Annotated in this window: 51 protein-coding genes (2 of these 51 running past the window's edge); 23 read left to right on the forward strand and 28 right to left on the reverse strand. The window is 62.5% G+C overall.

Annotated elements, in window-relative coordinates; genetic code table 11:
- The 6 genes from A3AG_RS0109990 to A3AG_RS0110010 form a co-directional block, all read left to right on the forward strand.
- Positions 1–563, forward strand: partial view of an SLATT domain-containing protein gene (locus A3AG_RS0109990; RefSeq protein WP_018005256.1) — the 3' portion only. The gene continues 43 nt to the left of window position 1, outside the view; only the last 563 of its 606 coding nucleotides appear in the window; the start codon falls outside the window, past its left edge; the stop codon is at positions 561–563.
- Positions 564–573: 10 nt separating this feature from the next.
- Positions 574–1,878 (forward strand): SMODS domain-containing nucleotidyltransferase, encoded by a 1,305-nt coding sequence (locus A3AG_RS34210; RefSeq protein ID WP_081610708.1) that lies wholly within the window; start codon positions 574–576, stop codon positions 1,876–1,878.
- Between the two features lie 302 nt (positions 1,879–2,180).
- Positions 2,181–3,734, forward strand: a complete 1,554-nt coding sequence (locus A3AG_RS0109995; protein WP_018005257.1) for a class I SAM-dependent DNA methyltransferase — start codon at positions 2,181–2,183, stop codon at positions 3,732–3,734.
- Between the two features lie 292 nt (positions 3,735–4,026).
- Positions 4,027–5,037: a restriction endonuclease subunit S gene (locus tag A3AG_RS31550; RefSeq protein WP_240619819.1), complete on the forward strand. Its 1,011-nt coding sequence runs from the start codon at positions 4,027–4,029 to the stop codon at positions 5,035–5,037.
- An 8-nt stretch (positions 5,038–5,045) separates the two neighbouring features.
- On the forward strand, positions 5,046–8,132 hold the full coding sequence (locus tag A3AG_RS0110005; protein ID WP_018005259.1) for a type I restriction endonuclease subunit R: 3,087 nt from the start codon (positions 5,046–5,048) through the stop codon (positions 8,130–8,132).
- 96 nt (positions 8,133–8,228) lie between these two features.
- Positions 8,229–9,194 carry an ATP-binding protein gene (locus A3AG_RS0110010; RefSeq protein ID WP_204321153.1) on the forward strand — a complete coding sequence of 322 codons (966 nt, stop codon included), beginning with the start codon at positions 8,229–8,231 and terminating at the stop codon, positions 9,192–9,194.
- A gap of 31 nt (positions 9,195–9,225) precedes the next feature.
- Here the strand turns inward: A3AG_RS0110010 and A3AG_RS0110015 are convergent, their stop codons facing one another.
- The gene (locus A3AG_RS0110015; RefSeq protein WP_018005261.1) at positions 9,226–9,882 is read right to left on the reverse strand and encodes a hypothetical protein; all 657 of its coding nucleotides are present in this window, start codon (positions 9,880–9,882) and stop codon (positions 9,226–9,228) included.
- Positions 9,883–10,130: 248 nt separating this feature from the next.
- Between A3AG_RS0110015 and A3AG_RS0110020 the strand changes: the two genes are divergently transcribed.
- The 3 genes from A3AG_RS0110020 to A3AG_RS34335 all read left to right on the forward strand — a co-directional run bounded on the left by A3AG_RS0110020 (position 10,131) and on the right by A3AG_RS34335 (position 13,256).
- Complete coding sequence (locus A3AG_RS0110020) at positions 10,131–11,450, forward strand: DUF4365 domain-containing protein (protein ID WP_018005262.1); 1,320 nt, start codon at positions 10,131–10,133, stop codon at positions 11,448–11,450.
- Entirely contained in the window at positions 11,447–12,898 is a 1,452-nt protein-coding gene (locus A3AG_RS0110025) for an argonaute/piwi family protein (RefSeq protein ID WP_018005263.1), read from the forward strand. Before A3AG_RS0110020 ends, A3AG_RS0110025 begins: the two co-directional genes overlap by 4 nt.
- Positions 12,899–13,067: 169 nt before the next feature.
- Positions 13,068–13,256, forward strand: coding sequence for a hypothetical protein (locus tag A3AG_RS34335; protein ID WP_018005264.1), 189 nt, complete (start codon positions 13,068–13,070; stop codon positions 13,254–13,256).
- Here the strand turns inward: A3AG_RS34335 and A3AG_RS33290 are convergent.
- Positions 13,253–14,455: a hypothetical protein gene (locus A3AG_RS33290; RefSeq protein ID WP_204321152.1), complete on the reverse strand. Its 1,203-nt coding sequence runs from the start codon at positions 14,453–14,455 to the stop codon at positions 13,253–13,255. The genes A3AG_RS34335 and A3AG_RS33290 overlap by 4 nt on opposite strands.
- 562 nt (positions 14,456–15,017) lie before the next feature.
- Positions 15,018–15,278, reverse strand: coding sequence for a hypothetical protein (locus A3AG_RS34540; RefSeq protein WP_240619822.1), 261 nt, complete (start codon positions 15,276–15,278; stop codon positions 15,018–15,020).
- A 1,678-nt stretch (positions 15,279–16,956) separates the two neighbouring features.
- Between A3AG_RS34540 and A3AG_RS0110040 the strand changes: the two genes are divergently transcribed.
- Positions 16,957–18,321 (forward strand): Fic family protein, encoded by a 1,365-nt coding sequence (locus tag A3AG_RS0110040; protein ID WP_081610714.1) that lies wholly within the window; start codon positions 16,957–16,959, stop codon positions 18,319–18,321.
- Positions 18,322–18,683: 362 nt separating this feature from the next.
- Here A3AG_RS0110040 and A3AG_RS0110045 read toward each other — a convergent pair whose 3' ends face one another.
- The 4 genes from A3AG_RS0110045 to A3AG_RS33320 form a co-directional block, all read right to left on the reverse strand.
- Positions 18,684–19,127 carry a hypothetical protein gene (locus A3AG_RS0110045; RefSeq protein ID WP_018005269.1) on the reverse strand — a complete coding sequence of 148 codons (444 nt, stop codon included), beginning with the start codon at positions 19,125–19,127 and terminating at the stop codon, positions 18,684–18,686.
- Between the two features lie 105 nt (positions 19,128–19,232).
- Entirely contained in the window at positions 19,233–19,610 is a 378-nt protein-coding gene (locus A3AG_RS33310) for a helix-turn-helix domain-containing protein (RefSeq protein ID WP_204321151.1), read from the reverse strand.
- A gap of 607 nt (positions 19,611–20,217) precedes the next feature.
- A complete protein-coding gene (locus tag A3AG_RS0110050) occupies positions 20,218–20,790 on the reverse strand; it encodes a transposase (protein WP_116344631.1) in 573 nt (190 codons plus the stop codon).
- Positions 20,791–20,831: 41 nt separating this feature from the next.
- The gene (locus A3AG_RS33320; RefSeq protein WP_081610712.1) at positions 20,832–21,161 is read right to left on the reverse strand and encodes a hypothetical protein; all 330 of its coding nucleotides are present in this window, start codon (positions 21,159–21,161) and stop codon (positions 20,832–20,834) included.
- 204 nt (positions 21,162–21,365) lie between these two features.
- Between A3AG_RS33320 and A3AG_RS31555 the strand changes: the two genes are divergently transcribed.
- A complete protein-coding gene (locus A3AG_RS31555; protein WP_051073501.1) occupies positions 21,366–21,722 on the forward strand; it encodes a helix-turn-helix domain-containing protein in 357 nt (118 codons plus the stop codon).
- 613 nt (positions 21,723–22,335) lie between these two features.
- On the opposite strand, the gene A3AG_RS33955 is transcribed toward A3AG_RS31555, so the two are convergent.
- The 7 genes from A3AG_RS33955 to A3AG_RS0110080 all read right to left on the reverse strand — a co-directional run bounded on the left by A3AG_RS33955 (position 22,336) and on the right by A3AG_RS0110080 (position 29,891).
- Entirely contained in the window at positions 22,336–22,758 is a 423-nt protein-coding gene (locus A3AG_RS33955) for a hypothetical protein (protein WP_147310028.1), read from the reverse strand.
- A complete protein-coding gene (locus tag A3AG_RS33960) occupies positions 22,742–24,802 on the reverse strand; it encodes a hypothetical protein (RefSeq protein ID WP_147310027.1) in 2,061 nt (686 codons plus the stop codon). Before A3AG_RS33960 ends, A3AG_RS33955 begins: the two co-directional genes overlap by 17 nt.
- Complete coding sequence (locus A3AG_RS33965; RefSeq protein WP_147310026.1) at positions 24,783–26,462, reverse strand: site-specific integrase; 1,680 nt, start codon at positions 26,460–26,462, stop codon at positions 24,783–24,785. Before A3AG_RS33965 ends, A3AG_RS33960 begins: the two co-directional genes overlap by 20 nt.
- The gene (locus tag A3AG_RS0110065) at positions 26,455–27,717 is read right to left on the reverse strand and encodes a site-specific integrase (RefSeq protein ID WP_018005272.1); all 1,263 of its coding nucleotides are present in this window, start codon (positions 27,715–27,717) and stop codon (positions 26,455–26,457) included. Before A3AG_RS0110065 ends, A3AG_RS33965 begins: the two co-directional genes overlap by 8 nt.
- Positions 27,704–28,099 (reverse strand): hypothetical protein, encoded by a 396-nt coding sequence (locus tag A3AG_RS0110070; RefSeq protein ID WP_035848326.1) that lies wholly within the window; start codon positions 28,097–28,099, stop codon positions 27,704–27,706. Before A3AG_RS0110070 ends, A3AG_RS0110065 begins: the two co-directional genes overlap by 14 nt.
- Before the next feature lie 131 nt (positions 28,100–28,230).
- Positions 28,231–29,325, reverse strand: coding sequence for a redox-regulated ATPase YchF (gene ychF, locus A3AG_RS0110075; RefSeq protein WP_018005274.1), 1,095 nt, complete (start codon positions 29,323–29,325; stop codon positions 28,231–28,233).
- 284 nt (positions 29,326–29,609) lie between these two features.
- A complete protein-coding gene (locus A3AG_RS0110080; RefSeq protein WP_018005275.1) occupies positions 29,610–29,891 on the reverse strand; it encodes a hypothetical protein in 282 nt (93 codons plus the stop codon).
- A 260-nt stretch (positions 29,892–30,151) separates the two neighbouring features.
- Here A3AG_RS0110080 and A3AG_RS0110085 point away from each other — a divergent pair, with 260 nt between their 5' ends.
- The 5 genes from A3AG_RS0110085 to A3AG_RS0110105 all read left to right on the forward strand — a co-directional run bounded on the left by A3AG_RS0110085 (position 30,152) and on the right by A3AG_RS0110105 (position 37,732).
- Positions 30,152–31,441 (forward strand): UbiH/UbiF family hydroxylase, encoded by a 1,290-nt coding sequence (locus A3AG_RS0110085; RefSeq protein WP_018005276.1) that lies wholly within the window; start codon positions 30,152–30,154, stop codon positions 31,439–31,441.
- Positions 31,442–31,495: 54 nt separating this feature from the next.
- Entirely contained in the window at positions 31,496–32,254 is a 759-nt protein-coding gene (locus A3AG_RS0110090; RefSeq protein WP_018005277.1) for a DsbC family protein, read from the forward strand.
- Between the two features lie 110 nt (positions 32,255–32,364).
- Complete coding sequence (gene acuI / locus A3AG_RS0110095; protein ID WP_018005278.1) at positions 32,365–33,369, forward strand: acrylyl-CoA reductase (NADPH); 1,005 nt, start codon at positions 32,365–32,367, stop codon at positions 33,367–33,369.
- A 74-nt stretch (positions 33,370–33,443) separates the two neighbouring features.
- Entirely contained in the window at positions 33,444–35,258 is a 1,815-nt protein-coding gene (locus A3AG_RS0110100; RefSeq protein WP_018005279.1) for a M61 family metallopeptidase, read from the forward strand.
- A 59-nt stretch (positions 35,259–35,317) separates the two neighbouring features.
- Positions 35,318–37,732, forward strand: a complete 2,415-nt coding sequence (locus tag A3AG_RS0110105; protein WP_018005280.1) for an FUSC family protein — start codon at positions 35,318–35,320, stop codon at positions 37,730–37,732.
- An 81-nt stretch (positions 37,733–37,813) separates the two neighbouring features.
- On the opposite strand, the gene A3AG_RS0110110 is transcribed toward A3AG_RS0110105, so the two are convergent.
- The gene (locus A3AG_RS0110110) at positions 37,814–39,142 is read right to left on the reverse strand and encodes an ABC transporter ATP-binding protein (protein WP_018005281.1); all 1,329 of its coding nucleotides are present in this window, start codon (positions 39,140–39,142) and stop codon (positions 37,814–37,816) included.
- A gap of 12 nt (positions 39,143–39,154) precedes the next feature.
- Complete coding sequence (locus A3AG_RS0110115) at positions 39,155–40,909, reverse strand: ABC transporter permease (protein WP_018005282.1); 1,755 nt, start codon at positions 40,907–40,909, stop codon at positions 39,155–39,157.
- Between the two features lie 218 nt (positions 40,910–41,127).
- Here A3AG_RS0110115 and A3AG_RS0110120 point away from each other — a divergent pair, with 218 nt between their 5' ends.
- Positions 41,128–41,406 carry an acylphosphatase gene (locus A3AG_RS0110120; RefSeq protein WP_018005283.1) on the forward strand — a complete coding sequence of 93 codons (279 nt, stop codon included), beginning with the start codon at positions 41,128–41,130 and terminating at the stop codon, positions 41,404–41,406.
- Positions 41,407–41,418: 12 nt separating this feature from the next.
- Here A3AG_RS0110120 and A3AG_RS0110125 read toward each other — a convergent pair whose 3' ends face one another.
- The 8 genes from A3AG_RS0110125 to rpe form a co-directional block, all read right to left on the reverse strand.
- Positions 41,419–42,195 (reverse strand): uracil-DNA glycosylase, encoded by a 777-nt coding sequence (locus A3AG_RS0110125; RefSeq protein WP_018005284.1) that lies wholly within the window; start codon positions 42,193–42,195, stop codon positions 41,419–41,421.
- Positions 42,196–42,224: 29 nt separating this feature from the next.
- Complete coding sequence (locus A3AG_RS0110130) at positions 42,225–42,854, reverse strand: CYTH domain-containing protein (RefSeq protein ID WP_018005285.1); 630 nt, start codon at positions 42,852–42,854, stop codon at positions 42,225–42,227.
- A 12-nt stretch (positions 42,855–42,866) separates the two neighbouring features.
- Positions 42,867–43,670, reverse strand: a complete 804-nt coding sequence (trpC, locus tag A3AG_RS0110135) for an indole-3-glycerol phosphate synthase TrpC (protein ID WP_018005286.1) — start codon at positions 43,668–43,670, stop codon at positions 42,867–42,869.
- A gap of 11 nt (positions 43,671–43,681) precedes the next feature.
- Positions 43,682–44,707, reverse strand: a complete 1,026-nt coding sequence (gene trpD / locus A3AG_RS0110140) for an anthranilate phosphoribosyltransferase (protein WP_035848310.1) — start codon at positions 44,705–44,707, stop codon at positions 43,682–43,684.
- A 74-nt stretch (positions 44,708–44,781) separates the two neighbouring features.
- Complete coding sequence (locus tag A3AG_RS0110145) at positions 44,782–45,351, reverse strand: aminodeoxychorismate/anthranilate synthase component II (protein ID WP_018005288.1); 570 nt, start codon at positions 45,349–45,351, stop codon at positions 44,782–44,784.
- Between the two features lie 20 nt (positions 45,352–45,371).
- The gene (trpE, locus tag A3AG_RS0110150; RefSeq protein ID WP_018005289.1) at positions 45,372–46,889 is read right to left on the reverse strand and encodes an anthranilate synthase component I; all 1,518 of its coding nucleotides are present in this window, start codon (positions 46,887–46,889) and stop codon (positions 45,372–45,374) included.
- Between the two features lie 428 nt (positions 46,890–47,317).
- Positions 47,318–48,061, reverse strand: a complete 744-nt coding sequence (gene gph / locus A3AG_RS0110155) for a phosphoglycolate phosphatase (protein ID WP_018005290.1) — start codon at positions 48,059–48,061, stop codon at positions 47,318–47,320.
- Positions 48,058–48,759 (reverse strand): ribulose-phosphate 3-epimerase, encoded by a 702-nt coding sequence (rpe, locus tag A3AG_RS0110160; protein ID WP_018005291.1) that lies wholly within the window; start codon positions 48,757–48,759, stop codon positions 48,058–48,060. Before rpe ends, gph begins: the two co-directional genes overlap by 4 nt.
- Positions 48,760–49,028: 269 nt before the next feature.
- Here rpe and apaG point away from each other — a divergent pair, with 269 nt between their 5' ends.
- Positions 49,029–49,403, forward strand: coding sequence for a Co2+/Mg2+ efflux protein ApaG (gene apaG, locus A3AG_RS0110165; RefSeq protein WP_012353991.1), 375 nt, complete (start codon positions 49,029–49,031; stop codon positions 49,401–49,403).
- A gap of 13 nt (positions 49,404–49,416) precedes the next feature.
- On the opposite strand, the gene A3AG_RS0110170 is transcribed toward apaG, so the two are convergent.
- Positions 49,417–49,632, reverse strand: coding sequence for a hypothetical protein (locus A3AG_RS0110170; RefSeq protein ID WP_018005292.1), 216 nt, complete (start codon positions 49,630–49,632; stop codon positions 49,417–49,419).
- 124 nt (positions 49,633–49,756) lie between these two features.
- Between A3AG_RS0110170 and mltA the strand changes: the two genes are divergently transcribed.
- The gene (gene mltA / locus A3AG_RS0110175; RefSeq protein ID WP_026164088.1) at positions 49,757–50,902 is read left to right on the forward strand and encodes a murein transglycosylase A; all 1,146 of its coding nucleotides are present in this window, start codon (positions 49,757–49,759) and stop codon (positions 50,900–50,902) included.
- 13 nt (positions 50,903–50,915) lie between these two features.
- Here mltA and paaK read toward each other — a convergent pair whose 3' ends face one another.
- The 3 genes from paaK to paaG are packed head-to-tail and all read right to left on the reverse strand — an operon-like array spanning position 50,916 to position 53,590.
- On the reverse strand, positions 50,916–52,220 hold the full coding sequence (gene paaK / locus A3AG_RS0110180; protein ID WP_018005294.1) for a phenylacetate--CoA ligase PaaK: 1,305 nt from the start codon (positions 52,218–52,220) through the stop codon (positions 50,916–50,918).
- A 51-nt stretch (positions 52,221–52,271) separates the two neighbouring features.
- Complete coding sequence (gene paaI / locus A3AG_RS0110185) at positions 52,272–52,724, reverse strand: hydroxyphenylacetyl-CoA thioesterase PaaI (RefSeq protein ID WP_018005295.1); 453 nt, start codon at positions 52,722–52,724, stop codon at positions 52,272–52,274.
- Between the two features lie 41 nt (positions 52,725–52,765).
- Positions 52,766–53,590 (reverse strand): 2-(1,2-epoxy-1,2-dihydrophenyl)acetyl-CoA isomerase PaaG, encoded by an 825-nt coding sequence (paaG, locus tag A3AG_RS0110190; RefSeq protein WP_018005296.1) that lies wholly within the window; start codon positions 53,588–53,590, stop codon positions 52,766–52,768.
- A 262-nt stretch (positions 53,591–53,852) separates the two neighbouring features.
- Here paaG and A3AG_RS0110195 point away from each other — a divergent pair, with 262 nt between their 5' ends.
- The 4 genes from A3AG_RS0110195 to A3AG_RS0110210 all read left to right on the forward strand — a co-directional run.
- Positions 53,853–54,644, forward strand: a complete 792-nt coding sequence (locus A3AG_RS0110195; protein ID WP_018005297.1) for an amino acid ABC transporter substrate-binding protein — start codon at positions 53,853–53,855, stop codon at positions 54,642–54,644.
- Positions 54,645–54,750: 106 nt separating this feature from the next.
- Positions 54,751–55,404, forward strand: coding sequence for an amino acid ABC transporter permease (locus A3AG_RS0110200; RefSeq protein ID WP_018005298.1), 654 nt, complete (start codon positions 54,751–54,753; stop codon positions 55,402–55,404).
- A 37-nt stretch (positions 55,405–55,441) separates the two neighbouring features.
- Complete coding sequence (locus tag A3AG_RS0110205) at positions 55,442–56,194, forward strand: amino acid ABC transporter ATP-binding protein (RefSeq protein WP_020384447.1); 753 nt, start codon at positions 55,442–55,444, stop codon at positions 56,192–56,194.
- Between the two features lie 90 nt (positions 56,195–56,284).
- Positions 56,285–56,835 carry the 5' portion of an enoyl-CoA hydratase gene (locus tag A3AG_RS0110210; RefSeq protein ID WP_018005300.1) on the forward strand. The gene runs 226 nt beyond the window's last position, so the window shows 551 of its 777 coding nt (coding positions 1–551); it begins with the start codon at positions 56,285–56,287; the stop codon falls past the right edge of the window.

Genomic DNA, 56,835 nt, shown 5'->3' on the forward strand with positions numbered 1-56,835 from the left:
ACAACGTTGGGTACGGAGCAAAAGTAAATTTCGCGACCTTGGATATTATCGAAAAACTGCCTGGGTTTTTGTCCTTTGTTGGCCTGGTGGTTGGCATCTACGCACTATTTGTTCCCGAGCTAACTTCGAACCAAGTTGGCGCTGCGATGGTCCTCCTGGGTATCGCCGGCCTATATCTCGGAATGTATCAACCGGACAGGGACCGTTATGAGGCCGCCGGCAAGGCGCTCACGGCACAGTTTTACGAGCTCAAAAATCTGTATAACACTGCTAAATCACGGCCGGATACCGCAGATTTTACGGATTTGGTACAAGGACACAGCAGTATCCAGTCGGCGCTTGTTAATGTGTCGGTTTCTAAGCAGGTGCTTTTCAGTGATTGGTATGCGCACTACAAGTTTTTTTGGCAGCAGCAGATTGAGTGGATAGATGAGCAGAAAAGCTTCGGATTGTTTCGTGACAAGGTGCCATTGACAGCGTGGTTTGCCGCCGGTTTCGTATGTCTGCTGTTCATCTATCACTTTGCTTCCAAGCTTTCAATTTTCTCCTGCCTCGTAAAATAACAGGAATGGAATGAGTTCTACACTTTTTGAGCAGTTCCGAAAGAACCTGGCGGTTGCCAATCAAGAGGATATTTCCACTTCCTACGCTGAGATTACAAAGCGGCTCAACAAGGACTATTGGGATTCGTCCTCCGAGACTGCTAACAGCCTTCAAGTCGGTTCATACGGTCGTCAAACGGCAATTCGAAACGTTAGCGACCTAGATATGATTTTTGAGCTGCCGCAGAAGGTTTTTGACAGGGTGTCGGAGGTCCAGAATAACGGCCCTTCCCAATTGTTGCAGGAAATCAGACAGTCTATCAAGGCGCGCTATCCGAACACTAAAGTAAACGGTGACGGCCAAGTGGTGGTGGTTTCCTTTGGGAAGTACGTAGTTGAAGTCCTGCCAGCGTTCCTGCAGATGGACGGGAGCTACCGATATGGAGACAGCAATAACGGTGGCTCTTGGAATAACTACTGTTTGCCCCGAAAGGAAATTTCTGCGGTAAATGAAGTTAATAAGCGGTGCAATCGCAACCTCAAGCGCGTAGCTAAAATGGTTCGCGCCTGGAAGAACGTGCACGGAGCTGCCATGAGTGGCATGCTAATTGACACGCTGGTGTACAATTTTTTTAGGGATAATACCGATTACGACCAGAAATCTTATGGCAGCTATCCTGAGCTTGTCCGAGATATTTTTTCTTTTCTGGCAAATCGACCTGAGCAGCAGTATTGGCTCGCGCCGGGCAGCAACTCCCGTGTAGCTACCAAAGGAAAGTTTCAGCGGAAAGCAAAGAAAGCTGCGGCAAAGGCACAGGAGGCGTTGGATGCCGATAATGAGAAAACTAAGCAGCGCCTTTGGAGGGAGATTTTTGGTCCGTTGTTCCCGTCTGTGCAGACGGGCACATTGTCGAAAGCTTTTGAATCGTATGCTGAGGCGAGTAACACGGAACAATATATTGAGGATGAAAATCCTGTTGATATTCAGTATGAGTTGGAAATTGGGTACGATGTAGCTTATGCGGGGAAGCATGAAGCCAGAATTAAGTTCATGGAGAAAACGTTCCCCTGGTTGAAGTTGGGAAGAAATCTCGAGTTTTTCGTGGTTGATTGTAATGTTCCCGAGCCATATGAGATGCTGTGGAAGGTTCGAAACGTAGGGCTATTGGCCGAGAAAAAGAATCAGATTCGAGGCGAGCTGATGCGGGATGCGGGGCGGCGGCGATTGACTGAACGAACCTCCTTTGGTGGGCATCATTTCGTGGAATGCTATGTGCTAAAGGATAATGTTTGTGTTGCGAGAGACCGCATCGAAGTACCAATTGAACTTTCGTGAGCTCTCGGATTATCGAGGGAGTTCGTATAGGTAAATTGTGTGTGCGTAACGCTGCGAGCCTGTAATGCCCGGCCTCAAAGTATTCGGTTCGGCCCACGGGGGAGCCGTCACGCTTCGAGAGCTAAGCTGAAATAGTGGTCCTACCACCGCTGCAGAGTCCGGACCCGGAGGAACGCTGTCCTTGCACCCGTCAGCCTCTCGGCTTGTCATTCAAGCTAAAATTGTCCATTACCTCTTGCGGACAAGACGCCGAGCGTTATGTCCAGACAAAGGAGCCAACGTGAATGGACAACCGATAGCTGATGCTTGACGACATCAAAAAAACCCTCTGGGCCACGGCCGACAAGCTGCGGGCTAACGTGGACGCCGCCGAGTACAAGCACATCGTGCTTGGCCTCATTTTCCTCAAGTACATCTCCGACACTTTCACTGCTCGGCGCGCCGAGCTGACCCGGCGCTTTGCCGACGAGCAGGACGAATACTTTCTGCACGACTGCGACGAGGAGATGTTGGCCGAGGAGCTGGAGGACCGCGACTATTACCGTGAGGTCAACGTCTTCTGGGTGCCAGAGACCGCGCGCTGGGAGAGTCTCCGCAGTGCTGCCAAGCAGACTGACATCGGCAAGCGCATCGACGAAGCGCTGGCGGAAATCGAAGCGCAGAACTCCAAGCTCAAGGGTATTCTGGACAAGCGCTACGCCCGGGCTCAGTTGCCTGATGGCAAGCTGGGCGAGCTGGTTGACCTGATTTCCACCATCGGCTTCGGCGAGGACGCCGGCCAGGCGCGGGACGTGCTTGGGCAGGTGTACGAGTATTTCCTCGGTCAGTTCGCCAGCGCCGAAGGCAAGAAGGGGGGGCAGTTCTACACTCCGGCCTCCATCGTCAAGACGCTGGTCGCGGTGCTGGCGCCGCACCACGGGAAGGTGTACGACCCGTGCTGTGGCTCGGGCGGCATGTTCGTGCAGTCGGAAAAATTCATCGAAGCCCACGGCGGCAAGCTTGGAGACGTGTCCATCTATGGGCAGGAATCCAATCCCACCACCTGGCGGCTGGCGGCGATGAACCTCGCTATCCGGGGCATCGACTACAACCTTGGGCGCGAGCCGGCGGATACGTTCGTGCGCAATCAGCACTCGGACCTGCGCGCTGACTTCGTGCTGGCCAACCCGCCGTTCAACGTCAGCGACTGGTGGCACGGTAGCCTGGAAGGCGACCCGCGGTGGGTGTACGGCACGCCGCCGCAGGGCAATGCCAACTACGCCTGGCTCCAGCACATGCTGTATCACCTGAAGCCAAACGGCCGCGCCGGCATCGTGCTCGCCAACGGCTCGATGAGCTCCAGCCAGAACTCCGAGGGCGACATCCGCCGCGCCATGGTCGACGCCGACGCGGTCGAAGTGATGGTGGCGCTCCCAGGCCAGTTGTTCTTCAACACGCAGATTCCGGCCTGCCTGTGGTTCCTCGCCAAGCAGAAGGCCACGCGCCAAGGTGAAGTGCTCTTCATCGACGCGCGCAAGCTCGGCAGCATGATTAGCCGAGTGCAGGCCGAACTGACCGACGAGACCATCGAGCGCATCGCCAATACCGTCGCCATGTGGCGCGGCGAGGAAGGCGGCGGCGAATACGCCGACATCCCCGGCTACTGCCGCAGCGTCAAGCTCGCCGAGATTGCTGAGCACGGCCACGTGCTGACGCCGGGGCGTTACGTCGGCGCCGAGGAAGTCGAGAACGACGACGAAGCTTTTGCCGACAAGATGCAGAGGCTCACTGAGAAGCTCGGCGAACAGATGGCCAAGGGCGCGGAACTGGACCAGTTGATTCGGCAGAAGCTGGGGGGGCTGGGGTATGAGTTCTGACTCCACTAAGACCGTTCGTGACTTTGTATCACTTGTTCGAGGGACAACATACAAAGGGGACCTAGTTGGCAAACCTGGACCCGCGCTACTTGGATTAGGGTCAATTCAACCGGGTGGAGGGTTTCGGGAGGAGGACTTTAAGACGTACGGCGGTGATTGTCCTTCCAAGTTGATGCTGGCCCCCGGCGACTTGTTTGCATCGCTCAAAGGGGCGACTAAGGACGGGAAGATGATTGGTTCAGTCGCTCGAGTTCCGGAATCAGTTCCGTCCGGTCGACTGACCCAAGACACCGTGAAGCTCCAATTCCTCCAGCCGAACAAAGAGATAGAAAACTATCTTTACTGGGTGCTTCGCTCCCCCCAGTACCGTGAGTATTGCGCCGGCCGCGCAATGGGAAGTGCGGTCGTAGCAATGAGCAGAGAGGACTTCCTTTCGTATGAAGTCCCTCCCTTCACGTCTTTTCGCTCGAACACGGTCGATTTGCTTGAAGAGATTGAGAAAAGGGAGCGCCTCCTGCGCGAAACCAATGCCACGCTGGAAGCCATCGCCCAGGCCCTGTTCAAGTCTTGGTTTGTTAATTTCGACCCCGTTCGCGCCAAACAGGAAGAACGCGCGCCTGAAGGCATGGATGAAACCACAGCCGCGCTGTTTCCGGACGGATTCGAGGAGTCACAGCTGGGCTTGGTGCCGAAGGGGTGGCGGGTGCTGTCGCTTGGTGAGGTAGTGGACACTGTTGGCGGCGCGACGCCCGATACTAAAGAACCTGACTTTTGGGACCCTGCGGAGTTTTGCTGGACGACGCCGAAAGACCTTTCTGGAATGCAAGCGCCTGTGCTGCTGAGCACAGAGCGAAAGCTATCGGCCAAAGGGTTGGCAAAAATCAGTTCGGGATTGTTGCCGACAGGCACATTGCTGATGTCGTCCCGCGCTCCGATTGGCTATTTGGCTATCGCACAAACACGGCTTGCCATCAATCAGGGGTACATCGCCATGCCACCAGGCAGTACTTTGCCACCGTTGTACATGCTCTTCTGGTGCAGGCAGAACATGGAGGGCATAAAGGCGAGGGCCAATGGTTCTACCTTTATGGAGATAAGCAAGAAGGCGTTTCGTCCAATCCCCATACTCGTGCCGCCCGGGTCTGTCATTCAAGCTTTTACCGACGTTGTCGCAGCTCTTTTTGACCAAATTGTTGAAAACGAAAAACAGGCCCAAACGTTAGCTGAACTGCGAGATGCTCTGCTCCCCCGCCTGATTTCTGGCCAACTGCGTCTGCCTGAAGTCGAAGCGCTCGTCGCCTGAGGACGACCATGACCGAAGACCAACTCGAGCAGGAATCGCTGGGCTGGCTGGCCGATGTCGGCTATCACTGCCTTTTCGGCCCCGACCTCGCCCCAGAGGGGACCAACCCGGAGCGGGCTGATTACAGGCAGGTGCTGTTGCTCGAGCGGCTGCGCGGCGCGATTTCTCGCCTCAACCCTGCAATACCGCTCCAGGCGCGCGAGGATGCCTTGCGTCAGGTGCAGGACCTGGGCATTCCGGCGCTCTTGTCGGCCAACCGGCGTTTCCACCAATTGCTGGTGGGCGGCGTGCCGGTGGCGTACCAGAAGGATGGCGAGACGCGCGGCGATTTCGTGCGGCTCGTCGACTGGGCGAACCCAGCTGCCAATGAATGGGTCACGGTCAATCAATTTGCCATCAAGGGGGCGCATCACACTCGTCGTCCCGACGTGATGCTTTTCGTCAATGGCCTGCCGCTGGTGCTGCTGGAGCTGAAGAACCCGGCTGACCAGAACGCAGACATCTGGAAGGCGTACGACCAGATTCAGACCTACAAGGCGCAGATTCCGGATGTCTTCCAGTACAACGAAATCCTTGTGATTTCCGACGGCTCGCAGGCGCGCATGGGCTCGCTTTCAGCCAACGCAGAGCGCTTCATGCAGTGGCGCACCATCGACGGCGTCACGCTCGACCCGCTGGGTCAGTTCAACGAGCTGGAGACGCTGGTGCGCGGCGTGCTGGCACCGGCCTACCTGCTGGACTATCTGCGCTTCTTCATACTGTTCGAGGACGACGGCACGCTGGTCAAGAAGATTGCGGGCTACCACCAGTTCCACGCGGTCCGAGCCGCCATCCAGCAGGTGGTGGCGGCATCGCGCCCCGGCGCGAACCACAAGGGTGGTGTGGTCTGGCACACGCAGGGCAGTGGAAAGAGCATCACCATGACCTGCTTCGCCGCACGCGTGATGCAGGAAGCGGCGATGGAGAACCCAACCATCGTTGTCATCACCGACCGCAACGACCTCGACGGCCAGTTGTTCGGGGTGTTTTCGCTGGCACAGGACCTGTTGCGCGAACAGCCGGTTCAGGCCGGGACCCGACAGGATTTGCGCGCCAAGCTCGCCAACCGGCCATCCGGCGGCATCGTGTTCGCCACCATCCAGAAGTTCATGCCCGGTGAAGATGAGGACACCTTCCCCGTGCTCTCGGACCGGCACAACATCGTGGTCATCGCCGATGAGGCGCATCGCACCCAGTACGGCTTTGAAGCGCAACTGAAAGGCAAGCCGGGTCAGGAGAAGTATCAGGTGGGCTACGCGCAGCACCTGCGCGATGCGCTGCCCAATGCCACCTTTGTGGCGTTTACTGGCACACCGGTTTCGAGCGAGGACCGTGATACGCGCGCGGTCTTCGGCGAGTACATCCACGTCTACGACATGCAGCAGGCCAAGGAGGATGGTGCCACGGTTGCCATCTACTTCGAGTCGCGCCTAGCCAAGCTGTCGCTCAAGGCCGAGGACCTGCCGCATATCGATGCGGAAGTAGACGAACTGGCCGAGGACGAAGAGGAAAGCCAGCAGGCCAAACTCAAGAGCCGCTGGGCTGCGCTGGAAAAGGTCGTCGGCGCCGAACCGCGCGTGGCCGCCGTGGCTGCAGACCTGGTGGCGCACTTCGAGGAGCGCAACAAGGCCCAGAACGGCAAGGCTATGGTGGTGGCGATGAGCCGCGAGATTTGCGTCCACCTTTACGACGAAATCATCAAGCTTCGCCCGGAGTGGCACGACCCGGACCCGGAGAAAGGCGCCCTCAAAATCGTCATGACTGGCTCGGCCAGTGACAAGGCGCTGCTGCGGCCCCATATCTACAGCGGCCAGGTCAAGAAGCGGTTGGAGAAGCGTTTCAAGGACCCGGCCGACCCGCTGCGCATGGTCATCGTGCGCGACATGTGGCTCACCGGCTTCGATGCACCCTGCGTGCACACCTTGTACGTCGATAAGCCCATGAAGGGCCACAACCTGATGCAGGCGATTGCGCGAGTGAACCGCGTTTTCAAGGACAAGCAGGGCGGGCTGGTTGTCGACTACATTGGCATCGCCAACGAGCTGAAGAACGCGCTGAGGGAGTACACGGCGAGCCACGGGCGTGGACGGCCCACCGTCGACGCGGCCGAAGCGTACGCCGTGCTGGAAGAGAAGCTCGACATCCTGCGTGGCATGCTCCACGGCTACAACTACAGCGGCTTCCTGACCGGTGGCCACAAGTGCCTCGCGGGGGCGGCCAACCATGTATTGGGCCTGGAAGATGGCAAGAAGCGCTTTGCCGATACGGCGCTCGCCATGAGCAAGGCCTTTACGCTGTGCTGTACGCTCGATGAAGCCAAGGCCGTGCGCGAGGAAGTGGCCTTCATGCAGGCCGTGAAGGTCATCCTCACCAAGCGCGAGCTGAGCGACAAGAAAAAGACCAACGAGGAACGCGAACTCGCCATCCGGCAAATCATCAGTTCGGCCGTGGTGTCGGAAAAGGTGGTGGACGTCTTCGAGGCGGTCGGGCTCGACAAGCCCAACATCGGTATCCTGGACGAATCCTTCCTCGCCGAGGTCCGCAACTTGCCCGAGCGCAACCTCGCCGTGGAACTGCTCGAACGGCTGCTGGAGGGGGAAATCAAGAGTCGCTTCTCGGGCAACGTGGTGCAGGAGAAGAAATTCTCCGAAATGCTCGCCAACGTCGTCACGCGCTACCAGAACCGCGCGATTGAAACCGCCCAGGTCATTGAAGAGCTTATCGACATGGCCAAGAAGTTCCACGCCGCTGCTACCCGGGGCGAGGAACTGGGATTGACCGAAGACGAAATTCGCTTCTATGACGCGCTCGCCAACAACGAGTCAGCCGTCCGCGAGCTGGCCGACGAGACGCTCAAGAAGATTGCGCACGAGCTCACCGAAAGCCTGCGCCAGAACATCACGGTGGACTGGTCGGAGCGGGAGAGCGTACGTGCCAAATTGCGGCTGATGGTCAAGCGCATCCTTCGCAAATACAAATACCCACCGGACCAGCAGGACGGCGCTGTGGAGTTGGTGTTGCAGCAGGCGCAGGCGTTGGGTGAGGCTTGGAGCTAGCCTGCCGCTGCGGTGGCGCTGTGAGTCGACAGCCCTACCAAGCATGGACTCGAGAGAATTGTTCGAGTACTGAGAATGACGACCGTGAGATTACCCGTGACCCTGGACCGGGGTCGATTGCCACAACTGTTTGCCGAACTTGACGCTGCTCGTGACCATCCTGAGGTATCGGTCGACTTCGCGCCAATGCGGTTCTCTTTGCCAACGGGAATGCTTGCGTTGGGCTCGAAGCTGCGAGAGTGGGTGCAATACAGGAAAGAGAGGAATTTTTCGTCTAGTGCGTTGGGAATTAACAACGCTCGACAGGCTCACTCGTATCTTATGCACATGGGGTTCTTTCACTTCATTGGCTTAGAGGCGGGGAATGAAGTCGGCGAAGCTCGAGGTTCTCGCAGCTATGTGCCGATTACTCGCATATCTCGACCGGAGGTCGACGTTGGCCAGCGAGGCGTGGAGGAGTGGTATGCCGCGATTGAAGCGGAAGCGCGCAAGGTTGCCGGCGTTCTCGCCGGATTTGATGATTCGCAACCGCTCAGAGCATACTCGTACTCCATCCGAGAGGTCATTCGAAACGTATTCGAGCACTCGCAGGCAGCTGAGTGCTACATCTGTGGGCAGCGCTGGAACAACGGGCAGGTGGAGATTGCGATTCTCGATGAGGGAATCGGGATTGCAAGGACGCTCTCAGAGGCCCATGGGATTGCGTCGCATGCACAAGCGCTACAGCTCGCAATTCGACCCGGTATCTCGAGAACAAGCAACTACAGCGCGCAGCAGAATGTCTATGACAACTCCGGGTTCGGCCTGTATGTCATGAGTGAGTTGGGCGCCAACTTTGGGTGGTTTGTTTTGGGCAGCGGCGACGCACTGCTATACGGATACCAGCGTCAACGAGAGGTGAGCGCTGCATCTTTCCGCGGCACTTTCTTTGGCATGAGGTTTCTCAATACACCCGCAGACACTAGGTCGGTACTCAACGACATCATCGCAGCGGGAGAGGAAGATGCTCGCCAAGCTGGCATTCGGATGCGAGCTTCGGGACGAAGCCGAATTGTTCTGTAGTGCGGGTCTACAACGGACTCTACGTTTCGGTCTATGCAGTAGGCGCTGGCGGAGGAGGAAATGCAAAACTCTTGGACCACTCGTCCTCCGAAACGCGTCGGCGTTCTAGGACTTGGGCGCGCAGCTGCAGACGCTGTTCGAACACTTCATGAACCCACCCGTAGTGATGACCCGCTAGGTCGGCGGGGCCGAGACCCGCCGAAGCGCGTAGGGCAACCGCCAACTTCCACGCTTTTTGGGCGTACTCAGCGGCCTCGCATGCCTTCTCTGCAGCGACATCCGCCGGGTCATCAGCATGCTCGGCATAGTCCGAGATGTAAGAAAGAACACCATTCGCTGCTTCTACGAAGTCTTTGAGTTGGGCAGCCTCGTCCTTTCTGAGAGCTTTCCAGTTGAAGGCGTCAGATATAGTAAAAGTTGGGAACTGGACCGCGTAGTACGGCTCCCATGACTGCTCATCCCACGAAACAGGCGGTGCGGCCCGCTCGGCTGCTATCGCGTCGCCGCCAGCTTTCACGAATCGCTCCAGCTGGACTGCGGCATCCAAGAGCGCATGGTGGCGTTCGTGCTGACGATTTTTGCGTTCCCTGTGGCTGGTTTGAAGCCAATTGATGCCCGCACTAACCGCCGCGCCAACAACGGCTGACGACGCGATAAGCTTGATGTAGTCAGTGGTGTCGAGAGGCATGGTCAATTTTCGTTCACGGCGGCACCTGCGCGGCCGGTTGAGTGAATCATACCCAGATTCCACCGCCAGGCGCCAAGAGGTACCGCGCAGACTCACTTCAACCCGGTCTCTGATGAATCTGACGCTATAGGCTCCCTTGTGTATTTGCCAGCATTACAATGGTTGGCGTCTCAAATCCATGTATCGAAAGTCCGTATTACGTCTCTGGCTAGCCGGATAACCTCAGAAGTAGGTCTATTGGATAAGAAATGAGCGAGAAAAAGCTGACCGACAGCCAACTGTTGGGCACCCAGGGAACGGGCCTGATTGAACTAACGGTCTCTCGGATGGGACTGGTCTGGAGACCGACGGCGCAACACGACGCCGGCATCGACGGCGAAATTGAGATTCGCGACGCTGCCAACGGTCGGATGACTGGTATGCTGCTCAAGGTACAGAGTAAAGCGGTCTCGGAGTTCAAGAACGAGACGGATGCCGGTTTCGACTATTGGCCGGATTCCAGAGATATGGGCTACTGGCTCGGACATAGTGTCCCCGTAGTCCTCATCGTGTCGAGACCAAGTACAAACGAGTGCTACTGGCAGGTCATCAAGCCTCCCACAGAAGGGGGCGAGAAGCGGCTTCGATTCGTTAAGGCCAGGGATGTTCTAGACGAAAGCAGCAAAGGCAGGCTCATTGAGGTCGCCCAGGCGGCTTCACCCCGGGGCGTTGCGCCCGCGCTGGTAAAGCGCGAGACGCTCGTCAGCAACCTGCTGCCGGTCACGAAGCTGCCAGAGCGACTTTACCTGGCGGAAACCCCTTATCGGACGGCCAAGGACCTTGGTGCGGCATTGCGTGAAGCCAATCTGCGGCTCGAGTTTGTTCTGAAGAACGAACGAATACTTGCGGTGCGCGACCTAACTGAGCCGCGCTATCAAAACTTGTGCGACCGAGGCACCGTGGAAGACTTCGGTGTCAAGGAGTGGGCCGCATCACCTGACGCTGACAGGCAGCGCGACTTTGTGAACCTCATAAACAGCTGTCTGCGAGAGAAACTGCGGTCAATGCCCGAGGCGCTTCGCTTTGACAAAGCTACGAAATGCTTCTTCTTCCCCCCGTCCGAAAGCAAGACGCCGTACGACTATGCTTATCGTGGGGACAAGAAGGCCACGGCACGAGAAGTATTCAAAGAGCTCCGCAATAAGCAGAAGAAGCATCTGATGGGCTTCCGGCATTCAGCAATGAAGGCGCAGTTCTACCGGTTTGGCGGCGATTGGTATCTCGAAGTTACGCCGACGTATTTCTTTACCAAGAACGGCATCGAGCAAAGCAAGTGGCATGAAGACTGGCTGAAGGGTATCAAAGAGCTCGAAAAGAACGGCGCAATTCGTGGGCAACTGATGATGTGGGCCGACCTTCTACGTAACCCTCCAGGCCTGTTTGACGAGGGCTATCCATTTCTCGACTTCGGCCCCCCTGCCTCGTTCGGTATTGACCGCGGTATCGATGACAACGCGTGGACGTCATCGGATAGCGACGATAAACAGCAAAGCGACACCCCCTCCGCACCATTGTTCGAGCTTGGATGATGAAACTTGACCTCTTAGAAGAGCCAGAGCTAGAGTTCGGCGGCCTTCACAGGCATGTCGATATGCGCCAAGGAATCGCTCTGTTTGGCCCGCTCGACAGCATTGAGGGGCAACCGCGCCGCATTCGCCTGGGAGTAGTCGGCACCCAACAAACGGTAGACGGCATCCTCCAGTGGCTCGAGCGTAGCAAGGCTGGCATTAAGGCTAAGGCCAGTCGACAGCCGCACCTATTCCCGGACTTCCCTGGCTTTGGGCCTGACTCGCCGTTCCGCGCAGAGTTCAATATCGACTCAAGCTCAGTACGAACTTTGTCAAGCCGAGAACTGAGTCGCATCACAGCACAATCCGAACTCATGGCCGTGGCCGATGGGCAGTCATTGCTCTCTGACGAAGTTCAGGCTATCAGCGAATCAGGGCGGCCGGATGTGGTCATTGTGGGCGTCCCGCCGGAACTGGTGGCGCTGGAGGATGAGGAAGCTAGCGAAGCGACAGCCGAGTTCAACCCTAAGCAAGATGCCCTCGAATATGGCAGCACGTTTGACCTCCGCAATATGCTGAAAGCCAAGGTCATGCGAATGAACCAACCCATTCAGCTCGTGCTACCGCAAACGTACGATGACGCGGCGAAGGGAAAGAAGAGCAAGAAAGGGGAGAAGCGCACGCTACAGGACGAGGCTACCAGGGCGTGGAATTTCCACACGGCTCTTTATTACAAGGCGAACTATCGGCCTTGGCGTATCGTACGCGACCCTTCCGAGCTTCATGCATGCTTTGTTGGCATCAGCTTCTATCGCTCACTGGACCAAGCGAGTCTGGTGACGAGCATGGCGCAAGTCTATGACGAACGCGGCGAGGGAGTAATCGTACGTGGTAAGGCAGTTGAACTCTCCAAGGACGACAGACAACCGCACCTCTCTCGCAATGACGCTCATCTGCTACTTACCACCGCATTGAAGGAGTACAGGCGCGAACATAAACACCTGCCAGCGCGAGTGGTTCTGCATAAAAGCTCGAAGTACAGCAAAGAAGAGCTCGATGGATTCAACGGCGCGGTCGACGACCAGGGACTAGAGACCGCCGATTTCTTGGTAGTGACGAAGTCGTTCACCCGATTGTTTCGCGAAGGAACCTATCCCCCGCTGAGAGGGACAATGCTGAGATTGGACGAAGCGAATCACCTTCTTTACACCAGAGGGAGCGTGCCGTACTACGCCACGTACCCAGGGATGTACGTTCCCCGGCCATTGAAGTTTCAGATTGCACAGGCGGACACCAGCCCGCGCAAGCTTGCGGAAGAGATTCTGGCCCTGACGAAGCTCAACTGGAATAACACCCAGTTTGACGGCGCGGAGCCCATCACGATGCGTGTTGCACATCAGGTCGGGAAGGTTCTCAAGTATGTGCTGGAGGGCGATGTAGTGCAGCCTCGCTACAGCTTCTATATGTAATCGGACCCTCCAGACACTGAGTGCCCTGAAGGTATCGCCGCATCGGCGCGAGTTTGTCGACAGCTACGTGTCTAATGAGAGCTGGTTGATGCTGCGAGCCCTGGCCTAGGAACTCTATCTCTCGGGGCGGCTGCGAGAATAACTTCCGGCCGGAAGCTACGCGCGCAAGGTGCTCGAACAGCTGCGCATGGACCTGTCCTGGTCGTCCTCTTGTCTGGAAGGCAACCGCCATGCCCTGAAGGCGACCGAAGAGCTGTTCACGCGCGGAACCGCAGGCAGCGACGCCGACACGGTGATGCTGCTCAACCACAAGACCGCCATCGAGTACTCGCGGACGCTGGCCGGCTGGAAGGCCTAGCCCCATCCGAAGCCTGGCCGTTTCGGTTCAGGTGCGTCGATAATTGGGTCAGAGACTTGAACAAGCGGGTCGAGCCAATCAGCTTTCGCCCGTGCCCAAGAAAGCCAATCGACTTGTTCTGCGGATGGGCCTCCCGTCGCAGCCGTCTGCCTTTCTACCGCATTCGCATAGTCGCGAAGCCTGGCGGCGCGTTCCCAGTTGGTCGCTTGCGACTCGAGTTGCTTGAAGCGCTCGACCTCATCAGTTAGCCGCCTCGTCAGAAATTCATAGTGGGCGACGGCGCGTTGGTGAGCTTCTTTCCGACGAGTCTCTTCCAATTGCTTCGCATGGGTCTGCCGTGCCAAGTCCAGGACGCCCGCGATGACACCGCTTAGGCGCTGCTCAAGCCGAGTTCTCGGGGTATCCTTCCACGATGACCTCGATGGCCAGCGACCGACTTCGATTGTCAGGACCCCCGTTGGGATGAAGTCATATCTGGCGATATTCGGGTACTCCACGGAACCATCCCACCGAGACCGCCCCCAATAGCGTTTTTGTGCGCGTTCCTCCGCCGGTGTAATCACATGGGGGAGTCTCTTCACTTGCTCGGCTAGTGAGAAAGCCATTGTCGTGCCGGTTTCAAGCCATCTGATGAGCGTCTCGCCCTGGTCCGGATTGACTTCAAACTCGAAGCCTTGCGTGGCCAGTGACTTAATCAGACCGTCGACGATGCCGAGGGTTCTATCGAGTGAAGCCTTTGTTACGGATATATTGAGGACGTCCTTTGGTGCAGACCGCAGCAAAGTGTTCTCTGGCCAGCCGTCTCGTCGGCGCAATCGCTCGGACGCAGAGCGAACGAGCGGGTGCAGAGAAGAAGATGATTGTTCTGGTAAGGGCTCTACGTGTAGTTCCTTACGCAGTCGCGCAGACGCTTTTCTCGTAGCCTCTCGGATTTCCGCTTGCTCTGGCGGAAGCTTGACCAGACCCGTTCTCGACAAGTGTTCTTGTTTGAGGTCGGGAAGCGGGACCCGGTTCATGATTCTTCCCGCTTTGACTTTTGCCCAGTAGCCTCGACTAGGCAGGGGAATTGCCAATGTCCGGCAAATCTTGGCAAGCCCGACATCTGACAATCCGTATCGTGGCGCCACGACAGTCACCGGGTCCGTCCAGACTTCGTTGTAAAGCGTTTCGCGGTCGACTGGTTGGGTTGCTTCTTTCACCCTTTCCTCCCATCATCGAACACCCACACCAATCAAAAGGCGGGTGACTACCCTTGTCATCGCGCGGGTGGGAGTGCGAATCTCGTCGCTCCGGATGTTACTCGTGCACCTCCAACACGAGCGACGAATACCTTGGCAGCGCCTCGCACGACAGGGTCCGACCAAACGTGCTACGCGGGACCTCTTGGAGGTACGTACACGATTACAGCGAGCGGCCGTAAAAACTATGGTGGCTGCTAGGCATACTGCCGTGCTCACGAAACCCTGAAATGGTCCGTGGTCTGGCCAGCATTCACCGCGCGCTGAAGCCATTCGGGTAGGTCGCCGTGGCCATCCCAGCTATGGCCGGCAGCGTCTCTGAAGCGGGCGGGACGGACCTTTTGGCTGGTAGCCGGAGTCGTTGCGGCAAAGCATCCGGCGGCAACCAGGTCATCTATTGCGATGCCGTGCTTGGCCATCTGAGACTTTACCCAAAGAATCGCAGCAGCGCGCTCCCTTAGTTGTTGCGCATCTGAAAGGCGTTCAACAAGGGGCGAGGTGGGGGCGTTGAATCTGAGCATCGTTAGGATTCGCTCACGTTAGCATTGAACAGAAGCGTCACTAGCTGCAGTATCAGGCGTATTCTAACTCCATCGATATGCGCTCGGAGGAGGCTATGGTCTACCCCGTTGGACTTGAGGTGGCGGGCATCGATGACGACATTGGGGTCCAGTTCCAGTATCTCATCGGCAGGTACAACCAGACTTTTGCGGTCAGCCGCGAAGCTTTGGAGGGCCATTTCGGTCTGGCACTCGCAGGATTTTCCGGCAAGGATAGGAGCCATGCGATTCTCGGGGCTTTCATGCATGGATGGGAACGAATCAGAGATGCAGCGGCAAGGAGTCGCAGGGTGCCAAGCAACTCTCGCATCGTTCTGACGTCCAGCGACTTCCCGGTGAACGAGGTCACCGGTCGAGGATAGTCTCGTTTCCACAACATCACCCTCTTGAGGGGCGCCGGCAGAAATGACATGGGGCAGAGTGATGACATCCGTTCAATCCCAGTCCAAATATGCCAAGGCGTCGACGTCGTCCTTTAGTTCAGCAGCTACAGTATCGGTATGTCTGGGAAATCGTCAGGTGGTGGCTCTTCGCATTCATTGCATTTCTGGGCGCCCAAGCCATCAACACGATTCTTTGCCTGCCGGTCAGTAGGCTAGCGACGGTGAAGTGCGAGCCTGCGTTTCCACTATTGAATGCCGTATGGCCGATTCTTGTTGTCGTTGGCGTGACAGCAGGCGTCTGGCGATACTACCGTGACTATCACTGCGGCGACATGTACCGCGATTTCTACCATTGATGGTTGTCATCGCGTGACCACTTGGACAAAGCTCTTCGCCAGAGCATTCCTTGCCGCCATCGTCATTGTCGTGGCTGCCATTGTGGCGCGCCACATCTACCTCCGTGTTGCGCCGGAAGGTGATACACGCATGGAGGCCGTGCGTGACATTGAGACGCCGCCGCCTATTTGCGTACCTGGCATCCACCCGGACTCGCTTCGCCGCAGTGCAGCAGACTCGGATACCTTGTCCCTTAGACGCACCTGTCTCGAGTCATAAGGGGGAGCACCCCATCAGAGCGGATTCTTGACGCTCACCGGCTCCGCCCGGTACACCGAAAGTAGTACGAGTGTCGGTGGTGCCGGGCTCGCATCCTCTTTACGAAGAAGCGAACCCTCCCTGCAGGTCCAGCGTCCATTTCGACCTCTTGATGAAGCTCCTGCGTTAATGCCGCGGGCGGCAGCAGGCTCACGGCGGCCGAAACGAACTGTCCAGGGATGCGCGCGAGGATGCCGTTTGCTCCAGGCACTGGCGGCTCGTTGAGGCTGTTTCCTCGGAGATGGCACTCCGAAGCCAGATGGTTGTTACCCATGATGCAATTCCTCAATCCCGGTGCCTCGGCAGGCCAAGCCCCCCCAGCAACCGACGACTCTCCCTCAGCGCGGCTCCGCTACGCGGCATGAAGGCGCGCGTGTCCTACACGCGGCAAGGCCCGACGCGTATCCCTTGTTTGTCGCGCTGGATGAGCGGCAGATGTCCAAACGCCCGCAGCCGTGCGAGGTCTTGCCGCGTTGAAGCGGACGCAATCAGGCCGGCCAGCGCGGCGGACTCGATGCCGAACGACCCGCACGACGGGCAGGTGTACCTGAACCCGCGTAGTTGGGACGACCGAATCCGCTCTGCGGCCGCGCCGCATAACGGGCAATTCGCTGGTTCTGGGAGCATGGCCTCAAACGAGATACCTGTATGGATATACAGTATAGCCGAGCTTTGACGAACGGAAACCTCACAGTGAGTGGGGCGCCACAGCGCGAGCTTCCAGACGGACCAACGAGTCGACGAAAGTTCTCTTCGGGCTCACCGCCAGAGAGCGCTTGGCCATGGCGAATCTGCTCAGAAATCTGCAGGTATTTGCTCGATTGAGTACAATTTGCTCATTATTGGGCAGATTCTGAGCGGATACATGCGCAAAGTGACCTCTCACGGTATCTTGGAAGCCCTCTGGCAATTAACTCAGGCCGGGCGGCCGGAGGTCTCCTCCACCGACATCATTTCCGCCACGCAAGGCAGCTCAGCCACTGTCCGGCGCCACCTCGACGCGCTATGCGCGAGCGGTAAGGTCGTTCGCAGTGGTCATGCTCGGGCAACACGCTATCGGTTGCAGGCAGGCAGCTCGGCCACGGAGCCGGCCACTCTCCGAATGCCAGCCCCAACCGAAGCGCTACCGCACGTAGTTTGGTCACCAGCGGCAATTGCGCTGGGTCACAAGCTCGACGTGCCCCTGGCCGCGCGGAGCCCGGTGACATATCGGCGCGAGTTTGTCGACAGCTACGTGCCTAACGAGAGCTGGCTGATGTCGCAAGCCCTGGCCCAAGAGCTCTATCTCTCGGGGCGCCTGCGAGAGCAATTGCCGGCCGGAACTTACGCGCGCAAGGTGTTGGAACCGCTGCGCATTGACCTGTCCTGGTCGTCCTCTTGCCTGGAAGGCAACCGCTACGACCTGAAGGCGACCGAAGAGCTGTTCGCGCGGGGAACCGCAGGAAGCGATGCCGACACGGTGATGCTGCTCAATCACAAGGCCGCCATCGAGTACCTCGTAGACGCCGTACCGCTGCAAGGCCTATCCACACCCCTCATCAGAAACCTGCACGCAGTGCTCATGCAGGACCTCCTAGCTGGTACGGACGCACTCGGTGTCATCCGAAAGAAGGTACTCAACATTAGCGACACGGCATACGTGCCCACCCAGGTGCCCGCCATCCTCCAAGAGATGTTGGACGCAATCGTCGACAAGGTCCGCCACATTAAGAATCCGGTTGAAGCCGCCTTCTTCCTTTGGGTGAACTTGGCCTACCTGCAGCCGTTCGACGATGGCAACAAGCGCATCAGTCGTCTGGCTGCGAACATTCCCCTGATGCTCTACAACTGCCCGCCGCTGTCGTTCCTGGACGTCGACCAGCAGAGCTACGCTCGCGCGATGCTCGGTGTGTATGAATTCCGGGATGTTGCGCTCGCGGTGGACCTGTTTGCGTGGACCTATCGGCGCTCGCTGAAGAAGTACGGCGCCACCATGGCATCCGTGGGAGTGCCGAACCCACTCCGGCTGCGCTACCGACAGGGTCTGACCGCCGCCATCGGCTTAGTTGTTAGAGACCGGAAGTCCGCTCAAGCAGCCGTAGACGCATTGGGGCTCACGGAAGACCAGGCGCCAGGATTTCGAGCCATGCTGCTCGACGAATTGAAGAAGCTCGAAGTGTTCAATTGCGCTCGGTACGGCCTGACACTGCTAGCCGTACAGGCCTGGATTGACGCCAATCGCCCCCACTAAACTCGGGCATTGCCGCGAAGGTACCAGTTTTTCCTTGCCGCGTAGCCACAAGTCCCCAACAGCGTTGCTGCCAAATCCCCCATTGCAGGCACAGCTGCCCCCCGTGTATCACCTGAACGGCTTTCGGGCCCACCTTTTCGTTCGGCATTCGTGAGTACCCCTGAAGTGGGGAGCTGGGTCCGTCCACACTTCGTTGTACAGCGTCTCGCGGTCGACTGATTGGGTTGCTTCTTTCTCTCTTTCCTCCCATCATCGAACACCCTGGGCCAACGGAAGTCTCAAGCGATATTTCGAAGCCCAGCTCACGCGCGACAAGCCGGCAGTGGCTGCCACGATACCGCAGAGAGTGCTCGCTTGCGCTGCTATCTCCGGCCGGTCAAAAAGTCCTGCCAGTCGGACGCGTAAGCACAGTCCATCGGCGTGGGGTCTTCCTCAATAACCGGGCAGGTCGAGTACTCGATGCGCTTGCGGAACAGCGTCGCTGCCGGCTCGGGTATTTCGCCCAGGCGCACGTAGCTGGTGTTACCTGAACGGTGGGTAGGAACACTGAGGGGCTCGGGGCGAGGTGGGAGCTCCTCGTTCCCGGTCAACCCGACTGCGAGAGCGCGCGCGACGAGGTCAAAGATGGATGATGCGTGGCGCGGGTAGGCATGCAGGGTTCGTTTCTCGCCGTGCTGGCGCTGGTCTTCGTGCAACTGCACCACGTAGTCGGGAGTGGCACTGCGCTCGAGCCTGCCTATGTAAGCGGTTGCTATCCCCCTGGCCGAGCCGTTCTGGCCGACAACTTCTACAGTGACTTTTAGCATGATGAGTTCCAACGAACAGTAGTAACGGGAGATTCGAGTTGCCCCAGTATCCGAGGCCACGGGCCTCCATCTCACAAGCGGCCATGGCGTTAGGTCTGCTCGCTGCTATCCATTGCGATGGAAGTCATCGTCCTCACCCACGTCCGGCATTGCTGCCAACGCTTCCTTGAATGTGGGCTTCTTCTTCCTGGGCTTGCTTGCCCGCTGTCGTGGCTTTGCCTGCCTTGTAAGCATCAACGGGTTAATGGTAGGAACAGGCGCAATCATGTCGAGCCATCCTTCGCGGCCCAAGGCTCTAAGCACCGTGCAGAGGGTGCGCAATGACGAGCCATTGCCTGCCTCGAGGTTCCGTAGAGCCCGCACGCTGATGCCAGCTCGTTTTGAGAGGGTAGCTTGGTCGATGTTGCGATGGATGCGGTAAGTCTTCAGATAGCCTCCTATCTCGGCTTCCATCTCCTCCAAAGTAAGGTACCGGCGCGTCATGGCCTGGTCCAGACTTCGGAGAGCCAAGAGTGAATCCGCTGCAGGGGAGGTCGAGCGCCAGAACTCATACTTGACCGCGCCGTGTTTTCCGTTGAGGTCTCCCTTCACCCATCATTAGGATAACGACCGATGGGTTCGTCTGTGCTAGCCGTCTCAAGACGACGTGGTAGCCATACAAGCGATGCAGTGCGAGCGCGACGGCGCAAGACCTCGAGTAGCCCCCCTCGCAGTGGATGACTACAGAGGTGACGTCGCTCGGCAGGGACTCCACGAACCGACGAATGACTTGTGCCTGTTCGACGGTGAAGGCTTCGCCAAGGGATGCACGAGCTCTTTGGGAAAGGTTCGGGCTGAGAAAGTCGACGTCGGCGAAGCTCGCTCGTACCACGTGCTCGAAGCCATCCACATTTGCAGGGTGGCGTCCAGGTGCGATTATGGAAATGATGGCAACCCAGGGGAGGCGTGGAAGCCTTTCTGCTTCGTCACGCGACAGCGCGAACACCTGTCGGATGCCATCATCTGGTCGCCTGTAGAGCGCGGCTATAACGCCTTTGAGTCGCAGGGTCACGGTTGTGTCCCGCGCGGGATGGACAGCAGCCGACTTGTGCTACGGCTCAAGGTCATTCTCCCAGTTCTCTAGGTGCCTTGTAACGGAAGCCGGATTTGAGAAGTCGAGCAAGAGGAATTGTCCTCCCCCCAATCGGGCTAGGAACTTGAAGAGTTCAATACGCAACCGGGTCATGATTTCCGGTGTCGCTGCTTCATTCAAGTCCCCGCCCGCAGCGCTCCAGAAGCCTTCGCGATATAAAAGGTACTGGAGGTCTGGGTCATCGTCGAGGCCTCGCGCTACGTACGCATAGACAACCTCGCCATCTTGGTCTTCGGGAATCTGTACCAGAGTGCAGTCCTTCTCGACCCATTTCAGCCCGAGGGCAACCGCCTCCTGCAAATCGTTTGAGAAGTACCAGGTCACACTGTCGTCGGGGTCTTCGATTGCATAGGTGGGATAGCCAAAGCGCGCCAGGCTAGCCAATAGCTCGTCCGGGGTATGGCACGTAGCCTTACCCAAGGCCTGAACCACAGGTGGAATGTCTTGGACTATGCTTCCGAGGTGCAGTGCTGGCGTCGGCGTGTGGCCGAAGGCATCAGGTCCGTACGTTGGGGATTTCGACTTTGTCACGGCATCTCCTCCGCCGGGCAATATGTCGCTTCGCACGTCCGCTACCACTGGAGCAGTACCTTCATTCGCTGCAGAAGCCAATCCAGTTCATCAGGCGATACCCAGCCTTTGCGCGCAACGGATACGCGTACGCGTCCAAGCGTCTCGTCTGGCGAATGATTGGGATGCTTCGCAACGTCAGCTTGGGCCACTAGAAGTAGTTGCTGAGCCAGGTCCTCGCATATGAACCAGCGCTCGAATCTCCCTTCTGGCGTCTGGCCGCCAACGTAGACGTTCCATGACAAGGTGGCGCCCACTTTTGGCTGCCCGCCAGGAACTACGGCTGGAAGCGTGGGCCGTGGGAAGTCGTCGGGTACGTCATTGAGGTCCATTCCTGGCTCCTGCCGCCTGTGCGGGCATGTCGGGAGTGTCCCCTCGTGTGCGAGAGGGGTAGTCCCTGTGGTTGGTCATAGCGCCTGCGGCCCGGAAAAACCATGAAATGGCGATTTGTCAAGCTATTCCGGCCGTTCGTGGCTGGTTTTTGATTCTACGAATTTCGTAGAGAAACGCAACGCGATTTCTACGATATTCGCAGAATGGGAAGAAAAGAGCCGGTTACGCTTTTTGGGCGCCGCTTGCGACAGGCAAGACGGCGTGCCGGCATTCCCCAGGACAAACTCGGTGTTGAAATTGGCCTGGACGAACACACCGCTAGCGCGCGCATCAGCCGCTACGAGAGCGGTGTCCACGAGCCCCCGTTCGAGGTCTCGGAAAAGCTCGCAAGGGCGCTCAAGGTCCCGACCGCTTACTTCTATTGCGATAACGACGAGCTCGCGGAATTCCTCCTTGTGTGGCGATACCTATTGAAGGCCGACAAGAGGGAGATTGGGTACGTCATCGAGAACAGGCTTTTATCGAAGGGGCTGCTTGGGAATCAGCGAGGAAAGGGATAGTCCTCACTACCCCATCATCAACGTCGACTGCTTAGGAATTCGCGTGGCGATAGGGTGTATACGGGCGGCCACAGGAAATCGGTCCGCAAGTACAGGCAGATTCTTGCCGGATAAGCCATAACGACGCACTTTTCGGGTAAGTCTTTGCCTGACGTTCGCTCTTACGACCGACCGGGAACCGAACTGGATGGGCCTTCGCTCGCGCGAGCGTTCGGTGTTAGCGAGCCGGCAATGTCTATCCCTTTGCAGCAACTACATGTCCTTGAGCTAACTGAGAGTTCCAGGAATCCGGCCGACGGTGACCTTTTCATAATCCGAGATTGGTTTTGTTGCCTTGTCGCGCCACCGTTCTTTATCCACATGCGGCGCAAGGCGTCCTGTCCACGCGACGGTCAAAGCGTCCTTTGATGTCCGCTGGAAGCGGAATTTCTCCGCACCTGTAAAAAAAAAGCCAGAACCTGCCGACGGCGAAACTACAGCTCCTTGGCATCATGGCAGAGTCGATGCACTATTGAAGTGCCCGGAGGTGGGTTCGCGAACCAATGGGGGGAGGTGGACAGGCTCTTCCTCTGAAGCTATTCGGACGTGCGGCGTCCCAACAACTGCGCCCAGATTATTCGCCCAGGCGCGTTGGCGGTGGAAGCCTCTCGTCGAGCTTCGCTCTCAATCTAGCATTTTCCTGTAGAAGTTCGAGTACTCGACGCTCCACACTAACGAGCTTAGATTGCGCCTCGTCTCGCTCCGTCGTCAATGTCTTGTTTCGTGAGACTAAATCCTCCTTGACATGTTTTCGTTGGGATTGGCGCTCACGTTGCAAGGTTTTCGCCTTGTCCCTGATTTCCACAAATGTTTGTATCTCGCGAATCAGTGTTGGGTAGCGAGATATTCTTAAAGCAGTTGGGTCTACGTCAGCCTCTTTCGCGACGTTATTCTGGCTCACAGGGGTGCCAGCCGGAAGTACTTCTGGCTTATTGGCTTTCAGGCGTTCGAAAGCGCGCCGAAAGCGGTCTTCTGCTGTCTCAGTTTCGGACGACATTGAGATAGTTCCTTAGTCCCTGCGCCTCAGATTTCAGTGCAATTTCGCGAGGGCTGCCTGGTTTCACCTCTTTGAGCCGACGTTCAACACCTTCCAATTGGCGTTCTATGGAATTTCGCTTTGTGCTATCGAATATTGCTTCGCGACAAGGTTCGTGACCGTCTCCGCCCGCACACCGTGCTACCGATTCAATGCCACCATAGTCACAGTGTGTCCTGTTCGTACAGCCTCCTAGCCGCGTTTCTCGAAAGGAGACTTCTCCCTTTCGACCTGCTTTGACGAGTTCATTGTAATCCCTCGTGCTAAGAAGGTTGACTACGATTTCTTGCTTCCGTTTCTCCCCCTGAGGGGATAGATAGTGCTCATCCACCAGTGCACTAATTTGCTTGGCTAGCACTTCATATTTAGCCTCCACTGTTAGCCTCTCCCGTTCGTCATTGAAACGGACCCGGCTGTAGTTTTTTCCGTAATACCTCGACTGTTCAAGTGTAAGATGCTTCATAATGACTTGGATGGATGTATCGCTCAACAGGCCACTAGCGAACATATTAACGGCACCTGTACGGCGAGTTTGGTGATACGCAAGTGGCCAAATATTTCCAATTTCAAACGCGCCGTTTTTGCTTAAGTTGGGAGTTAGCTTCAAAGCGATTTCTAGGTCATCTTTGGTTATCGTAAGCTGCGCAGGGTCGAAAAGACGTGGATACCGTGTCTCTAACAGAACCTTATATGACGCCAAATTGGAGCGGGTCGAGTAGGACCGCCAAGCATGCGGAGCAGTCGACCACGGTTCAAAAGCGCAATGGACGAGGTACGGATTCTCTATATCCTCCTTGCCGCAGTTAACCTTTGGATTCTCTTCGGCACACCGCATACGCAACTTGGCAACGCCAGTCATTGCTTTTACAGCCACTTGGACGCTTGGGCTTGTCGGCCATCGCGCATCACTGTCCGGGTCAGTCTTGGTTGTCTCACCGCAAACCGTAAGAATTTTCCCTAATACGGCGTCCTCCTCCCAAACTAGGCAGTCGGCCCTGAGCGCTGCACTCTCCCCAATTCGTTGCAGTGTGAAATTTGCGATGTAAATCATTCCGGCATGTTGAACTAATGACAAATACGAAGAAAGCGATTTAAGGAGAATTCCTGTCATCGAGCCGGAAATCCATTTATCAATCAATGAATCTATTCCAAATCGTTTGGCGGTAAGCTCAAACGGGCCATAGAATTTCATGCCGCTAAGTCGCCGACCTATTTTCTCGTCTTCGCAGAACGGCAGGAGAGCATCTCTGTCTCCTTCGTAGGTAAAGCACGCCTCGAGTGACCCAAAATTGTGCGCGTAAGCGTCGACGCAGAAGTTGAAGCAGTCAGTTATCTGCTGCTCATGCTTGATGAAATCGTCAAGACATTCTCTCAGTCGGTGAATCTGATATGTCCAAATCCTGGGTGGGATATAGGCTGTTTGCTCCGTGTCGACGTCATCTGTTTCGGAGAAGGCTTTGGAAATAGAACACAGTCCAAACTCGTCTACCAGTACGAATCCAAGCCTCTCCTTCGCCCGTAGCAGACGGTCCAATTCCGCCAAAATCAAACTCCTGTCGGATTCGGAGTATAGTTTGGGAACTTCTTCGATGACCTTGGGGAATCGATAAAGCTCACTGGCGAGAATATTCTCTCGGTCACAGAGGGCGACTATTCTACGTAAGCGGTAAAAGGTGTGTAGCAGTGACCGCCAGGCCTTTCTGCTGTCCGGGCCCCACATTACCCAAGTGGTCAATAGCCTCATTAGGTGTTGATTTTGAGGGCGAAGCGGCTGACCAGACCTGCCAGGGCCTCCGCCGGCGAAATGGAGCTTGAAGGAATATCCCACCCATGCTGAAAAATCCCAAAAGGGGTCGCTCCATCTTGACAAGGGATTTCCTTCCGAATCTTCGCTGACGACCCAGTCCGCTGGTGGTGGCCAACTCGGGGGCCTGTAGCAGGAGTTCTCCGGCAATATTGGTGCGGCGCCAATCTTCAATGCGAATTCAGGGGTCCATGGGGTCATGTTCGCCCTCCAATTCTCGAATCTCGACATTAAAATCAGGGTGAAAATCCCCCTCGGCTATACGCATCTGCGCTTCTTCCACCCATCGACGTCTCGTTTCACTAGACTCCTCGAACCACTTCAACTTCTCCTGAATTCGTTCGATAGACCGCTGTGCGGGCGGGGCATCTTCGTCACGACGTGGCAATCTGTCTTTGCTCAATTCGATAACCTTGATGTGATGGAAGCTGGAAAGCGCCCAGGTATAATCAAACGAGTCAACGTCACGGTGATTTGCACACCACAGGCAACCAGATGCCCGTTTGCAGTCGGGTTTTGGCGCTTCCGGAGGAATGTTAGCTACCGCTTGCGGTGTCCCCGTGCAATCGCCTGGCGCAACGGCTTCGGTTCTCAGATGTGGGTCGGCTTTCAACCAGAACCGAGTCGCCTCAACCGTTGTTCGTTGGTAACTTGCACGTTCGTACTTGTTCTTCAAAACCTCCTTGGTATGCTGCGATGTCTCCGCTGTGAGGATTGGGTCACCTGTAAGCCGAAGTAGCCAATTCACTCGCGTATTGCGTAATGACTGTGGTGGGATAAATGGGATGTCTACTTCTTTGCATATCTTTCGCATCCTGTCCGCAGAGAAGCGTCGGCCATCCCTTGCGCCGTCGAATCTGATAAAAGGAAACAACCTGTTGGATTTTCGAAATAATTTCCTACGCCATTCAAGATAGCGCTCGAGGTGTGATTTGTAATCCTTGAATATGTGGAAGAGCACGGGACCATGGCGGCGGTGCTTATAGTCCCGTACCTGATAGCTGTCGTTGTAGCTCATATAAGAGAAGTGTCGAAACTCAAGATTGGCCGCTTCTTCAAGATTCATACCGGTCTGACCTATGAACATCAGAAGCTCGGCTTCTATACGTAGATTAACCAGCGAGTTGCGTTTGCTTCCTTCCGGCCATAAAGTAGGTTCCTGGCGTGTTATTGTCTTTCCTGCTCTCAATTCGATTTGAACCGGAAAGGGAACCTCAAGGGTAGTCCGAAGAGTTAAGCCGTCACAAATATCTTGAAGCATGTGTCCAAACGCGAAAGTGTGACTGAGATTTTGCTTCTCTGCCTGAGTTCCGACTGCCGTTATTCGGCGGGGTGGAAATTTGAGACCGGTTGTCTCAATAATGCAGGTGACTCGGTCAAGTATATGGTCTAGAAATGTTCCAACCGTAGCCGCATAACCATATGCGGAGAGAACCGAAAGAGGCTTGCGGTCTGGGACGTTTGCAGACTTGTTTTTGCGGGGCAGACGTGTTCGTAGAACGAGCGAATCTACCCAAGCACGATAAGTTTCCTCGACCGTTGCGAGCGTCAAAGCCTTACTAGCACGTTCGGCAAATGCAAAAAAATATCGCAAGGTGAGCCGTTGCGCTTCCACTGTGGCTCGCGAGCCACCGCTCTTGAAGGATGCGTTGATTTCGCCATGTAGCCGGCTGACTAACTCCAGTCGCTCTAGTAGAGGCTCGCCAAATTTTCCATTCAATATCTTTTGCTGCGTCGCCGCATTCGACTTAACTGCAGAGGCGCCTTTGTAAAGCAGGATGTTGAGATTCCAAGGCGTCTCGTTCTTCCCAAATTCGACATCTGGGAACGTCAGGTCGGGCAATTGACCTTCGTTATGCATCTACTTTCTCCCAGTTTCGATTCGTGACGTTAGTGAAAGCTGCGCTGAAGGCCCCAGCCGCTTTCTCCTTAGCCGGAGTATTCTCAAGAAACTTGATATAACGCCATGTCATACTCTCGCTTTTGTGAAGCATCGCGTCTCTGACGAACTCTATCGCGCTGGTCGTAGCCCCGCAGTCTAGTAAGAGCTGCATAAGCCAAGTCCCGAAAGTAGCTCGAGATTGATGGAACTTGAATTTATGCATGAAGTGAAGTCCGGCGTCCGCTGCTTGACTTCGCATTGTGTGAACCAACCGGTCTACCGTTGCGACGGTATATGGCTTGCTCGTGCGGGTGAGAAAAAGTACATCTTTATGGCTTGGATGGGCGTTCTTTTCTCGCAGGAGGCGTGTCGTGGACGTTGCGTAGGCCTTCAAATCCATCAAAACGGCCTCCGGGATATGAAGGTTTCCATTCACCGAGGACTTGGTTGCGACGTCGGTACCTGGTCCCACCGGGAGAAGGTATAAGCCCTCGACCGTGGGGTGTGCTCGGGCGGTTTCCAAACTCGTAACTGTAAGAGTGGTAATGGTGCCTAAGCGGGCTCCGGTGAAAAACCCTATCGCAAGCATTCGGTGCAGCTCTTCCACTGCATGCACTGCTGTGTAGGCCAACAAGCTATTCCAGTGTTCGGCGCTCAATGGTAATAAGCCATCTTCCAGCATGACCCCTTGACGCTTGGAATTCTTAATGGAGAGGTCCGTGCTTAAAATGGACATGGCCCGCTTGAAGCCGACGTTATCGTACCGAGTCATCCGGACAATCCGGTCTTCCCACATCGGCGCTTCGGACCCCACAAGATTATGGGTATCGGCGAATCGATAGAACTGGATGACAGAGTTCATGCAGTTCATTGCTGTGCTGCTTTCTAGAAGACCTTTGTCGCGGTCCTTTTCCAGACGGCCTTTGAATTTGTTGAGCACACGCTCTTCTTTGCGGATGGGGAAATTGCGCCAGTCGATACACTGAGCCTCCAGGAAGTTGGCGTATCGGCACAAATGCTTCATCGTCCGCTTAATCGTCTCCGCATCGAGTGTGCCGGAGGCGGCTCTGTCGAGAGCCCATACATTGGCTTCGTCCCAACCGGTGCCGTCTTCCCAATAGATTTGGGGAAGGTCTTTAATGGGCGGTCTTGCTTCTTTTGTATAGACAAGGTCGCCGTCTTCGCCTAAAGACACATGGCGGAACTCATAATGAATGTATTCAAGCCGTGCCATCATCGTCTCCACCGAGGGAGACAGAACCGCCGGGCCTCGAAATGCCGACCGAGGAACTGTCTGGCGAAACGGACGTGAGTTCGGGCATCGCGGAGCGAAGCATATTTGCCGCGTGCTTGAAGTCTAAATTAAATAGGTACATTACAAGGTCGACAGCACCGCCGCCGCCCTTGTCTGCACGGGCATCCCAGAACTTTGGTCCGGTGAGAAGAAGCTCCCAGTCGCGGCCGTTGGCATTGACGTGGTACCGCGCCGTCTTCTTGACCTTTATGGGGTGGAACGAGACATCGCGCTTGGCGTAGCAGCCAAGGCGTTGAAGGACAAAAGCGGCGTCTAGGGAACGCCACTGCTGCAGTGTCCGGTCGTCGACTAATCGAGACATGTAGCCCCCCGTGCACACGGGGTCGGGCCCTACCGGGCCCTCCGCTACTCGTCTTTTACAAAGACGAAAACCTCCAACCCCCACGGCAATGTCCATAGGGTAGGAGGTCTTAGGTGAATGTCAATGGAGGGCTAGACGCGGGTGAACAGGAAGTTCATCACATCCCCGTCCTTCACCACGTATTCCTTGCCTTCGGCGCGCATCTTGCCGGCTTCCTTGGCGCCGGTCTCGCCCTTGAAGGCGATGAAGTCGTCATAGGCGATGGTCTGCGCGCGAATGAAGCCGCGTTCGAAGTCGGTGTGGATCACGCCGGCCGCCTTGGGCGCGGTGTCGCCCACGTGGATGGTCCAGGCGCGCACTTCCTTGACCCCGGCGGTGAAGTAGGTCTGCAGGCCCAGCAGCTTGAAGCCGGCGCGGATGACGCGGTCCAGGCCCGGCTCGTCCATGCCGAGGTCGGCCAGGAATTCGGCCTTGTCGGCGTCGTCGAGGTCGGCGATCTCGGCTTCGATGGCGGCGCAGACGGCGACCACGGGGGAATCGGTCTGCTTGGCGTATTCACGCACCGCGTCCAGGTGCGGGTTGTTGTCGAAGCCGTCTTCGCGCACGTTGGCCACGTACATGGTCGGCTTGGCGGTGATCAGGCAGAACGGGCGGATCGCATCCCACTCTTCGGGCGCCAGTTCCAGCGTGCGCACGGCCTTAGCCTGGTCCAGCACGGACTGGGCCTTTTCCAGCACGGCGACCAGGCGCTGGGCTTCCTTGTCGCCGGCGCGGGCCGGCTTGACGTAGCGCGCCAGCGCCTTCTCGACGGTGGCGAGGTCGGCCAGCGCCAGTTCGGTGTTGATGACTTCGATATCCGACAGCGGGTCCACGCGGCCGGCCACGTGGATCACGTTGTCGTCCTCGAAGCAGCGCACCACATGGGTGATGGCATCGCATTCGCGGATATTGGCCAGGAACTGGTTGCCCAGGCCCTCACCCTTGGAAGCGCCCGCCACCAGGCCGGCGATGTCGACGAACTCGACCGTGGCCGGCAGGATGCGCTCCGGCCTGACGATCTCGGCCAGCTTCGCGAGCCTCGGATCCGGCACTTCCACCACGCCCACATTGGGCTCGATGGTGCAGAACGGATAGTTTTCGGCGGCGATGCCGGCCTTGGTCAGGGCATTGAACAGCGTGGACTTGCCGACGTTGGGCAGGCCGACGATGCCGCATTTGAGGCTCATGGTGTGGTCTTCGGAATCAATGGGTTGCGTGATGCCAGCGGTGCCGGCAGCGCCGTGGCGGCGCGGATTGCGCGCTACCTGCGGGGACTGCGTCGGGACGAGACAAAGACATCACATCGCGCTGGCTCGGCGAAGTTGCATGCGTTGCCACGGAAAACCGCGATTGTAACCTTTTGGGGGGCTGGAGCGGTGTCAGGGCAGAAGCGTCGCCCTGGCAAACAAAACGGCCAAGGTGTCAGCTTGGCCGTGCAGCGTGGTCTGGTGCCGGATCGCGATGGCCGCGATCAGGCGCCGTCGGTGAATTGATCGCGCATCTCCGTGGTTTTTGCGCCGTCAGTAAACAGGTCGCGCTTGTCGCCGGTCCGTGCCCCGTCGGTGAACGTGTCGCGGGTGCGCGCGCCATCGGTGTAGACATCGAACTTCGACACCTTTGCGCCATCGGTGTAGACATCAAACTTCGAAACCTTCGCGCCATCGGTGTAGACATCGCGAAGACCGGTACCCCCGAATGCCGTGCCCATGGCCCCAGCGGTAGCGACGGCAATCAATAATGCTTGTTTAATCATTTTTCCACCTCCCTTCAGGTGGTGAGTTCCCCGGCCAAAAAACATTTCGCTTCAATATAGGCCCGTGCGTGTCCGGGGGTGGAAGCGCCGACCCTATTGTTTAGTTCTAAGGCTTATGACGCGCAGCTATAAGGATCGGCGGATGCGCGTTGCGGGGACCGGGGCACTTGCCGTTGCTCCGCCCGGGCGCCTTGCGGGCCACCATCGCGCGGGCAACCTGGCAGGGACGGGCCCCGGAGTGACGTGGCTATAATCCAGCCATGACCCGATCCCACGCGTCCGCGCGACCCGCCGCGCGCAAATCCTCCGCTTTCCAGGTTGCCGTCGTCGGTGGCGGCATCGTCGGCAAGTCTTGCGCGCTGCTGCTGGCGCAGCAGGGCATGGACGTCGCGCTGGTCGCGCCGAAGCCGGCGCGCGCCGCGGCCGGCGCCGGGCCGGACGACTGGGACAGCCGCATCTACGCCTTCTCCGCCAGCTCGCAGGCGCTGCTCGAACGCATGCGCGTGTGGGAGGCGCTGGACCCGGCGCGGATCCAGCCGGTGCGCGACATGCGCGTATTCGGCGACGTCAGCGCCGCCGAGACCTCGCCCAGCTTCGACGGCGACCTGCACTTCTCCGCGTACGCCGCGGCGGTGCCGCAGCTGGCGTGGATCATCGAGTCGCGCCTGGTCGAGCGCGCGCTCGACACCGCGCTGGGCTTCCAGCACCAGGTGACGTGGCACGACGGCAGCGCCAGCGTGTGCGAGCGCGACCCTGACGGCATCACCCTGACGCTGGACAACGGCGGCAAGGTGCGCACCGCGCTGGCGATCGGCGCCGACGGCGCGCGCTCATGGCTGCGCCAGCAATGCCATATCGGCGTCAGCACGCGCAAGTATCGCCAGCTTGGCGTGGTGGCGAACTTTGCCTGCGAGCGGCCTCACCATGAAACCGCCTGGCAGTGGTTCCTGGGCGCGCCGGAAAAGCTGATGGCCGACGAGGAGCCGGCCAACGGCGAAGTGCTGGCGATGCTGCCGTTGCCGGACAACCATGTATCGATGGTCTGGTCCGCCGACGAGGCGCACGCGCGCGAGCTGCTGGCGCTGTCGCCCGAGGCGCTGGCCGCCACCGTGATGCAGGGCGCCAGCGGCGCGGTCGGAGCGCGGTTCGGCGCGCTGCGCTGCGTGACCCCCGCGCAGGGCTTCCCGCTGGTGCTGCAGCGTGCCGACCAGTTCGTGCAGCCGCACGTGGCGCTGGTGGGCGACGCCGCCCACGTGGTACATCCGCTGGCCGGCCAGGGCATGAACCTGGGCCTGCGCGACGTCGCGGAACTTGGCCGCGTGATGGCCGACAAAGAACCTTTCCGCAGCGAGGGCGACCTGCGCCTGCTGCGTCGCTACGAGCGCGCGCGCGCCACCGATTTGTTATCGCTGACCGCGGCCACCGACGGGCTGCACCGGCTGTTCTCGCTGCCGGGCAGCGTGGCGCGGGTGGTGCGCAATACCGGCATGCGCGCGGTCGGTGGCCAGTCCCTGCTCAAGCGCCTGCTGATCGGGCGCGCGCTCGGCTAGCCCGCAGGCACCGTCCGCCCCCGTCCGCCCCCTTATCGAGATCCTGGAGTCCACATGTTCCCATCCCTGCGCCGCCGCCCCGCCGTCTACGCCACCATCACCGCCATCGCCGGCGGGCTGGCCGCGGCCGGCTTCGCGCTGCATGCCATCGCCGCGGGCGAGCCCGGCACCGACCGCATCAAGGAATCGCTGCAGAAAGTGCTGGGCGGCCGCGCCGAAGTGAAGAGCGTCGGCAAGACCCCGGTGCCGGGCCTGTTCGAAGCCCATATCGGCGGCCAGGTGGTGTACACCGACGCCACCGGCCGCTACATCCTTAATGGCGAGATGATCGATACCCGCACCGGCACCAACCTGACCGAGGAGCGGCTGGCGGAGATCAACCGCATCAAGTGGTCGGACCTGCCGCTGGCTCGTGCGATCAAGTGGACCAAGGGCGATGGCAGTCGCCAGATCGCGGTGTTCTCCGATCCCAACTGCGGCTACTGCAAGCGCATCGAGCAGACCTTCCAGCAGATGGACAACATCACCGTGTACACCTTCCTGTACCCGGTACTGTCGCCGGATTCGGAGACCAAGTCCAGGCAGGTCTGGTGCGCGGCCGACCGCACCAAGGCCTGGCGCGACTGGATGCTCAAGCAGGTGGCGCTGTCCGGCAACGGCAGCTGCAAGACCCCGCTGGAAGAGAACCTGGCGCTGGGCCACAGCATGAACGTGACCGGCACCCCGGCGGTGTTCTTCACCGACGGCACCCGCATCCCCGGCGCGGCGGACGTCGCCACGCTGGAGCGCAAGCTCGCCAGCATCAAGAAATAAGCGCGCCGGACCTGTCCCGGCTCGAGCGACGGCCGGACTTGTCCGGCCGTTGTGCTTTCTGCCTTTCCCATCATTGCAAGCAGTCGCCGCCAGGCGACCAAGGAGACACCATGACTTTCCAGGCAGTGCTGCTGACCCAGGCCGACGGCGCCACCCAGGCCAACCTCGCCACCCTTGACGAAGCCCAGTTGCCAGCCGATGGCGACGTGCTGGTTGCCGTCGAGTACTCCACCATCAACTTCAAGGACGGCCTGGCCATCACGGGGCGCTCGCCGGTGGTGCGCAAGTGGCCGATGGTGGCGGGCATCGATGGCGCCGGCACGGTGCTGGAGTCCGCCCATCCGCGCTGGAAAGCCGGCGACAAGGTGGTGCTGAACGGCTACGGCGTGGGCGAGACCCACTGGGGCTGCCTGGCGCAGCGCGCGCGCCTGAAGGGCGACTGGCTGGTGCCGCTGCCCGCCGCCTTCACCACGCGCCAGGCCATGGCGATCGGCACCGCGGGCTATACCGCGATGCTGTCGGTGCTGGCGCTGGAGCGCGGCGGTGTCAACGGCCCGGTGCGCCCGGGCGACGGCGAGGTGCTGGTGACCGGGGCCTCGGGCGGGGTCGGTTCGGTGGCGATCGCGCTGCTGAGCAAGCTGGGCTACCGGGTGGTGGCTTCGACCGGCAAGACGCGCGAGGCGGATTTCCTCAAGGCGCTGGGCGCCGACGACGTGATCGACCGTGCCGAGCTGGGCGTGCCCGGCAAGCCGCTGCAGAAGGAACGCTGGGCCGCGGTGATCGATTCGGTGGGCTCGCACACGCTGGTCAATGCCTGCGCGCAGGTGCGCTACGGCGGCGTGGTGACGGCGTGCGGGCTGGCGCAGGGGCTGGACTTCCCGGGCTCGGTGGCGCCCTTCATCCTGCGCGGCATCACGCTGCACGGCATCGACAGCGTGATGGCGGCGATGCCGCTGCGCGAACAGGCCTGGCAGCGCCTGGCCAGCGACCTGGAGCCGGACCGGCTCAATGCGCTGACGCGCGAGATCGGCCTGGGCGATGCCATCGAGGCGGGGCGCAGGATCATGGAGGGCGGCATGCGCGGGCGCGTGGTGGTGGATGTGAATCGCGGCTGAGCAGCGTCAGGCTGCCTTGCCGCACCTCACCCGCGCCGGCGCTGCACGCAGGCGCCGACGTTACAATCCTGCCCATGACGCCGATCCGCTACGCCATCGCCCCGCTTCAGCCTGAAGCGCACCTGTTTGCCGTTACCGTCACCGTGAGCGAGCCCGATCCGGCCGGGCAGTGTTTCTCGCTGCCGGCGTGGATTCCCGGCAGCTACATGATCCGGGACTTCGCGCGCAATATCGTGCGCATCCGCGCCGATGCGGGCGGGCGCGAGATCGCGCTGACCAAGCTCGACAAGCAGCGCTGGCAGGCCGCGCCGGTCGCCCTGGCCGACGGCCCGCTGACGCTCAGCTACGAGGTCTACGCGTGGGACCTGTCGGTGCGCGCCGCGCACCTGGACACCACCCATGGCTTCTTCAACGGCAGTTCGGTGTTCCTGTGCGTGGAGGGGCAGGCCGAGCGGCCCTGCACCGTCCACATCCACGCGCCCGCGGGCGAGGCCTACCGCGACTGGCGCGTGGCCACCGCCATGCGCGAGGCGCCCGGCCGCGACGGCGCAAAGCGTTACGGCTTCGGCCGCTACCAGGTGGCTGACTACGACGAGCTGGTCGACCACCCGGTCGAGATGGGCACCTTCGCGCTGGCCAGCTTCCGCGCCTGCGGCGCGCAGCACGACGTGGTCTTCACCGGACGCGTGCCGCAGCTGGACCTGGAGCGCGTGTGCCGCGACCTGAAGCGCATCTGCGAGACCCAGATCCGGCTGTTCGAGCCGCGCACCGCGCAGGCGCCGTTTCTCGACAGCAACCGGCGCTACGTGTTCATGACCATGGTCACCAGCGACGGCTACGGCGGCCTGGAACATCGCGCCAGCACTGCGCTGATCTGCTCGCGCAATGACCTGCCGGTGCGCGGCAACAGCGAGACCAGCGAGGGCTACCGCACCTTCCTGGGGCTGTGCAGCCACGAGTATTTCCACACCTGGCACGTCAAGCGCATCAAGCCGGCCGCGTTCGTGCCGTACCGGCTGGCGCAGGAAACCTACACGCCGCTGCTGTGGCTGTTCGAGGGCTTCACCAGTTACTACGACGACCTGATGCTGGTGCGCTCGGGTTGCGTCACCGAGGCGCAGTATGTCGAGATGCTGGCCAAGACCTGGAACGGCGTGCTGCGCGGCAACGGCCGCACCAAGCAGAGCGTGGCCGAAAGCTCGTTCGACGCCTGGACCAAGTACTACCGCCAGGACGAGAACGCGCCCAACGCCATCGTCAGCTACTACACCAAGGGCGCGCTGGTGGCGCTGGCGCTGGACCTGACCATCCGCGACAAGACCCGCGGGCGGCGCTCGCTCGACGATGTCATGCGCGCGCTGTGGCGTGGCTACGGCCGCGGCTTCTACGCCCCGGACGCGGTGCAGCGCGGCGTCACCGAGGCCGAGGTTCATGCGCTGTTCGATGAAGTCACGGGCCTGCGCCTGGGGCCGCTGCTGCGCACGCTCACCGAAGGCACCGGCGAGCTGCCGCTGCCGGCGCTGTTCAAGGCGTTCGGGATCAAGGCCGAGGCGCAGAAGCCGGCGCGCACCGCGGCGCTGGGGATCAAGGTCAAGACCGAGGACGGCTGGGTGCGCGTGACCCAGGTACTCGACGGCGGCGCCGCGCAGGCCGCGGGCCTGTCCGCCGGCGATCTGCTGGTGGCCGTCGACGGCGTGCGTGTGGCGCCCGGCCAGCTCGACAAGCTGCTGGCGCGCTACCGCACCGGCGACCGCATCGAACTGCACGCGTTTCGCCGCGACGAGCTGCAGGCGCTGCCGGTGACGCTGGCGCGCGAGCCGGCGGCACAGTTCAAGCTCAAGGCGGAAGGCGGGCGGCACGCGGCGCGCTCGCGCTGGCTGGGCCAATAAGCTAGCCTGCTTTCGCCGCGACACCAGACCCCGCCACCGCAGTCCACCGCCCCCGCTGCATGCAATACGCGCACGATCCCCGCACCTTCCTGTATTCGCACTATGTGTACCGGGGGCTGCGCTCGGCCACGGGCGTGATCGGCGCGACGCTGATCGCGCTGCATTTCAGCGACCTGCCCACCGCGATGGTGGTGTCGATGGGCGCGCTGTGCACCAGCCTGATGGACCTGCCCAGCCCGCTGAACCACAAGTTCAACGAGATGCTGGCCAGCGTGCTGCTGTGCAGCGTGGTCACGCTGGTGGTGGCGCTGGCCACGCCGTTCCCGCGCGTGATGCCGTTCCTGCTGGTGTTGGTGACCTTCATGGCCGGCATGATGACGGTGTACGGCAACAAGACGCTGCCGCTGCAGTTCGCCGCGCTGTTCGTGATGACGCTCACCATCAACGAGGACTTCCTGGTGCGGCGGGCGCTGGAGCATGCGGCGCTGTTCAGCGTCGGCGCCGTGGCCTACCTCGGTTACGCGATGCTGGTGAGCTGGGTCACCGAGCGCCGCACCCGGCAGCAGGTGCTGGCCGAATCGCTGTACGAGCTGGCGGGCTATCTCGAGATCAAGGCCGGCTTCTACGACGCCGGCAATGACTTCGAGGCCCAGTTCAACCAGCTGGTGCGCCAGCAGATCGTGGTGGCCGAGCGCCAGCAGGCCGCGCGCGACCTGGTGCTGCGCGGCAACCGCACCCCGCACGACGGGCTGCTGGTGCAGGTGCACCTGCGCATGCTCGACCTGTACGAGTACATCCTGTCGACCAACACCGACTATCCGATGCTGCGCCAGACCTTCGCCGGCACGCCGGTGCTGGACCACCTGCGCGGGCTGGTGATGCAGATGTGCAAGGACGTCGAAGAGATCGCCTACGAGGTCACGCGCGGGCGCGGTTCGTACGCCACGGTGGAATACCGGCAGGGCCTGCGCGCGGTCGAGGCGGAGATCGCGCAGTTGCGCCACCACCATATCAACCCGGCGGCGATGACGGCGCTGGTCGAGACCCTCGACATGATGCGCGGCGCGATCACGCTGATCGGCCAGCTGCACGAGGCTTCGCGCACCCCGGTGGAGCCAGCCAAGGTGCTGCCCGGCTCAGACATGACGCCGTTCCTGACGCGCCAGAAGTACGAGCTGAGCGTGCTGCGCGACAACCTGAAGTGGAGCTCGCCGGCGTTCCGCTTTGCGCTGCGGGTGTCGATGGCGGTGGCGCTGGGGCTGTGGATCGCCGAGCGCCTGCCTTATGTGTCGCACAGCTACTGGATCCTGCTGACCATCATCGTGATCCTGAAGCCCAACTTCAGCATGACCAAGCAGCGCTACAACGACCGCGTGATCGGCACGCTGATCGGCTGCGTGGTCTCGGTCGCGATCCTGAAGGTGGTGCACCAGCCGCTGATCCTGCTGGGGGTGCTGTTCCTGTCGCTGGTGGCCAGCGCCGCGTTCGTCACCATCAAGTACCGCTACACCGCGATTGCCGCCTGCATCCAGGTGCTGATCCAGATCCACCTGCTGATGCCGAACAGCCCCACCGTGGCGGGCGAGCGGCTGGTGGATACGGTCATCGGCGGCATCATCGCGTCGCTGTTCAGCTTCGTGCTGCCGAGCTGGGAGTACCGCGCCATCCCCAAGCTGGTCGAAGCCGTGCTGCAGGCCAACCGGCGCTATATCGCCGCCACGCGCGACCTGCTGCTGCGCCGGGCCAAGGACGACTTTGCCTACCGCGTGCAGCGCAAGCAGTTCATGGACAACCTGTCGGCGCTGATCTCGTCGTTCCAGCGCATGCTGGACGAGCCCAGGAGCCGGCACCGCGCGGTCGACAACCTGAACCGCTTCATCGTGCAGAACTACCTGGTGGCCGCGCACGTGGCGGCGGCGCGCATCCAGGTGCGCCAGCATTATGACGAACTCGATATCCCGGCCGCCGAGGCCGCGATCGAACAGGCCACCGAAGCCGCCAGCCACAGCCTGCAGGTCGCCAGCGAGCGCCTGCACGCCGACGAGCGCGGCGGCGGCCGCGGCGCCGGCTTTATCCGCAGCGCCAAAGCGCCGGCGCAGCGCAAGGAGACCGTGCCCGCGGACGCGGACCAGCCGGTGGCGGTTGCAGTCGAGGCGGCGCCGGAACCGGTGGCCGAAGCGGCCCGTGAACCGGTAGTCGATACCGCCATCCCCGAAGCGGCCGAAGCCGCGGAAGATGCCGCCGCGGAACGCCGCGCGCGCCTGGCCGATTCCGCCGACAAGCGCCGCACCGACACGCTGGTGCAGGCCGCCGCGGCGGGCGAATCGAGCGAGCAGGCAGGAGTGACGTCAAGCTCCACCGGCCGCCCCGCCAACGCGGTGCTGGAACGCCGGCTGCGCGCGCTGCGCGAGGACGCGGCCAAGATTGCGCTGCGCACGGGCGCGATCGGGCGGGCGATGCGGGCGCGGTCGTAGAGCCCGTATTGTGGTCCGCCTTGCAAGGGTTTGCTCCCCTCTCCCATGCCAGTGGGAGAGGGGAGAAAGGCCGCGGCAGGCTCACGCGCCGTGCCCCGCGCCCTCATCCTCCGGTAACGTCAGCATCCCGCTGTGATAGCTGTACTCGAAGATCTCCCCATACCGCCCCCATCCGATCGCCACGCTCAGCACGCGTTCGGCCTCCGCCGGCTTGAGGGATTGCTCCAGCTCTTCGAGCACCTGCTCCTCGCCGATCTCGCCGGCTTCGCTCGCCACCAGCTCGCGCCGCACATGCGCGGCCAGCGCGACGTTCGCGAGCAGTTGCCGGCCGAAGATGGCCTTGCGCTGCTGCGGCCCGGCGGCATAGTAGGCGCGGCCGGCGTCGGTGGCGGCGATGTCGCCGGCCTCGATCGACACCAGTTGCACCAGTTGCAGCGCTTCGCAGGCCGGCAGCAGCTCGTCGTCGGTCAGGCCGGCCTCGTCGGCCAGGTGCGGCAGGTCGGCGCGGCCCTGGAACGGGGCTTCGCACAGCAGGTCGAGGATGGCTTCCATCTGGCTGATGTCGGCGTCCGGTAGCCGGTAGCCGATCTCGCGCGCGGGCGCGGGCCGGCGCGCTTCGGCCGCGGGCGCCGTCATCAGCGCGTAGATCTGGTCGACCAGCACGCGCACCTGCGCGCTGTCGCGGTTGCGCGGGCGCGGCAGCGCCACCGGCACCTCGGCGCGGATGCGGCCGGGGTCGCTCGACAGGATCACGATGCGGTCGGCCATCATCACCGCTTCCTCGATGTTGTGCGAAACGATGAGGATGCTCCTGATGTTGGCGCGCCCGCTTTGCCACAGCGCCAGCATCTCGTCGCGCAGGGTCTCGCCGGTCAGCACGTCCAGTGCCGAGAATGCTTCGTCCATCAGCAGCAGGTCGGGCTCGGTCACCAGCGCGCGCGCAATGCCTACGCGCTGGCGCATGCCGCCCGACAGTTCGCGCGGCAGAGCGCTGTTGAAGCCGGCCAGGCCGATCATGTCGATCGCGGCCTCGGCGCGGCGTTCGCGCTCGGCCCGGGGCACGCCCTGCGCCTCCAGCCCCAGCTCGACGTTCTGCTGCACCGTCAGCCACGGAAACAGCGCGAACGACTGGAACACCATGGCAATGCCTTCGGCGGTGCCGGCCAGGCGCTGGCCGCGAAAGCGCACCTCGCCGCGGTCGGCGCCGACCAGCCCCGCCATGATGCGCAGCAGCGTGGACTTGCCCGAGCCGGACTTGCCCAGCATGGCGACGATCTCACCCTCGCGCAGGGTCAGGTCGACGCCCTCGAGCACGGCGCGGTCGCTCTGGCTGGCGGTGCGGAAGATCTTGCCGACGCCGCGCAGTTCGATCACCGCCGCGGCGGTGGGGGTTGCAATGTTCTCTGCCATCGTTGCCTTGCCTTACAGCCGTGTGCGCTCCTGCGCGAGTTGGTACAGGCGGTTCCACAACAACCGGTTGGAGCCCACCACGAACAGCGCCATCACGCCGATGCCCAGCGCAATGCGCGGGAAGTCGCCGCGCGCGGTGGTCTCGGCGATATAGCTGCCGAGGCCGGTAGCGACGATGGTGCGGTCGCCCCAGGTTACGTATTCGGACACGATGCTGGCGTTCCACGAGCCGCCCGCGGCCGTTACCAGGCCGGTCAGCAGGCTGGGGAACACCGCCGGAATCAGAAAGCGCCTCCACAGCAGCCAGCCGCGCAGGCCGAAGTTGCGCGCGGCAAGCTTCAGCTCGGTGGGGATGCCCGACGCCCCCGCGATCACGTTGAACAGGATGTACCACTGGGTGCCGAAGATCAGCAGCGGGCTCAGCCAGATCTCCGGATTCAGGCCGAAGCGCGCGATCAGCATCACTGCCAGCGGGAACATCAGGTTGGCCGGGAACGCCGCCAGGAACTGCGCGATCGGTTGCGCGATGCGCGCCAGGTCGGGGTTCAGGCCGATGCGGATGCCGATCGGCACCCACACCAGCGCCGCCAGCGCAATCAGCACGATCACCCGCAGCATGGTCAGCGTGCCGAGCCACAGCACATGGACGACTTCGGCCCAGCCCACTTCGCTGTGCACGAAATAGCCCAGGCGCAGCAGCGCGGCCAGCGCCACCAGCACGATCGCGGCGTCGCGCGCCCGGGCGAGCCATAGCGCCCGGCGCGGATCCGCCGCGCGGGCAGGTGCCGGCATGCGCGTGCGCGCGCCCCACGCCAGCGTGCGCGCGGCCAGCGCAGCGGCCCGCGCCAGCAGCGCACCCACCCACGCCGAGCGGCGCAGCAGGTCCAGCAGCCACGACTGCGGCAGCTTGTCCTGCGCCAGGGTCTCGAAGCGGAAGCGGTCGGCCCAGGCCACCAGCGGGCGGAACAGCAACTGGTCATACAGCAGGATGCCAACCAGCATCGCCACGATGGCCCAGCCGATCGCGGCCAGGTCCTGCTGCTGGATCGCCAGCGCGATATAGGAGCCGATGCCGGGCAGCCGGATATCGTGGCCCGACACCGAGATCGCCTCGGACGCGACCACGAAGAACCAGCCGCCCGACATCGACATCATCATGTTCCACAGCAGCCCCGGCATGGCGTACGGCACTTCCAGCCGCCAGAAGCGCTGCCACGGCGACAGCCGGAACATCGCCGCGGCCTCCAGCAAGTCGCCAGGGATGGTGCGGAACGACTGGTACAGGCTGAACGCCATGTTCCAGGCCTGCGAGGTGAAGATGGCAAAGATCGCCGCGCACTCCACCCCCGCCAGGTTGCCCGGGAACAGGGCGATGAATCCGGTCACGGTAATCGACAGGAAGCCCAGCACCGGAATCGACTGCAGGATGTCCAATGCGGGTACCAGCACCTTCTCGGCGGTGCGGCTCTTGGACGCCAGCGCGGCAAAGGCCAGCGAGAACAGCAGCGACGCCGCCAGCGCGGCCAGCATGCGGATGCTGGTGCGCATCAGGTAGTAGGGCAGGTAGGCCACGTCCAGGTGCACCGCCAGCGGCTGGTCGGGCCGGAACGGCACATTCATCTGCTGCGCGGCGAACGCGACCATCACGATCACGGCCAGGATGATCGGCAGCAGCGCCAGGTCGAAGCGGTTGGGCGGGGCGCGCAGCAGCTGGCTGTCGAAGCCAGGGGCGGGCTGGGCCGCGTTGCGGTCGGCGGGTGGCATCATGGGCGCTTGTCGGGGTGTGTCGAGCTGGCAGGGCGGAGGCTTGTGGCCTGCCCCGGGTTCGCGGCCCCGGCGGACGATGGCAAAGCCCGCATGCCGCCGGCTTCATGCTGATCACGCCGGGCGGCGCATCCCCTGGTAACGCCCGGCATGGCGGTCTAGTTTACTTGGTGTCGATGACACAACGCGCACGGGTCGCGTGCGCTCGCGGGGAACCCACCATGAACAAGGCAACGTGGCGCCTGGTCGCGCACGGGCGCGTGCAGGGCGTGGGCTATCGCGCCGCCTGTGCCGACGCGGCGGATGAACTCGGCCTGGGCGGCTGGGTGCGCAACCGCGCCGACGGCACCGTCGAGGTGATGGCGCACGGCACGGTCAAGCAGCTGGAAGCGCTGCAGGCATGGATGGAAACCGGCCCGCCGGCGGCGCAGGTGACCTTCGTCGAGGTCGGGCGCGGGGAAGGGGAGTTTGCCGGGTTCGAGTTCCGGCCGACGGTCTAGCGGCCCGCTGCGCTAGGCCGCGGTCCAGTCGATGGCCGTGCGGCCGTGGGCTTCGAGCCAGTCGTTGGCCGCGCGGAAGTGGCCGCATCCCAGGAAGCCCCGGTGTGCCGACAATGGCGACGGGTGCGGCGCTTCCAGCACGCAGTGGCCCCCGCCCAGCAGCGGCTTCTTGGCCTGCGCATGGCTGCCCCACAGCATGAACACCAGGTTGGGCCGGCTCGCGGCGAGGTGCTGGATCAGGCAATCGGTGACGGCTTCCCAGCCGCGCCGCGCATGGCTGGCGGCCTGCCCCTGCTCGACCGTCAGCACGGTATTGAGCAGCAGCACGCCCTGGCGCGCCCAGCCTTCCAGGTTGCCGGAGGTGCGCGGCGGGCAGTTGCCGTCGGCACCGAATTCCGCGGCGATTTCCTTGAAGATGTTGCGCAGGCTGGGCGGCACCTTGACGCCTGCCGGTACCGAGAAGGCGAGCCCGTGCGCCTGCGGCAGCTCGACCCCGCCGACCGTGCCGGTGCCGTGGTACGGGTCCTGGCCCAGGATCACCACCTTGACCGCAGCGGGCGGCGTCAGGTGCAGCGCGTGGAAGACGTGGTGCGGGAACACCGGCTTGCCGGCGGCGCGCTCGCCGTCAACGAAGGTTGCCAGCTCGCGCCACGCCGGCACGGCGATGCAGGGCTCGAGCAAGGCGCGCCAGGCGGCGGGCAGGGCATCGGCCTGCGCTTGCAGGCTGGCGGCGGGGGCGGGTTCGCCGGGGGCGCGGGGCGCTTCGGCGGCAAAGAGATCGGCTTGCATGCGGGAAATGCGCGGCGGCAAAACCGCGATTATGACGCCTTGCCCTCGGCGATCCCGGCCAGGCGGTAGCCGCGCGCCGCCTTGCTCAGGTCCGACGGGGCCAGTGCCGCCACGGCGGCAAGCCGCGCGGCGAAGGCGCGCAGCGCCTCGGCGGCGTGCGCGGCATCGCCATCGAGCCATTCCAGCTCGAGTTCCTGGATGCGCTCCTGCGCGGCACTGGCCAGGGCGGTGATGGTACCGGTGTCGAGCGCGGCCTCGATCCTTGCGCCGTCCTGCGTGACGATCCAGGTGCGGCGGACGAAGTCGGTGCGGAACACCGGCGCCAGGCTGCCGATCAGCGGCGCCAGCACGGTTTGCGCCTCGGCGGGAAAGCTCTGCAGTTCGATGGCCTCGCCGGCGATGGTGGTCTCCCACTCATGCCGCATGGCCAGGCCGCGCTGGCTGCTGCCGGCGGTCTTCAGCGTCTGCAGCCACTGCGCGCCCTTGCGGCGCAGGCGCAGCGCGGCGCGCGCCTGCGCCAGGTCGTGCCGGGGCGTGTCGAGGTAGACGTTGAGCAGCGTGGCTTCGCCCCGCGGCTGGCCGTTGGCGTCGAGCCAGGCGGCCAGCGGGGCAAGGGCGGCGTCGGGGACGGCGAGTTTGAGTTCGATTTCCTGGGGCATGGCGGGTGGGGATCAGCCAAACAACCGCGCCAGCTCCACCCCCGGGTCCCTGGCCCGCATGAATGCCTCGCCCACCAGGAAGGCATGCACGTTGGCGTCGCGCATGCGCTGCACATCCGCGGCGCCGAGGATGCCGGACTCCGTCACCACCAGCTTGTCGGCCGGCATGCGCGGCAGCAGCTCGAGGGTGTTGTCCAGCGACACCTCGAAGGTGCGCAGGTTGCGGTTGTTCACGCCCAGCAGCGGGGTCTTCAGCCGCAGCGCCACGTCGAGTTCGTCGCCGCCATGGACTTCCACCAGCACGTCCATGCCGAGCTCGTGCGCGCAGGCTTCCAGGTCAGCCATCAGTCCCGGATCCAGCGCCGCGACGATCAGCAGGATGCAGTCGGCGCCCCAGCTGCGCGCTTCATAGACCTGATACAGGTCGACCATGAAATCCTTGCGCAGCGCCGGCAGCGGGCAGGCGCCGCGGGCGCGCTTCAGGTAGTCGGCGTGCCCCTGGAAGAAATGCTCGTCGGTCAGCACTGACAGGCAGGCCGCGCCGTGGGCGGCGTAGCTCTCGGCGATGGCCTCGGGCAGGAACTGCTCGCGCAGCACGCCCTTGGACGGCGACGCCTTCTTGATCTCGGCGATGACACCGGCGTGGCCGCCGGCGATCTTGTCGCGCAGCGCGCGCTCGAATCCGCGCGGCGCGTAGCCGGCCTCGGTGCGCAGGCTTTCGGCCTCGGCGCGCAGGCTGGGCAGGTCGCGCCGCTTGCGCGCGGCGGCGACTTCGTCGGCCTTTACAGCCAGGATTTTCTGCAGGATGTCGGACATATCGGCGTCTCTTACTTGAACTGCTGGGTGGCCCGCACGAAGGCGTCGAGCTTCTGCCGCGCCGCGCCGCTGGCGATGGCTTCGCGCGCGCGACGGATGCCGTCCTCGACCGAGTCCGCCACGTTGGCGGCGTACAGCGCGGTGCCCGCATTCAGCGACACGATCTCGCGCGGCGTGCCCGGCGCGTTGGACAGCGCCTCGAGCAGCATGTCCTTGGACTCGGCGGCATCGGCCACCTTCAGGCCGCGGTTGGAGATCATCGACAGGCCGAAGTCTTCGGGGTGGATCTCGTACTCGCGCACTTCGCCGTCCTTCAGTTCGCCCACCAGCGTCGCGGCGCCCAGCGAGACCTCGTCCATGCCGTCCTTGCCGTAGACCACGATGGCGTGCTGCGCGCCCAGGCGCTGCATCACGCGCACCTGGATGCCGACCAGGTCGGGATGGAACACGCCCATCAGGATGTTGGGCGCATCGGCCGGGTTGGTCAGCGGGCCCAGGATATTGAAGATGGTGCGCACGCCCATTTCCTTGCGGATCGGCGCGACATTCTTCATCGCCGGGTGGTGCGTGGGCGCGAACATGAAGCCGATGCCGGTCTCTTCGATGCACTGGCCGACCTGCTCGGGCGTCAGCATGATGTTGACGCCGAGCGCCTCCAGCACGTCGGCGCTGCCCGACTTGGAGCTGACGCCGCGGTTGCCGTGCTTGGCGATCCTGGCGCCGGCGGCGGCGGCAACGAACATCGACGCGGTCGAGATATTGAAGGTGTGCGAGCCGTCGCCGCCGGTGCCGACGATGTCGACGAAATTCTCGCGATCCTTCACCGGAACCTTGTTGGCGAACTCCCGCATCACCTGCGCGGCGGCCGAGATCTCGCCGATGGTTTCCTTCTTGACGCGCAGTCCGGTCAGGATCGCGGCGGCCATTACCGGCGAGATCTGCGCCTGCATGATCTGCCGCATCAGGTGCAGCATCTCGTCATGGAAGATTTCGCGGTGCTCGATGCAGCGCGTCAGGGCTTCTTGCGGCGTGATCATGGCGTTCTCGTTGGCAGTCTGCGGCGTGTGTGCAGTGGCGTGATGGGGGCTGGCAGGCGCGGAATCGAGCAGTCTCATCGCGGCGCCCTGACGAAGTTGGCCAGCATCGCATGGCCGTGCTCGGACAGGATCGACTCGGGATGGAACTGCACGCCTTCGACGGCGAGCGTCTTGTGGCGCACGCCCATGATCTCGCCGTCCGGGGTCCAGGCGGTAATCTCCAGGCAATCGGGCAGGGTCTCGCGCTCGATCGCCAGAGAATGATAGCGCGTCACGTCGAAGTGCTTGGGCAGCCCGCTGAACACGCCTTGCTGCGTGGTCTCGATGGTGCTGACCTTGCCGTGCATGACCTGCTTGGCGCGGATCACCTTGCCGCCGAAGGCTTCGCCGATGGCCTGGTGGCCCAGGCATACGCCCAGCATGGGAATCTTGCCGGCAAAGTGCTGCAGCGCGGCCACCGAGATGCCCGCTTCCTTCGGGCTGCACGGGCCGGGCGACACGCAGATATGGTCGGGCTTCAGCGCCTCGATTTCCTCGAGGGTGATCTCGTCGTTGCGATAGGTGCGCACGTCCACGCCCAGTTCGCCGAAGTACTGGACCAGGTTGTAGGTGAACGAATCGTAGTTGTCGATCATCAGCAGCATGGCGTCTGTCTCCTGTTCTGTCAGATGTCGGAGTCCAGGCCATCCTGGACTTGCTCGGCGGCGCGGATCACGGCGCGCGCCTTGGCCTCGGTTTCCCTCCATTCGGCTTCGGGATCCGAATCGGCGACGATGCCGGCGGCGGCCTGCACATAAAGGTTGCCGTCCTTGACGATGCCGGTGCGGATGGCGATGGCCAGGTCCATCTCGCCGCCGAACGACAGGTAGCCCACCGCGCCGCCATAGATGCCGCGCTTGCGCGGCTCGAGCTCGTCGATGATCTCCATCGCATGGACCTTGGGCGCGCCCGACAGCGTGCCGGCCGGGAAGGTCGCGCGCAGCACGTCGAGGTTGCTCATGCCCTCGCGCAGCGTGCCCTCGACCGAGCTGACGATATGCTGCACGTGCGAGTACTTCTCGATCACCATCTTGTCGGTAACCTTGACCGAACCGGTCTCGGCAATACGGCCGATGTCATTGCGCGCCAGGTCGATCAGCATCACGTGCTCGGCGATCTCCTTCGGGTCGTTGAGCAACTCGGTAGCCAGCTGCGCGTCCTTGTCCGGCGTATTGCCGCGCGGGCGCGTGCCGGCCAGCGGGCGGATGGTGACGATGTGTTCGGTGCGGGTGTCCCCGTTGGCGCCCACCTTGCGCGCTTCCTGGCGCACCAGGATTTCCGGCGAAGCGCCCACCACCTGGAAGTCGCCGAAGTTGTAGAAGTACATGTACGGCGACGGATTCAGCGAGCGCAGCGCGCGGTACAGCGACAGCGGCGCGTCGCGGTAGGGCTTGACCAGGCGCTGGCCGATCTGCACCTGCATCATGTCGCCGGCCATGATGTATTCCTTGGCCTTGTGCACCGCGGCCAGGTAGTCGGCCTTGGCGAATTCGCGGTAGACCTCGGTCTGCACCGACGGGCTGGTCACCGGCACGTCGACCGGCTGGCGCAGCTTCATGCGCAGCTCGCGCAGGCGCTGGCGCGCGCGCGAATAGGCCTCGGGCGTGGTCGGGTCGGCGTAGACGATCAGGTAGAGCTTGCCCGACAGGTTGTCGATCACCGCCAGCTCTTCGCACAGCAGCAGCTGGATGTCGGGCAGGTTCAGGTCGTCGGGCTTCTGCGTGTTGGCGAGCTTCTTCTCGATATAGCGCACCGCGTCGTAGCCGAAGTAGCCGGCCAGGCCGCCGCAGAAGCGGGGCAGGCCGGGGCGCAGCGCCACCTTGAAGCGGCTCTCGAACGCGGCGATGAAATCGAGCGGATTGCCTTCGTGGGTTTCCACCACCTTGCCGTCGGTCACCACCTCGGTGCGGTTGCCGTAGGCGCGCAGCAGCGTGCGCGCATGCAGGCCGATGAAGGAATAGCGGCCGAAGCGCTCGCCGCCCACCACCGATTCCAGCAGGAAGGTGTTGACGCCGCGGGTCTGCGACTGGGCCAGCTTCAGGTACAGCGACAGCGGCGTTTCCAGGTCGGCAAAGGCCTCGGCGATCAGCGGGATGCGGTTGTAGCCCTGGTCGGCCAGCGATTTGAATTCCAGTTCGGTCATGTCGGTCCTCTTGTTCGGCCCGCGTCGCAGGCGATGGCCAGGCGCGGTGCCGCTTGTCGGCAGATTGGCTGGAGCGTATGGGAATTCCCGCCCCGGTTGCGGACCGTGGTGCGGCAAGCTTGCGGACAAGGCTGCACACGGCCGGAGAGAGGGCGTGCGGCGCGTTCTTGAGCTAAACGTAGCAGAGAAATCAGGCTACGCTGGCTGTTGGCGGGTTTGGGTGATGATGCCCGGCATGGCTGGTCGCCTGGGCCGGTGGTGGCGACGCCTTCGGGTCGAAGGCGTGTCAGCAGACTCGCGAACGCACTTTACGCCTGTTGGGAGGCGCGCCAGCGACGCCAGGGCCAGGCCTGCCGATCACTGCCAGAAAAGATGCGTTTGCGGTTGAGAAACATTGAAGGTTCAGGGATTTGGTCGGAATCGACGGACTATCGATGACCGGCCCGGTGTGCGGCAAACAGCGCTGCGGCATGGGCAATGGAGTCGACTATACCATCGGCGTCGACGCCTTGTACAGGGTTGCCATGGTTGTAGCCATAGGGCACCAGCAGTACGCCCATGCCGGCCGCGCGGGCCGCCTGCGCGTCGTTTTCGGAGTCGCCCAGCGCCGCCATTGCCGACGGCTCCAGCCCGAAGGCATCGGCGGCCTTCAGCAGCGGGAACGGGTCGGGCTTGCGCAGCGGGAAGGCATCGCCGCCATAGACCAGTTCGAAGTACTGGGCCAGGCCGGTCTTGGCCAGCAGCGGCTCGGTAAAGCTGTAGGGCTTGTTGGTCACGCAGGCCAGCCGCAGCCCGGCCGCCTTCATCGCCGCCAGGCCTTCGCGCACGCCCGGGTAGACCTGCGAGAACTGGCCGTTGATGCGGATGTATTCGCGGTCGTAGAGCGCGTAGGCATCGGCAAACAGGCCGTTGGCGTGCAGCGGCGAAAAGCGCGCGTCGAGCACGCGCCGGATCAGGTTTTCCGAACCCTTGCCGACGTAGCTGACGATCTCCTGCTCGGACATCGGCGCCACCGGGCCCAGGTGGGTATGCTGGCGGCCCAGCGTCAGCAGCATGGCGTTGATCGACGCGTGGAAGTCGCCCGCGGTGTCGACCATGGTGCCGTCCAGGTCGACGATCACGCCTTCGATGCCGCGCCAGTCGGCGCGGCGCAGCACCGCGCCCGCGCTCATTGGCCGGCCTTGGCCAGTTGGTCGCGCAGCGCCGAGATGATGCCGCGGTAGCCGCCGTCGGCATCGGGCTTGCCGAACACGGCCGAGCCAGCCACGAAGGTGTCGGCGCCGGCCCGAGCGATCTCGGCGATGTTGTCGACCTTCACGCCGCCGTCGACTTCCAGCAGGATGGTGCGGCCGGTGCGCGCGGTGTAGGCATCGATGCGCTCGCGCACGGCGCGCAGCTTGTTCAGCGTCTCGGGGATGAACGACTGGCCGCCGAAACCCGGGTTGACAGACATCAGCAGGATCACGTCCAGGCGGTCCATCACGTGGTCCAGGTGGTGCAGCGGCGTGGCCGGGTTGAACACCAGGCCGGCCTGGCAGCCGTGATCGCGGATCAGCGCGAGCGAGCGGTCGACGTGTTCGCTGGCCTCCGGGTGGAAGGTGATGATATTGGCGCCGGCCTTGGCGAAGTCCGGGATGATCCGGTCCACCGGGCGCACCATCAGGTGCACGTCGATGGGGGCGGTCACGTGGGGGCGGATCGCCTCGCACACCAGCGGGCCCACGGTCAGGTTGGGCACGTAATGGTTGTCCATCACGTCGAAATGGATCCAGTCGGCGCCGGCCTCGGTCACGCGGCGCACTTCCTCGCCCAGGCGGGCAAAGTCGGCGGACAGGATGGAGGGGGCGAGGCGGAAGGTGGGCTGGGTCATGGTGGCGCGCGGTGAATGCAGGGAATGCTGTTATCGCCGCTGGCGGCGGGCCGCGGGCGCCGCCGCCAGGCCGCCGAAACCAATCGGGCGGCAAGGGCGGCCGGGGCCACGGCGGGCGGCACGGCGTTGAAAGACCGCTATTCTACGCCCGCCCGGGGCGATCGCGTCCGGCCGGCGCCGGGCCCGCGCTCTTGCCCGTCCCGCGCCCATCCCGCACAATGCGGCTACCCATTTCCCTGCCGGCCGATCCCGCCGCCGGCCCTGCCCAAATGAGCGAGTACGCCTTCTCCGTGTCGGTGCGCACCCAGTACCTGCCGGACCAGTCCGACCCCGAGCGCGGGCGCCATGCCTTCGCCTACACCATCACCATCCACAACACCGGCGAGGTCGCGGCACAGCTGATCTCGCGCCACTGGATCATCACGGACAGCGACAACGGCACGCAGGAAGTCGCCGGGCTGGGCGTGGTCGGCCACCAGCCGCTGCTCAAGCCGGGCGAGCATTTCGAATACACCAGCTGGGCCACGATCTCGACCCCGGTGGGTTCGATGAAGGGCGAGTACTTCTGCGTGGCCGAGGACGGCCACCGCTTCGAGGTGCCGATTCCCGAATTTGCGCTGGTGCTGCCGCGCATGCTGCACTGAACGTGCGGGGAACCTACGGGCGCGGTGGGCTGTCCTGATCCTGCTGCGGCGCTTGCGTGTCGCCCTGCGCCGGCCGGCGCGACGGGTGCTCCGACGGCGCGCGGGTGGGACGCGGGTGCTTTTTCGCCGTGCCCATGGTCCAGACCACGATAAAGATCAGCAGGAACAGCGCCACGCCGGCTTCCAGGGCGAACAGCAGCATGGGATGGGCTTCGAAGAACTTGCTCATGGCAGATGCAGCGCGGCCCGCGGGGGCGCAGGCGGTGGTTGAGGGATGACGATGGCATTGTAGGGGCATTCCGGCGGAATTCCCCCCGCAGGCTGCGGCTTCCAGGACTTTGAACAATAGCAAGATGGCATACGCGGACGCTTTCCCGATTCCACAGGTTTCCCAGGTTTCCTCCCCGTCGCGGCGCCGCGTGCGCGGCTGGCTGGCGCTGGCCGGCGCCGCGGTGCTGCTGGCCGGCTGCATGAGCGGCCCGCCGCCGCGCATCGAGACGACCCCGTCCGGCACCGCGCCGCCGTCGGCGTCGACGCAGAAGGGTCGGCTGCAGGCGGCCAGCTGGGCCGAGCTTGGCGGCTGGGCCGAGGACGATGTGCGCGCCGCCTGGCCGGCGCTGCAGCAAAGCTGCCAGGCGCTGAAGAAGCGCGCGGAATGGTCCCGCGCCTGCGCCGCCGGCATGATGGTCAATGCCGGCGACATCAACGCCATGCGCGCGTACTTCGAAGGCAACTTCCAGCCGTACCGCGTGGTCAATGGCGACGGCACCGACAGCGGCCTGATCACCGGCTACTACGAGCCGATCCTGCATGGCTCGCGCACGCGCCAGGGCAAATTCCAGGTGCCGCTGTACCGCAAGCCGCCGCAGTTCGGCAACCGCGCACTGCCGGCGCGCGCCGAGTTGCTGCAGAACCCGGCCATGCGCGGCAACGAGCTGGTCTGGGTCGACGACGCGGTCGAGGCCGCGTTCCTGCAGATCCAGGGCTCGGGCCGCATCCGCATGGCGGACGGCAGCATGATGCGGGTGGGCTTCGGCGGTACCAACGACCAGCCGTTCCGCTCGTTCGGCAAGTGGCTGCTGGACCGCGGCGAGATCACCCCGGCGCAGGCCACCATGCAGGGCATCAAGGCCTGGGCGCGCGCCAATCCCGGCCGGGTCGAGGAGATGCTCAACGTCAATCCGCGCTTTGTCTTCTTCCGCGAGCTGCCGCCGAGCAACGATGGCCCGGTGGGCGCGCTGGGCGTGCCGCTGACCGCGGAGCGCTCGATCGCGGTCGACCCGGCCACGATCCCGCTGGGCGTGCCGGTGTTCCTGTCGACCACGCGTCCGCTGTCGACCGAGCCGATCCAGCGCCTGATGTTCGCGCAGGATACCGGCAGCGCCATCAAGGGCGGCGTTCGCGCCGACTTTTTCTGGGGCGCCGGCGATGCCGCCGGCGAGACCGCCGGACGGATGAAGCAGGGCGGCAGGATGTGGGTGCTGCTGCCGCGCAGCTAGCAAGATAGCGGATTCAGCGCCCGCGCTGATCCACGATCCGCTTCGCCTTGCCCACCGACCGCTCGATCCCGCCCTCCGGCAGCACCTCGATCCCCGCGGTCACGCCGATATAAGACTTGATCTCGTGCGCGAGCCGCTCGCGCGCGGGGTGAGCCAGCGCCGTGTCGGTGCCATGCGCGCATTCGACCCGCACCGTCAGCGTATCGAGGTGGCCCTCCCTGGCCAGCACGCACTGGTAATGCGGCGCCAGCTCGGCGTGCCTGAGGATCAGTTCCTCGATCTGCGACGGGAACACGTTGACGCCGCGCACGATCATCATGTCGTCGGTGCGCCCGGTGACTTTCTCCATGCGGCGAAATGCCGGGCGGGCCGTGCCCGGCAGCAGCCGGGTCAGGTCCCGCGTACGGTAGCGCACCACCGGCATCGCTTCCTTGGTCAGCGAGGTGAACACCAGTTCGCCGAACTCGCCGTCGGGCAGCACCGCGCCGGTGTCGGGGTCGATGATCTCCGGGTAGAAATGGTCTTCCCAGATGGTCGGGCCGTCCTTGGTCTCGGCGCATTCGTTGGCCACGCCGGGCCCCATGACTTCGGACAGGCCATAGATGTCGACCGCCGAAATGCCCATGCGCTTCTCGATCGCCAGCCGCATCTCCGGCGTCCACGGCTCGGCGCCGAAGATGCCGACGCGCAGCGAGGTGCTGGCCGGGTCGATGCCCTGCCGCTCGAATTCGTCGGCGATCGCCAGCATGTAGCTGGGGGTCACCATGATCACTTGCGGCTTGAAGTCCTGGATCAGTTGCACCTGCCGCTCGGTCTGTCCGCCGCCGAACGGGATCGCGGTCAGGCCGGCCTTCTCGACTCCGTAGTGCGCGCCCAGCCCGCCGGTGAAGAGCCCGTAGCCGTAGCTGATATGCACCTTGTCGCCGCGGCGCGCGCCCGAGGCGCGGATCGAGCGCGCCATCACCGTGGCCCAGTGGTCGATGTCCTGCAGCGTGTAGCCGACCACGGTGGGCTTGCCGGTGGTGCCGGACGAGGCATGGATGCGCGCCACGCGGTCCTGCGGCACCGCGAACATGCCGAAGGGGTAGTTGTCGCGCAGGTCCTGCTTGCTGGTGAACGGGAAGCGGGCCAGGTCGGACAGCGCTTGCAACTGGTCCGGGTGCACGCCGGCCTCGTCGAACTTGCGCCGGTAGACCGGCGAATTGGCATAGGCGTGGTGGAGCGACCATCTCAGGCGCTCCAGCTGCAAGGCCTGCAGCTCGGCGCGGCTGGCGGTCTCGATCGGTTCCAGGGGCAGATCGGTCAGGCGCGTGCTCATGGGGTCTCCTGCACGGGGGGCGTTTGTCTTCAGTGTCCTGCCAGGGCTGGCTCAGGCGCCCGCGGCTGCGTCGGGCGGCGGCACCACGTGTCCCTTGATCTGCGCGGACTTGCCGCGGAACATCGCCACCACCTGGCCCGCGGCATTGGTCACGCGGATATCGTAGATGCCGTGCCGGCCCGACAGAACCTGCTCGGTGGCCTCGGCGGTGAGCACGTCGCCGCCATGCACGGGCCGCAGGAACTCGATGCTGCAGCCGGCCGCCACGGTGTTGATGTTATGGCTGTTGCAGGCAAAAGCGAAGGTCGAATCGGCGAGCGTAAACATCAGGCCGCCATGGCAGATGCCGTGGCCGTTGAGAAATTCCTTGCGCACCGGCATGGTCAGCCGCGCATAGCCCGGCCGCACCGCGTCGACCGTGATGCCCAGCCAGCGGCTGCAGGTGTCGGCTTCATACATCGCGGCCGCGGCGGCTTCGGCGAGGGCCTGGGGGTCCTGTTTCAAGCTGGTCTCCTGTCTGGGGATGCGGGGGCAGGCCCCGCGCTCTACTTGCCGGTGAAGTGCGGGGCGCGCTTGGCGAGGAAGGCGTTGACCCCCTCGGCATAGTCGGCGGACTGGCCGAGTTCGCGCTGCAGGTCGCGTTCGAGGTCGAGCTGGGCGTCGAGCGTGGCCGTGGCGCTGGCATACATGGCGCGCTTGATCGCGGCCAGCGCGCGTGTCGGCTGCGCGGCCAGGTGCGTGGCCAGCGCCAGCGCCTGTTCCGGCAGCAGCGGGTCGTCCATGGTCTGCCAGACCAGGCCCCAGGTTTCGGCCTCCTCGGCGCTCAGGCGCTCGCCGGTCATGGCCAGGCCCAGGGCGCGCGCCATGCCGATGCGCTGCGGCAGCAGCCAGGTGCCGCCCGAATCCGGCACCAGCCCGATCTTGACGAAGGCCTGGATGAAGCTGGCGGAGCGCGCCGCCAGCACCATGTCGCAGGCCAGCGCCAGGTTGGCGCCGGCACCGGCCGCGGTGCCGTTGACCGCCGCCACCACCGGCAGCGGCAGGGCCTGCAGGCGGCGGATCAGCGGATTGAACCAGGTATCGAACAGCTCGCCCAGGTCGGTCATCCGCCCGGGGGTGAAATCCAGGTCGGCCAGGTCTTGCCCGGCGCAGAAGCCGCGACCCGCGCCGGTCAGCAGCAGGGCACGGGCACCGCCGGCCTCGACGTGGTCGAGCGCCTGCTGCAGCGCCTGGTGCATGGCGCGGGTAAAGCTGTTGAGCTTGTCTGGACGATTGAGCGTGATGATCGCGACCGGTCCCTGCCAGGCCAGCAGGACGGGTCCGCTCTCGATGCTGACCGGCTGGCCAGCGGGCGTGGACGTCGGGGGCATTGTTGTCTCCTGCCTGATGGAATCGATGACTCCGGGATGCGTCGGTGCGGGCTGGCGCCTCTAAAATAAACCGACCAGTCGGTCGGCAAATGTTAGCATTAATTTTTGCCAGCGGGTGTGGCGAGATTGGCGCGAAGGCCGGCCGTCGCGCAATGCCGGCCAGCGGCACCGCTCTATAATCGCGCTGCCAACAACAATCTGAAACCCCGCCGGCCTGCGCGAGCGAAGCCCGGCGCGCTCTCCCCTCCGCATTGGAAATCCTATGAAGAAGTTCGCTGCATTGCTCCTGATTTCGTCCGTCGCGCTGTTCGCCGCGTGCGGCAAGAAAGAATCCGCACCCGCGCCGGCTGCCGGCGCGGATACCGCCGCCAGGATCATCGTGGGCCTGGACGACAATTTCCCGCCGATGGGTTTCCGCGATGCCAACAATGAACTGGTCGGCTTCGATATCGACATGGCCAAGGAGGCCAGCCGCCGTCTCGGCATGACGGTCGAGTTCAAGCCGATCGACTGGAGCGCCAAGGAGGCGGAGCTGAACGGCAAGCGTGTCGACGTGCTGTGGAACGGGCTGACCATCACCGAAGAGCGCAAGAAGAACATCAACTTTACCGCGCCCTACATGACCAACCACCAGATCGTCATCGTCGGCGCCCAGTCGCCGGTGAAGGCCAAGGCTGACCTGGCGGGCCGCATCGTCGGCGCGCAGGACGGCAGCAGCGCGGTGGATGCGATCAAGAAGGAAAGCCAGGTTGCCGCCAGCCTGAAGGAACTCAAGACCTTCGGCGACAACGTGACGGCGCTGATGGACCTGTCGGCCGGCCGCCTCGACGCCATCGTGGTGGATGAAGTGGTGGGCCGCTACCTGATCAGCAAGCGGGCCGGCGAATACCGCGTGCTGGAGGAAAATTTCGGCACCGAGGACTACGGCGTCGGCGTGCGCAAGGATGACGCCGAACTGCTCGGCAAGCTCGACCAGACCCTGGCGTCGATGAAGCAGGACGGCACCGCGGCGCGTATCGCCACGCAGTGGTTTGGCGCCGACATCACCAAGTAATCCAGACCCGGCGTAACGCCCCTCGCGGTTGCGGCGAGGGGCACGCCAACTCCGGACCCCTTCGCCGGGCTTCCCGGAGGCCTCACCTCCTTCTGTACGCGCGAGCATGGATTACGTTTTATCTCTTCTGCTGCCGCTGGCGCAGGGTGCCAAAGTCACGCTGACGCTATTCGCCATCACGCTCGCCCTGTCGGTGCCGCTCGGGCTTGCGCTGGCACTGGCGCGCATTTCGTCATGGCCGCTGCTGAGCGGCCTGGTCAACGGCTATATCTGGCTGATGCGGGGCACGCCGCTGATGCTGCAAATGCTGTTTATCTATTTCGCGCTGCCGTTCGTGCCGGTCATCGGCGTGCGGCTGCCTGATTTTCCCGCGGCAGTGGTGGCCTTCGCGCTCAACTACGCCGCGTACTTCGCGGAAATCTTCCGCGCCGGGATCAAGTCCGTCGACCGTGGCCAGTATGAGGCCAGCAAGGCGCTGGGCATGACCTATTTCCAGACCATGCGGCGCGTGGTGCTGCCGCAGATGGTCAGCCGGGTGCTGCCGCCGGTCAGCAATGAAACCATTACGCTGATCAAGGACACCTCGCTGATCTACGTGCTGGCGCTCAACGACATCCTGCGCACCGCGCGCGGCATCGTGCAGCGCGATTTCACCACCACGCCTTTCCTCGTCGCCGCGCTTTTCTACCTGGTGATGACGCTGATTCTGACCTGGTTCTTCCAGAATCTCGAAAAACGCTATGCCAAACATGATTACTAGCCCGACCGGCGCCCCTTCCCACGATGCGCCCGGCGTCATGATCGCGGCACGGGACCTCTTCAAGTCGTTCGGGCCGCTGCAGGTCTTGCGCGGCGTTTCGCTGACCTTGCGCAAGGGCGACGTCACCGCGGTGATCGGCCCGTCGGGCTCGGGCAAGAGCACCTTGCTGCGCTGCCTCAACCATCTCGAGGTGATCGACCGCGGCACGCTGCAGATCGAGGGCGAGACGCTGGCCACCGCCGGCCCCGACAGCGTGGCCCGCTATGTGGCCGACGCGGAAGTGCGCCGCATCTGCCGCAAGATGGGCATGGTGTTCCAGTCGTTCAACCTGTTCCCGCACATGACGGTGCTGCAGAACATCATCGAGGCGCCGGTGACGGTGAAGGGGTTGCGGCGCGATGCGGTGATCCCCAAGGCGGAGGAACTGCTGCGCAAGGTCGGCCTGCTGGCCAAGCGCGACAGCTATCCGGCGCGGCTGTCCGGCGGCCAGAAGCAGCGCGTGGCGATCGCGCGCGCGCTGGCGATGGAACCGGACATCATGCTGTTCGACGAGCCCACGTCCGCGCTGGATCCCGAACTGACCGGCGAAGTGCTGCGCACCATGCGGCAGCTGGCGGAGGAGCATATGACCATGCTCGTCGTCACCCATGAAATGGGGTTTGCGCGGGAAGTGGCCAACCACGTCGTATTCATGGACGAGGGCAGGATTCTCGAGGAAGGCCCGCCGGGCGAAGTGTTCGGCGCGCCGGCCCACGCGCGCACCCGCGAATTCCTCGCGCACATGCTCTAGCCGGCGCCGTCACGCTGCAACCGGTGGCAGAATAGCCCGCAGCCGGTGGCGACATGCCATCCGCCTGACCACACATAGATAGGAGAAGACATGCCGTACGAAAACATCCTGGTCGAGACCCGCGGCCGCGTTGGCCTGGTCACGCTGAATCGCCCGAAGGCCCTGAATGCGCTCAATGATGCGCTGATGGATGAACTGGGCGCCGCGCTGACCGCCTTCGACCAGGATGACGGTATCGGCGCCATCGTCATCACCGGCAGCGAGCGCGCCTTCGCCGCCGGCGCGGATATCGGCATGATGGCCAAGTACTCCTTCATGGACGTCTACAAGGGCGACTACATCACCCGCAACTGGGAAACCATCCGCAAGATCCGCAAGCCGGTGATTGCGGGCGTGGCCGGCTATGCGCTCGGTGGCGGCTGCGAACTGGCGATGATGTGCGACATCATCATCGCGGCGGACTCGGCCAAGTTCGGCCAGCCCGAGGTCAAGCTCGGCACCATGCCCGGCGCGGGCGGCACGCAGCGCCTGCCGCGCGCCGTGTCCAAGGCCAAGGCGATGGACCTGTGCCTGACCGCGCGCATGATGGACGCCGCCGAAGCCGAGCGCTCCGGCCTGGTGTCGCGCGTGGTGCCGGCCGA

The sequence above is a fragment of the Cupriavidus neocaledonicus genome (assembly GCF_000372525.1).
Taxonomy (GTDB): Bacteria; Pseudomonadota; Gammaproteobacteria; order Burkholderiales; family Burkholderiaceae; genus Cupriavidus; species Cupriavidus neocaledonicus.

Excerpts from the sequence above, each read along its gene's own strand:
- A3AG_RS33960 (WP_147310027.1), bottom strand. The coding sequence starts at position 24,802 with ATGACCCCATGGACCCCTGAATTCGCATTGAAGATTGGCGCCGCACCA.
- acuI (WP_018005278.1), top strand. The coding sequence starts at position 32,365 with ATGACTTTCCAGGCAGTGCTGCTGACCCAGGCCGACGGCGCCACCCAG.
- A3AG_RS33320 (WP_081610712.1), bottom strand. The coding sequence starts at position 21,161 with ATGGACCTCAATGACGTACCCGACGACTTCCCACGGCCCACGCTTCCA.
- A3AG_RS0110145 (WP_018005288.1), bottom strand. The coding sequence starts at position 45,351 with ATGCTGCTGATGATCGACAACTACGATTCGTTCACCTACAACCTGGTC.
- A3AG_RS31555 (WP_051073501.1), top strand. The coding sequence starts at position 21,366 with ATGGGAAGAAAAGAGCCGGTTACGCTTTTTGGGCGCCGCTTGCGACAG.
- A3AG_RS0110020 (WP_018005262.1), top strand. The coding sequence starts at position 10,131 with ATGAGCGAGAAAAAGCTGACCGACAGCCAACTGTTGGGCACCCAGGGA.
- ychF (WP_018005274.1), bottom strand. The coding sequence starts at position 29,325 with ATGAGCCTCAAATGCGGCATCGTCGGCCTGCCCAACGTCGGCAAGTCC.
- A3AG_RS0110015 (WP_018005261.1), bottom strand. The coding sequence starts at position 9,882 with ATGCCTCTCGACACCACTGACTACATCAAGCTTATCGCGTCGTCAGCC.
- rpe (WP_018005291.1), bottom strand. The coding sequence starts at position 48,759 with ATGACCCAGCCCACCTTCCGCCTCGCCCCCTCCATCCTGTCCGCCGAC.
- A3AG_RS0110065 (WP_018005272.1), bottom strand. The coding sequence starts at position 27,717 with ATGGCACGGCTTGAATACATTCATTATGAGTTCCGCCATGTGTCTTTA.
- A3AG_RS0110045 (WP_018005269.1), bottom strand. The coding sequence starts at position 19,127 with ATGCTAAAAGTCACTGTAGAAGTTGTCGGCCAGAACGGCTCGGCCAGG.
- A3AG_RS0110080 (WP_018005275.1), bottom strand. The coding sequence starts at position 29,891 with ATGATTAAACAAGCATTATTGATTGCCGTCGCTACCGCTGGGGCCATG.
- A3AG_RS0110205 (WP_020384447.1), top strand. The coding sequence starts at position 55,442 with ATGATCGCGGCACGGGACCTCTTCAAGTCGTTCGGGCCGCTGCAGGTC.
- A3AG_RS0110200 (WP_018005298.1), top strand. The coding sequence starts at position 54,751 with ATGGATTACGTTTTATCTCTTCTGCTGCCGCTGGCGCAGGGTGCCAAA.
- trpC (WP_018005286.1), bottom strand. The coding sequence starts at position 43,670 with ATGTCCGACATCCTGCAGAAAATCCTGGCTGTAAAGGCCGACGAAGTC.
- A3AG_RS0110090 (WP_018005277.1), top strand. The coding sequence starts at position 31,496 with ATGTTCCCATCCCTGCGCCGCCGCCCCGCCGTCTACGCCACCATCACC.
- A3AG_RS0110130 (WP_018005285.1), bottom strand. The coding sequence starts at position 42,854 with ATGCCCCAGGAAATCGAACTCAAACTCGCCGTCCCCGACGCCGCCCTT.
- A3AG_RS0110085 (WP_018005276.1), top strand. The coding sequence starts at position 30,152 with ATGACCCGATCCCACGCGTCCGCGCGACCCGCCGCGCGCAAATCCTCC.
- paaG (WP_018005296.1), bottom strand. The coding sequence starts at position 53,590 with ATGCCCCCGACGTCCACGCCCGCTGGCCAGCCGGTCAGCATCGAGAGC.
- A3AG_RS0110005 (WP_018005259.1), top strand. The coding sequence starts at position 5,046 with ATGACCGAAGACCAACTCGAGCAGGAATCGCTGGGCTGGCTGGCCGAT.
- A3AG_RS33955 (WP_147310028.1), bottom strand. The coding sequence starts at position 22,758 with ATGTCGTCCGAAACTGAGACAGCAGAAGACCGCTTTCGGCGCGCTTTC.
- A3AG_RS33965 (WP_147310026.1), bottom strand. The coding sequence starts at position 26,462 with ATGCATAACGAAGGTCAATTGCCCGACCTGACGTTCCCAGATGTCGAA.
- A3AG_RS0110120 (WP_018005283.1), top strand. The coding sequence starts at position 41,128 with ATGAACAAGGCAACGTGGCGCCTGGTCGCGCACGGGCGCGTGCAGGGC.
- A3AG_RS0110125 (WP_018005284.1), bottom strand. The coding sequence starts at position 42,195 with ATGCAAGCCGATCTCTTTGCCGCCGAAGCGCCCCGCGCCCCCGGCGAA.
- A3AG_RS0110115 (WP_018005282.1), bottom strand. The coding sequence starts at position 40,909 with ATGATGCCACCCGCCGACCGCAACGCGGCCCAGCCCGCCCCTGGCTTC.
- apaG (WP_012353991.1), top strand. The coding sequence starts at position 49,029 with ATGAGCGAGTACGCCTTCTCCGTGTCGGTGCGCACCCAGTACCTGCCG.
- A3AG_RS0110105 (WP_018005280.1), top strand. The coding sequence starts at position 35,318 with ATGCAATACGCGCACGATCCCCGCACCTTCCTGTATTCGCACTATGTG.
- A3AG_RS34540 (WP_240619822.1), bottom strand. The coding sequence starts at position 15,278 with ATGGCTCCTATCCTTGCCGGAAAATCCTGCGAGTGCCAGACCGAAATG.
- A3AG_RS0110025 (WP_018005263.1), top strand. The coding sequence starts at position 11,447 with ATGATGAAACTTGACCTCTTAGAAGAGCCAGAGCTAGAGTTCGGCGGC.
- trpE (WP_018005289.1), bottom strand. The coding sequence starts at position 46,889 with ATGACCGAACTGGAATTCAAATCGCTGGCCGACCAGGGCTACAACCGC.
- A3AG_RS0110040 (WP_081610714.1), top strand. The coding sequence starts at position 16,957 with ATGCGCAAAGTGACCTCTCACGGTATCTTGGAAGCCCTCTGGCAATTA.
- paaK (WP_018005294.1), bottom strand. The coding sequence starts at position 52,220 with ATGAGCACGCGCCTGACCGATCTGCCCCTGGAACCGATCGAGACCGCC.
- mltA (WP_026164088.1), top strand. The coding sequence starts at position 49,757 with ATGGCATACGCGGACGCTTTCCCGATTCCACAGGTTTCCCAGGTTTCC.
- trpD (WP_035848310.1), bottom strand. The coding sequence starts at position 44,707 with ATGATCACGCCGCAAGAAGCCCTGACGCGCTGCATCGAGCACCGCGAA.
- A3AG_RS0110110 (WP_018005281.1), bottom strand. The coding sequence starts at position 39,142 with ATGGCAGAGAACATTGCAACCCCCACCGCCGCGGCGGTGATCGAACTG.
- gph (WP_018005290.1), bottom strand. The coding sequence starts at position 48,061 with ATGAGCGCGGGCGCGGTGCTGCGCCGCGCCGACTGGCGCGGCATCGAA.
- A3AG_RS0110170 (WP_018005292.1), bottom strand. The coding sequence starts at position 49,632 with ATGAGCAAGTTCTTCGAAGCCCATCCCATGCTGCTGTTCGCCCTGGAA.
- A3AG_RS0109995 (WP_018005257.1), top strand. The coding sequence starts at position 2,181 with ATGCTTGACGACATCAAAAAAACCCTCTGGGCCACGGCCGACAAGCTG.
- A3AG_RS0110100 (WP_018005279.1), top strand. The coding sequence starts at position 33,444 with ATGACGCCGATCCGCTACGCCATCGCCCCGCTTCAGCCTGAAGCGCAC.
- A3AG_RS0110195 (WP_018005297.1), top strand. The coding sequence starts at position 53,853 with ATGAAGAAGTTCGCTGCATTGCTCCTGATTTCGTCCGTCGCGCTGTTC.
- A3AG_RS34210 (WP_081610708.1), top strand. The coding sequence starts at position 574 with ATGAGTTCTACACTTTTTGAGCAGTTCCGAAAGAACCTGGCGGTTGCC.
- A3AG_RS33310 (WP_204321151.1), bottom strand. The coding sequence starts at position 19,610 with ATGACGCGCCGGTACCTTACTTTGGAGGAGATGGAAGCCGAGATAGGA.
- A3AG_RS0110070 (WP_035848326.1), bottom strand. The coding sequence starts at position 28,099 with ATGTCTCGATTAGTCGACGACCGGACACTGCAGCAGTGGCGTTCCCTA.